Source organism: Amycolatopsis sp. NPDC004079 (assembly GCF_040610415.1).
Classification (GTDB): domain Bacteria; phylum Actinomycetota; class Actinomycetes; order Mycobacteriales; family Pseudonocardiaceae; genus Amycolatopsis; species Amycolatopsis halotolerans.
Map to the genome: position 1 here is coordinate 1 of NZ_JBEXMH010000027.1, position 54,471 is coordinate 54,471.

Below are 54,471 nucleotides of genomic sequence, written 5' to 3' on the forward strand. Positions count from 1 at the left end.
GCCCGGCGTGAGGGGCCTTCGGCCTGTCACGCCGGGCAGCCCCCAAACGCCGGCGCGATCCCGCGTGGTGGTCCCGATCGCCTTGCGGGTTTTGTGAGGTGGTTGATTTTCGCTACGGCGAATGCGGTCGGCGGCGTCGGGATGATCGGCGGCGCGGAAAGGGTGTGGCGGCTCGCCGGGGGGTGGCATCCGCTGTCGTGGATTCGCAACCGGGGGCCAGCTTTTTGGGTCGGGTGTCCGGGGTTTTGGGACGGGTGTCCTGAAGTTCCCCGTGATTCGGGGCGGGTTTTTCTCCTGGTGAGCCTTGGCGGGGCGGTGCCACGTAGGCTGGACGGGTGCTCGCAGTCGTTCCACCACCAGTAACCGTCCGGGTCCCGGCCAAGGTCAACCTGCACCTGGCCGTGGGGGACCTGCGGGCGGACGGGTTTCACGAGCTGGTCACTGTCTTCCAGGCGCTTTCGCTCACCGACGAGGTGACCGTCGCGGCCGCGGACGAGCCTGGGCTCGAGGTGTACGGCGAGGGGGAGCGCACGGTGCCCACCGACGGCACCAACCTCGCCTGGCGCGCGGCGTGCGAGCTGGCCTCCTACGTCGGACGGCCGGATGCGGATGCTCCGAAGGTGCGAATCGTGCTGCGCAAGGGCATTCCGGTCGCTGGCGGCATGGCGGGCGGGAGTGCGGACGCGGCGGCGGCGCTGGTCGGGCTCTCGTCGTTGTGGAAGCTCGACGTCACGCGCGACGAGCTGGCCACCATCGCCGGGAGTCTTGGCAGCGACGTGCCCTTCGCGCTGTACGGCGGCACTGCGCTCGGCACCGGTCGCGGCGAACAGCTCGTGCCGGTGCTCGCGCGGCACACGTTCCACTGGGTGCTGGCTTTCGACGAGGAAGGCCTGTCCACGCCCAAGGTGTTCGGCGAACTCGACCGGTTGCGTGCCGACGGGAAGCCGCCGCGTATCGGGTCGCACACGCCGGTCGTGGAGGCGCTCGCGTCGGGGGATCCTCGCCAGCTGGCCCTGCTGCTCGGCAATGACTTGCAGGCGGCCGCGGTGTCGCTGCGGCCCGGTCTGCGCCGCACGCTGCGCGCCGGGGTGAACGCGGGCGCGCTGGCCGGATGCGTGTCCGGCTCCGGGCCCACGTGCGCGTTCCTGTGCTCCGACGCGGAAACCGCGGTCGAGGTGGCCGCGGAGCTGTCCGGCGCGGGAGTGTGCCGGACGGTGCGGGTCGCGCACGGGCCGGTGCCCGGGGCCCGGGTGGTCGGCGGCGACGACGCGCCGCGCAACGCGCCGCCGCGCGTGCACGCCTGAAACCCAGCTTGAATCAACAGTCCACAGTGGAAAGGATCCGGATGGCCAACCTGGTCAACCTGGAATCGGTGAGCAAGTCCTACGGCGTGAAGCCGTTGCTGGACAACGTTTCCCTCGGGGTCGCCGAGGGGCAGCGCATCGGCGTCGTCGGGCTCAACGGCGGCGGAAAGACGACGCTGCTCGAAGTCCTTTCCGGACTGAGCGAGCCGGATTCCGGCCGGGTGAGCCAGGTGCGCGACCTCCGGATGGCCGTCGTCACCCAGCGCACCGAGCTGCCGACGGGCAGCACGGTCGGCGATGTGGTGCTGGAGCGCTACGGAGCCGAGCACGAATGGGCCGCCGACGCGCGCGTCCGGTCCATTGTGGACGGCCTGGGCATCACCGCGATCGGGCTCGACACCACGACCGCGAACCTGTCCGGCGGCGAACGCCGTCGCGTCGCGCTGGCCGCCGCGCTGACCGGCGAACTGGACCTGGTGGTGCTCGACGAGCCCACTAACCACCTTGACGTCGAAGGCGTGCGCTGGCTCGCCGATCACCTGCTGGGCCGCCGGATCGCGGTCGTGGTCGTGACGCACGACCGGTGGTTCCTCGACACCGTCGCGAGCCTTACCTGGGAGGTCGCGAACGGCCGGGTCGAGCAGTACGAAGGCGGTTACGCCGACTGGATTTTCGCGCGCGCCGAACGTGCCCGCCTCGCCGCGACCGCGGAGGAGAAGCGGCAGAACCTGGCGCGCAAGGAGTTGGCGTGGCTGCGGCGCGGCCCGCAGGCGCGTTCCTCGAAGCCGCGCTACCGCGTCGAGGCCGCCGAAGCGTTGATCGCGGATGTGCCGCCGCTGCGCGATTCCGTTGAGCTGATGGCGTTCGCGAAGCGCCGGCTCGGCAAGACGGTGCTGGAGCTGGAAGACGCTTCGCTGCGGGTCGGCGACCGGACGCTGCTCGACCACGTGACGTGGCGGATCGGTCCCGGCGACCGGATCGGTCTCGTCGGCGTGAACGGCTCCGGCAAGACGACACTGCTGAAGCTGCTGGGCGGCGACGTCGAATCGCCGACCGGACGACGGGTGCAGGGCAAGACGGTCGCGCTCGCGCACCTGCGCCAGGAACTCGACGACCTGCCCGCCGATCTTCGCGTGCTGCAAGCGATCGAGCAGATCGCGGGCCGCGTCGTGTTCGGCAAGCAGGAGATGACCGCGTCGCAGCTCGGCGAGAAGCTCGGCTTCCCGGCCGCCCGGCAGTGGACGCCGGTCGGCGACCTCTCCGGTGGCGAACGCCGCCGGCTGCAGCTGTGCCGGTTGCTGATGGCCGAGCCGAACGTGCTGCTGCTGGACGAGCCGACGAACGACCTGGACATCGACACCCTGCAGCAGCTCGAAGACCTGCTCGACGGCTGGCCGGGCACGATGGTGGTGGTCTCGCACGACCGGTATCTGGTCGAGCGGGTTTGCGACGCCACGTACGCGCTCCTCGGCGACGGCAAGGTCACGCACCTGCCGGGCGGCATCGAGGAGTACCTGCAGCGCCGTGCCCGCGCGAAGGAGGCCGCGCCGCGTCGTGAAGCACCGGCCGCGGAGAAGACTGAGGCCAAGCGCAGCGCGGCGGAAACCCGTGCGGCACAAAAGGAATTGAGCCGGTTGGAGCGGAAGCTGGACCAGCTCGCGAAGCGGGAAGAGAAGCTGCACGCCGCGCTGGCGGAGGCGGCCACCGACCCGGAGAAGCTGATCGAGCTGAACACCGAGCTGAAGGCCGTCCTGGCGGAGAAGGACGACGTCGAGGCGCGGTGGCTGGAGACGTCCGAACTCGCCGAGTGACAATCGGCGGATGGACGACGACGTTCCGCGGCTGTCGATGCTGCGCGCCGACACCACGTCGGTGCTGCGGCTGATCGCGCATTTCGACGCGCTGACCGGTCTCGCGCCCGACGCGGTGGTCCGGTCGGCGGCGCTCGTCGCGGGCTGTCCGGTCGGTGCCGTCCTCGACCGCGAGCCCGTGTGGTTCGACGGCGCGGGCTCGCCGATTTCCGGGCCGCCACTGGACGACGTCCAGATCGACCGGCCAGCGCCGCATCCGCTCGACGTCGTCCTGCTCGACCAACTCCGCCGCGCCCTGCGTACCACCCGGCCCGACCCGCCGCTCCGGCTCGGCGAACCCGGCCTGCTGGAGATCGCCGTTTCTCCCCGCGAACAACGCCGGGATCGCTTGCGCGCACTGCACTTGCTCGGTTACGACCTCGACCAGCCGGTCACCGCTCTGGTGCTAGCCGGTGCCTCGGAAGACGGTCTCGACGCACTCGCCCGCGCCGGAGCCGGTCGGCTGCACCACCACCGACTGGGCCGCCTGACCCTCGCGCTGACTCAAGGCGGCCCGGCACCGCGCGAGTTGGCCGGACACCTGCACGACGACCTCGCCGCCCGCCGTCCCGCATCGACTGGCCTGGACCGAGCCGTGGACGTCTGGATCGGCATCGGCGAGCCAGCCGCAGCAGCGGACGCACCCGTGTCCTGGCACCAAGCCCGCACCGCGCTGCGGTTCGCCTCGTCCACTGTGTTCGGTCGCCGAGCCGTGCCATACGGACCACTCGGAGTCCTTGTCCTGCTTGCGGAACTGCCGCCGTCTCAGCTCGCGGCGACCCCAGGTGTCGCGGCGCTCGAAACCCACGCCCGGACACCCGGCGGTGCACTCGACGTCGAAGCGCTCGAGTCGTACTGCGTCTTCGGCGCGCTCCGGCGGACGGCGACCGAATTGAACCTCCACCACAGCACTGTCGCGGCTCGCCTGGACCGGATCGAAGCGGCGACCGGCTGGCGGCTCGAAGACGCGATGGACCGCTTCCAAGCGACGTTCGCGCTGCTGGCCCGGCGGTTGGTGACGTCGGATCGCACGCTGGGCGACGTCGGGTAGGCGACGCCCGTCGCGCGGACCGGCCGGATCCGGCGACGCGCGTCGGCTGACCCGCCGGGGCTCGCCAGCGACGATCGAGCACGCGCAACGACGCGCGTTTCCCGGAGGGACGCCCATGATCGACCCCACCCGCACCTGGCAGATGCTCGAACACCGGCTCGAGACGACCACGAATCCCCGGCACCGGCAGGTGCTCGGCATCGTCCTGGAGCACATGAAGGCCGAGGCCGAGCCGGATCTCGACCGCCTGATGGCGACTGTCAGCAAGGACGCCGCGTATCACTTCTGGGGAGCGAGCGGCGACAACGGACCGAAGGGCCACGACGGCGTCCGCGGGTACTACGCGGCTTTCGTAGCGAGCAACGCGAACCACCTCGAATACCGGATGGACCGCCTCATTGTTGACGATCATGCTCTCGTCACCGAGGGCGATCTGCACATGCTCCTACCAGGCGCGACCGCGCGGCAGATGGGTTTCCCGGCGGACGACGCCGACGCGGACTACCTGTACGTCAGCAGGCAGCTGATCGTGTGGCCGGTCGACGAGGACGGCCTGATCACCGCAGAGGATTCCTACACGTCCGGCCCGCTGGAATTCCGGAAACTGACCCGCGAAGAGCTGCCGCAGGCGTATCTGGACCAGGTGCGTCCGCAACCTGCCTGACGCCGGACATCCGCTGTTCACGCCGCCGCGGGCGGGGCCGGAAAAACCGGACAGTAATCTGACGCACATGAGTCGGTTTGTGGACACACTCGTCGGGACTGCGGCGGACCGGGGGCAACGGCGCGGCATGGTGACCGGCGAGCCCAAGGAGCCGGTGCGCCGGACCTGGGCCCAGGTGCACGACGAAGCGCGCCGGATCGCGGGCGGGCTGGTCAGCGGCGGATTGAAGCCGGGAAGCGCGGTGGCGGTGCTGGCCGCCGCGCCGGTGCTCATCGCGCCGACCGTGCAGGCGGTGTGGCTCACCGGCGGCAGCGTGACGATGCTGCACCAGCCGACGCCGCGCACCGACCTCGCCGAATGGGCCGAGGACACGGTGAAGGTGCTCGAGATGATCGGGGCCGAGCTGGTCGTGCTGGGCGAACCGTTCGACCAGCTCGCCCCGGTGCTCGAGGGCAAGGGCATCAGCTACCGGCTGATCTCCGACCTGGCCGCCGCCGAACCGCTGGCCGAGATCGTGAAGACCGCGGAGGGCGACACCGCGCTGCTGCAGCTGACCAGCGGGTCCACCGCGGAGCCGAAGGCCGTCCGGATCACCTACGGCAACCTGTACACCAACGTCAAGGCGATGGTCGACCGCGCGGAGTTCGAGTTCGACACCGACGTGATGGTGTCGTGGCTGCCGACCTTCCACGACATGGGCATGGTCGGCTTCCTGACCGTGCCGATGACGTTCGGCGTGGAACTGGTCAAGATCACCCCGGTCGAATTCCTGACCGGCCCGCTGATCTGGCCGGAACTGATCAGCAAATACGGCGGCACCACCACGGCCGCGCCGAACTTCGCGTACGCCATCGTCGGCAAGCGCATGGCCCGGGTCGAGGACGACAACGCCTACGACCTGTCGAAGTTGCGCATCGCGCTCAACGGCGCGGAGCCGATCGACGAGACGGCCGTGCAGACCTTTGTGGACGCCGGGAAGCGCTTCAACATGCCGCCCGAGTGCGTGTTCCCCGCCTACGGCATGGCAGAGGCGACGCTGGCGGTCTCATTCGCGCCGCTGTTCACCGGCCTCACCCTGGACTTCGTCGAAGCGGACGCCCTGGAAGCCGACAACCGCGCAGTGCCGGTCCCCGAAGGCGACCCCCGGCGCGGCACGGACGAGGTGCGCTCGTTCGCCCTGCTGGGCCGCCCCTTGGACGGTCTTGAAGCAGACATCGTCGACGAATCCGGTGCAGTTCTGGGCGAACGGCAAGTCGGCGAGATCCGCCTGCGCGGCGAGGCCGTGACGCCCGGCTACCTGACGGTCGACGGCCCGGTCGACACCCAGGACCCGGACGGCTGGATGAAGACCGGCGACCTGGGCTATCTGGCCGGCGGCCAGATCGTGATCTGCGGCCGCCGCAAAGACGTCATCATCATGGGCGGCCGCAACCTGTACCCGACGGACATCGAACGCGCCGCGGGCTCGGTGGACGGCGTCCGAGCAGGCAACGCGGTCGCAGTCCGCCTGGACGCGGGCAGCCGCCGCGAACGCTTCGCCGTGGTCGTTGAGTCCAAGCTGGCTGGCGACGCCGCCGAGGAGACCCGCCTGTCCAAGGAGATCGCAGCAAGGGTCCGAGACGCGGTAGACATGCGCCCCTTCGCGGTGGTGGTGCTTCCGGCGGGGAGCTTGCCCAAGACCCCTTCCGGCAAGGTGAAGCGGGCGGCTACCGCCGTGCAGTACGCGGAGAAGATCGCTAAAAACGCCGACAGCTGATTTTTGCCGCGCCGGAACGCGACGAAGGCCGCTGCGAGGGATTCGGGGTCCCTCGCAGCGGCCTTCGCGGCTAGGTCTTATCGGCCGGGCAGTCGTTCGGCCGGCGCCTCGGTGACCACGGGCCAGGAGGCGCGTCCCGCGGTGGCCTCGCTGTGGTCGCGGCTTCCCGGGATCATCGGGGCCCGCCGTCCGGACAGTTCGGCCAGCTGCGTCTCCGCCTCGTCGAGGAACTGGTCGACCTCGCGCTCGTCATACCCGCGCTTGCCGATCAACGGCTTGGAGAACAGCACGTGGTGGACCTCGGCCGCGGTGAGGTCGTCCTCGTCGGCGATCGTCTTGGCGATCCGCCGCACGAAGTCGTCGACCTCCTGCTTGGCGTAGCCGCGCCGGCCGATCGGGGCGTTACCGAAAGCGACCTCAGCGAGATCCTCGGCGGTAAACGACATGGATCATTCTCCGATTCAGGGGGTCGGGGTGATGCGTTCTCCTGAATCCGTCCTAACTGGTCCCGGCCACCCCGGGAAGCCCGCAGCCGCCCGGACGACTCGATCAGGGCCCCAGAAGCCGCCCATCGAGTGAGAATTCCATCACGCACGGCCACAGCCGCTCACCCACACGCACAACGTCGCGCAGGGTCCAGAGCTCCCCAATGTGGCATTGGGTGCGTAGGACGCACCGAACGCCACATTGGGGCGGAACCGGGCACAAGTCTCAGGCGGCGTGGAAAGCGTTCTGCGCCGCCGCCAGCCCCTGGGAAATCAACGCCTCGGTCGCGTCCGCGCACCGGTCGACCTCGAACGGGAGCTCCTTGCGCTCGACCGTCGAGAAATCCTTCAGCACGAAATCAGCCGGATCCTGCCGACCCGGCGGCCGCCCGATGCCGAACCGCACGCGGTAGTAGTCGCGCGTGCCGAGCGATTTGGTGATGGACCGCAGTCCGTTGTGGCCGTTGTCGCCGCCGCCGAGCTTGAGCTTCAGCGCGCCGAAATCGACGTCCAGCTCGTCGTGCACAACCACGACGCCGGACGGCGGGATCTTGAAGAACCGGGCCGCGCCGACCACCGGACCGCCGGAGAGGTTCATGAACGACCGCGGCTTCACCAGCACGACGCGGGAGCCCGCGAGCCTGCCCTCGAGCACCTCGGCCCCGCTGCGGTGCGCCTTGAACTTCCCGCCGATCCGGCCGGCCAGTTCGTCGAGCACCATGAACCCGACGTTGTGCCGGTTCCCGGCGTACTGCGGCCCGGGATTGCCAAGGCCGGCGAGCAGGATCTGCTCGCCGGCCCCGGGCACGTCTTCACTCACGAAAGAGAGCTTATTCGGCAGCTTCGGCGGAGGCTTCCTCGGCTTCGGCGTCCTCGTCGGCCGAGCCGCGCGGGGCCTCGTTGACGGCGACGACGAGCGCCTCGGCGTCGGTGACCAGCTCGGCGCCGGCGGGCAGGGTGACCTCGCCCGCGGTGATCTGGGTGCCGGCCTCGATGCCCTCGACGGAGACCTCGAACTGCTCGGGGATGTGCAGCGCCTCGACCTCGACCTGCAGCGTGTCGAGGTCCTGGGCGACCAGGGTGCCCGGGCCCGCGGTGCCGGTGACGACGACCGGGACGTCGACGGTGACCTTCTCGCCGCGCTTGACGACCAGCAGGTCGACGTGCTCGATGTAGTTCTTGAGCGGGTGGACCACGATGGTCTTGGTCAGCGCCAGCTCGCTCTCGCCCTGCAGGTCGAGCGTGATGACGGCGTTGGTGCCGTTCTCGCGGACGACGCGGGCGAACTCGATGGCCGGCAGCGCGAAGTGCCGCGGGTCCGAGCCGTGCCCGTAGAGCACCGCGGGGATTTTGCCGGCGCGACGGGTGCGGCGGGCGGCACCCTTTCCGAACTCGGTGCGCGGTTCGACGGAAAGACGTACCTCGGACACGGTGTAGCACTCCTTCAATCACACGACGTGCGGCAGGGGGCGGCGGGATCGTCGATCTCTGCTCGGGGGCGGTTGTGCACGGCGGCGAGATTGCGGGCGTGAGCGGACCACGGGGCTTCTCGAGCCGCCGCGTCGATCACGCCGGGCACCTACAGGCGCACCCGCCTCGCCGAGACAACCCGAGAAGTGTAAACCAGCGCGCCCGTGCGGGCGCCCACCGGGTCGGCCCAGGCTCCCCCTCGCGGGTGGGTGACGACACAATTCCCGTGCCGCCCGCCGATCTCGCGGGGGTGGCATGATTCCCGCGAAAGAGGGGCGGCCGACATGCGGGCTAGATGGACTGCGACAGCGCTGGTGCTGCTGGGTGGGCTTCTCGCGGGCTGCCAGGTCGCAGTGACCGGCACGGCGGGACTGTCCGATGCCGACCGGCAGCTGGCCGAGCAGCGCGCGCAGCAGCAGACGGCGATCGACGCCGCGCTGCAAGCGCTGGAGCAGGCGCCGGCGCTCCAGTACGACGCGACGCTGAAGGACGGTGCCGGCAACCCGGCGACGCTGACGTACCGCGTCGCGCGCGACGGCAACGGTTTCGGCGCGCTGCCCCTGGAAGGCAAGTCGGTGCGGATCACCGAACCGGACGGGCAGCTGTACCTCGCGGCCGACGCGGACTACTGGAAGTCGCACGGCCTGGAGGAGAACAGCACCCAGTTCGGCGGCGGGTGGGTGCACACCGTCGGGAGCGAACTGCCGGTCGACCCGGCCGCGCGGCTGGCCCCGCCGAAGCTCGCCGGCGAACTGCGCAAGGCGCTCGGCGGTCTCGGCTCCGGCGCTCCGCGGAAGCAGAAGCTCCAGGACGGCACCGAGGTGTACGACCTCGGCGGCGCGCTCCAGGTGACCACCGCCGAACCGCACCGGGTCGCCGGGTTCGCACCGGCGCTGCTCGACCCGCGCGGCGGCCCGAAGCTGGGCGCGGCGTTCCGTGTCCGGCCGCTCAGCGCCGCGGAGATCAAGCAGTTCCACACCGATTTCAACGCCGCGGTCGACGCGATCGGGCAGCCGTTCGACGGGCTCGCGCAGGCGAGCGTCACGGTGCTCAACGACAAACTCGACTGCCAGGATTACGTCGGTTCCTGCAAGACCACTGTGGACGTTTCGAACAGCGTCGTCGGCAATCAGCCGGGTTCCAAACCGAACGTGCACATCAAGCTTTCGGTGGAGATCAGCGCGGACACGCTCGGCTCGCAAAGCTGCGCCACGGAGGGCGACGCCGCCGCGGACGCGACCATCACGATGTCCTGTTCGGTCAAATTCTCCCTGCCCAACCGGACCGCGAGCTACCAGGTGCTGGCGAAGCCGACGGCGGTCGCCGAGGTGCGTTCGCCGGTCGACGCGAACTCGGTGAAGGCGAAACTGACCACCGCGTTCGCCGCGCTCGGCGGCTGACCTGCACGCTCACCTCGGGGTGCGTTTCTTCCGTTGAAGTAGCCGAAGACCGGTCCTTACCATCGGTTTCGACGAGACGGACTTTCTTTTCGAGGAGCGGCACAATGAGCAAGCTGGTGGTGTTCGGCGCAACGGGATTCGCCGGCGGCCGGATCACCGACGAGGCGCTGCGGCGCGGGCACTCCGTGACCGGGGTCGCGCGCAAGGCGGAGGGCTTGCCCTCCGGTGTTGAGGCGCGGTCGGGGTCGATGCACGACGCGGAATTCGTCGCTTCGGCGGCCAAGGGCGCGGACGTGCTCGTGGTCGCGACGCCGGGCCGCGCGGACGACGAGGGCCGTCGCCTGGTAGACGCTCTGCCGACGCTGGTGGAAGCGGCCCGCGCGAACGGCGCCCGGCTGGCGATCGTCGGCGGCGCCGGTTCGCTGCGCGTCAGCGAGGACGGCCCGCGCGTGATCGACACCCCGGAATTCCCGGAGGAGTACAAGGCGGAGGCGGGCAGCCACGTCCTCGTCCTGGACGCGCTGCGCGAGCTTTCGGACGACGTCGACTGGTTCTACGTCAGCCCGGCGGCCGAGTTCGGTTCCTGGATCCCCGGCGAGCGCACCGGCAAGTTCCGCCTCGGCGGCGACGTGCTGGTCAGCGACGCCGACGGCCGGTCGCACATCAGCGGCGCGGACCTGGCGATCGCGTTCGTGGACGAGATCGAAGAGCCGAAGCACTCGCGCTCGCGGTTCACGCTGGCGTACTGAGCGCGAAAACCCGGTGGTGCGGTTTTCTCGGCACCACCGGGTTTTCGCTGTGCGTCAGCCGGGGGATCCGGCGGTGCACAGGAATTTCTCGGCGTGCGCCGGGTCGAGTGCGTTGGTGACCAGGTTCCAGACGTTGAGGTCGTAGGCCTCGCCGATGTGTCCGACGGGGTCGAACGGGCAGGTGTCCTGGACGTATTCGTTCGTGACGCCCGGCTCGCGCACGAACGACGTTTCGGTGGGCGTGACCAGTTCGTCGAACCGCGACGTGAGCACGGTGTAGCGCACGCCGGGCTGCGCGATGGGACCGTTCGTGAGCGTCTGGACCGCGCTGCCGTCGGTGATCAGGTTGTCGCAAGCCGGGCAGCCGAACGCGGTGAGTGCCTTGCCGACCTCGTCGCGCGCTCCCAGCAGGTACGCCAGCTTCGTCAGCCCGGCGAACGTGGTGCCATGCGCGGGCGGCGCGATCGACACCACGGAGCCGATCCGGTCCGCGATGCCTTGCGTCTTCGGGACGTACAGGGACTGGAAGCCGCCCTCGGAGTGGCCGACCAGATCCACTTGCGCCGCACCGGTTTCCGCCAGTACCTCGCCGATGAACTGCTTGATTTCCGTTGCGGAGTCAGCGATCGGGCGCAGTCCGCCGACGACCGGGAATTGCGGGTACGCGCCGTAGGTGCGGCTGAAGGTGCAGTATCCCTTGGCCGCGACGTGATCCTGCAGGTAGTTCAAGTCCTCATAGGACGTCGCGCCGAGCCCGTGCAGGAACACCACCGGACGCGGATGCGCCGCACTCGGCCGGCACGCGGGATCGTTGACGCCGCCTGCCGTGGCGGCGGTGGCTGGGACGGCGAACGCGGCGGTCAGCAATGCCGCGGCGGCCAGGACGATGCGCAACCTCATCGGAGCGGTCCTTCCCTGTCGTCCTTGACAGAGTCCTTGACACTGGATACCCGTGGGTATTGGATACCTGAAGGTATTGAGCGGGCTGAGCCAGTGTCAACCCCCGGACGAGGGAGAAGCCGATGACCGGCCGGACGCGGCCGACGCGGGCGGAGACCCGGCGGCGCATCCTGGACGCGGCCTTCGCCGTGTTCGGGGAACAAGGCATCGCCGCGACGAAATTGACCGAGGTGGCCGCGGCGGCCGGGCTGACGAAGGGCGCGGTCTACTCGAGTTTCGCGTCGAAAGACGAGCTGGTGCTGGCGTTGATGGAAGAGCACGCCGCGCATCGGCTCGAGGCGAGCTTGGCGAGTTTCGCCGAAGCGGACGACGGCGGCGCGGGGCTCGCGAACGTCGCGTCGGTGCTGATGTACGAAATGCGCGCCGACGCGGTGTGGCACCGGTTGCTGGCCGAGTTTTTCGCGATGGCGCACCACGACGACCGGCGGCGCGACGCATTGCGCCGGCGCCGCCGGGAGGTCCGCGACACGATCGCCCGTGCGTTGAACCGGCTCGCCGAGGGGTTGGACCTCGAACTTCCTTTGCCTGCCGAGGAATTCGCCGTCGTGCTGCTCGCGCTGAGCAACGGTTTGGCCGTGGAAGCCGACATCGACGACGAAGCTGTGCCAGACGGTCTCCTCGGCAAGGTGCTCACGCTGATCGCCGGAGACGCCGTCGCGAAGGTGCAGGCAGCGGCTAGCGACCCCGTAGTTCAGCCACTACCGGAGCGAAAGTCTCCATCATCGCCTCGAAAACGGTGAAGTAGGAGAAGCCGTACCGTTCGCGGTGCGCGATCAGCTGCTGCACCATTTCGTCCACCGTGCCGAAGAGCAGTTGGGGTGCGCGCAGCAGCTCGTCGACGTCCGCCGCGCTGCGTTCCTCGGTCTCGGCATGCCATTCCGCGGCGGCCGCACGGCGGTTGTCGGTGACCACGACGCGCTGGACCAGCATGTTGTAGTCGATCTCGCGGTCCCCTGCGAGAGAACGGAAATACGCGACCCGATCGTCCATCGCCACGTCGTTGTCGAGCACGAACGTGCCCGGCGGACGTCCGCGATCCTGGCGGAGACCAGCGAACCCGGCGATGTCCGCCTGCTCCGCCGCGAGCTTCAGCACGCCGTCGCTGTTGCCCGCGATGAGCAGCTTCGGCATGCCGCCCTCGTCCTCGACGCGCGTGCGCAGCTCGGCGAGCCCTTCGGTGAGGTACGTGATCCGGTCGGCGGCTTTGCGCCACGGCAGCCCGGCCTCGTCGAACTCGTGTTTCATGTGGCCCGAGCCGAGGCCGAGTTCGAAGCGGCCTTGGGTGAGTTTGTTGGTGGTGGCGACATCGCGGGCGAAGAGCGCCAGGTTGTAGAAGGGCACATTGGACACCAAGGTGCCGACCCGCACCCGCTCGGTCACCGCGGCGGCGGCCGTGAGCGCGGGGAACGGGGACAACCGCCCCGGCCCGAGATGGTCGGGCACGGTCAGGTGGTCGTAGCCGAGTTCCTCGGCCCGCTGGCATTTTTCGGTCCACTCAGTGCCGTCGGCCGTGAGCCGCAGGCTGACGCCGAATTCGAATTTCCCCATGACGGTGACGCTAGCCAGTCCCGGACGGGTGACGCATCGGTTTTCGCCGCCGGCGGAACCCGGTTTTTGTCGTACCCCCTCGTTAGCTTCGGAGGCATGGTGTTGTCGAGTGAAGAACGGGAACAGTTTCTGGCCGAACCGCACATCGGCGCGCTCGCCGTGGTGGAGCGCCCGGACCGAGCGCCGCTGACGGTGCCCATCTGGTACCAGTACACCCCTGGCGGCGAGCTGTGGGTGATCACGGAACCGAACTCGCGCAAGGCAAAGGCGATCGAGGCGGCGGGCCGGTTCAGCCTGATGGTGCAACGTCTCGAGCCGACGGTGCGGTACGTGTCCGTCGAGGGGCCGGTGGTGCGGACAAGGCCGGGCAGTTACGAGCTGACGTGGGAGATGGCTTCGCGGTACCTGCCTGCCGACAAGGTGGCCGGGTATGTGGAGTACGAGCGGACGCAGTTGGGGGAGCACATGGCGATCCATATGCGGCCGGAGAGGTGGTTGTCCGCGGACATGGGCGCGGTGTGACGGCGCCCGGGTGAGGGGCTTGCGGTGAGAGGCGAAGGGGGAGGGGTGTTTTTGGCTGGCGCTAGTGGCGCGGCTGCTTCGCGGTGACGCGGCTGGGAACGGTCGGTGTTTGCCGGTGCCTGATGTGCTTGACGTGTCTGCGTTCGGTGTTGCTTGTGCTTGACGTGCTTGCGTTCGGTGTTGCTTGTGCTTGACGTGCTTGCGTTCGGTGTTGCTTGTGCTTGACGTGCTTGCGTTCGGTGTTGCTTGTGCTTGACGTGCCTGCGCTCGGTGCTGCCTGCGCTTGACGTTGTCTGTGCTCGGTGTTCCTGGGTTTGGTGTGCCGGGGCGCGGCGTGCCCGGGTTCGGCGGAACCGCATGCCTCGTCCCCGGGCCGCCCGACTCGGCACCGCTCAGGCAAGCATCGCCCTGGCAAACGGGCGCAGTCGCCAAACGACGCGACCCGAGCCAGCTGGTGCGACCTGATTCAGGTCGCGCCGCCGACTCGGGCCGCGTCGTTCAGAGCCGTTCGGCAACTGCCGGGGTTCAGGCGTTGCCGTCGAACAGCGAGGTGACCGAGCCGTCCTCGAAGACCTGCTGGATGGCCTCCGCGAGCATCGGCGCGATGGACAGCACCGTCAGTCCCGGGAAGCGCTTCTCTTCGGGGATCGGCAGCGAGTTCGTCACGATGACCTCGCGCGCCTTGCACTGCGACAGCCGCTCGGTGGCCGGGTCGGAGAGGATGCCGTGCGTGGTCGCGATGACCACGTCCGCCGCTCCCTCTTCCAGCAGCGCTTCGGTGGCCTTCACGATCGTGCCGCCGGTGTCGATCATGTCGTCGATCAGCACGCAGAGCTTGCCCTCGACCTTGCCGACCACGCGGTTCGCCACCGCCTGGTTCGGCTTGTCCGGGTCGCGCGTCTTGTGGATGAACGCGATCGGCCGGTCGCCGAGCTGCTGCGCCCACTTCTCCGCCAGGCGCACGCGGCCCGAGTCCGGCGAGACGACGGTGATGTCCGCGTTGCCGTACGTCGACTTGATGTGGTCGGCGAGGACCGACTGCGCCATCAGGTGGTCGACCGGGCCGTCGAAGAAGCCCTGGATCTGCGCGGTGTGCAGGTCGACCGTCATGATCCGGTCCGCGCCCGCGGTCTTGAACAGGTCCGCGATGAGCCGCGCCGAGATCGGCTCGCGGCCCTTGTGCTTCTTGTCCTGGCGGGCGTACGGATAGAACGGCATGACCACGGTGATCCGCTTGGCGCTCGCGCGCTTCAGCGCGTCCACCATGATCAGCTGCTCCATCACGTACTCGTTGATGGGCGTGGTGTGCGCCTGGATCACAAACGCGTCGGTACCGCGCACCGACTCCTCGAACCGCACGAACAGCTCGCCGTTGGCGAACGTGTGCGCGGTCTGCGGGGTGATCGTCACGTTGAGGTGCTTGGCGACCTCTTCCGCGAGCTCGTGGTGCGCACGGCCGGAGAAGAGCATCAGATTCTTCTTCGGCGTACCTGACTTCGGACTCATGCTGGCGACTCCCCGTCGGTTCCTGCTGCTGACTCGGACACAACGGTGTCCTGCTGCTGGGCGGCGAGCGCGGCTTCCGCCGCCTCCGCCGCGGGCGTGCCCGGCCTGCGCCGGACCGCCCAGCCTTCGATGGTGCGCTGCGGACCGGCCGACAGCGCCAGAGAGCCAGGCGGGACGTCGTCGCGGATCACCGCACCGGCTCCACTGTAAGCGCCGTCCCCGATCCGCACCGGCGCGACCAGCGTGTTGTCCGCCCCAAGCCGGACATGCGACCCGACGACGGTCTGGTGTTTGGCCACCCCGTCGTAGTTCACGAACACACTGGAACAGCCGATGTTGCTGTGGTCGCCGACGATCGCGTCGCCTACATAAGTGAGATGCGGCACCTTCGTACCGGTGCCGATTTGCGCGTTCTTCGTCTCGACGAACGCACCCAGCTTGCCCTTCGCGCCGAGCTTCGTGCCCGGCCGCAGGAACGTGTACGGACCGACGTTGACGCCGTCGCCCAGCTCAGCGCCAGAACCGTGCACGCGGACGACCGAAGCGCCCGCGCCGATCTGAACGTCGGTGAGCGTGGTGTCCGGGCCCACAACGGAGCCCTCGCCGACCGAACAACGGCCCTTGAGCTGCGTGTTCGGCTCGATCAGCACGTCACGGGAGAGCGTGACGTCCGCCTCGATCCAGGTGGTGTTCGGGTCCGTGACCGTGACGCCTTCGCGCTGCCAGCGGCGCACGATGCGGCGGTTGTACTCGGCCCCGAGCACCGAAAGCTGCACGCGATCGTTGACGCCCTCGGTGACCCACGGGTCGTCGACCACCAGCGCGCCGACGCCCTTGCCGTCCTCGCGCGCGATGCCGAGGACGTCGGTGAGGTAAAGCTCACCCTGCGCGTTGTCGGTGGACAGCCGCGACAGGCCGTCGATCAGCACGGCCGCGTCGAAGGCGTAGACCCCGGAGTTGATTTCGGTGATCGCCCGCTGGTCCGGTGTCGCGTCCTTGTGCTCGACGATCGCGCTGACCGAGCCGTCGGCGCCGCGGACGATGCGGCCGTAGCCGGTCGGGTCCGCGACCTCGGCGGTGAGCACGGTGACCGCGTTGCCCGCCTTGGCGTGCTCGGCCCGCAGCGACTCCAGGGTTTCGGTGTCCAGCAGCGGAACGTCGCCGTAGCTGACGACCACGGTGCCGGTGAGTCCCTCCGGCAGTTCGGCCAGCGCACACGAAACGGCGTGCCCGGTGCCCTTCTGCTCTTCCTGCACGGCGGTGGCGACCTCGCGGCCGAGCGCCTCGCCTACCCGTTCGAGTTCGGCGCGCACGGCGTCGCGGCCGTGTCCGATCACGACGACCAGATGCTGCGGCGCGAGGCCGGCGGCGGCGCGCACTGCGTGTTCCACCAGCGGCCTTCCGGCGATCGGGTGCAACACCTTAGGAGTGGAGGAACGCATGCGGGTGCCCTCACCCGCAGCGAGGATCAGCGTGCTCAGCGGGCCGCTCACGAGTCTCCCAACGATTCACCGGTGCGTTGACGAGCACCAACGATCCTACGTGGGGTCTTCAGCGCTCCACGCGGGGTCGGTCGGAGCCGTTTCCCCAGGCCAGCCGCCCATGCCGTCGCCGGCCATCGAGTTGGCCGACGCCACCTGGTTGCCGCCGCCGCGCTTCGCTTCGTACATCGCCGCATCCGCGCGCGCGAGCACCTGCTCGGCCCGCTCCTGCGGACGCAGCGACACGAGACCAATGGACAAAGTCACACCGTGCGAGAGGTGATGCGGCAGTGTCGCGACGGATTTGGCCGCGCGGCCGAGCGCCATCTTCGCCGCCGACGCCGGTGCGCCGGGCAGCAGCACGATGAATTCGTCGCCGCCGTAGCGGGCCACGACGTCGTCGCCGCGCAAAGCGTCGCGCAGAGTGCTTGCGACAACACGCAAAACGTTGTCGCCCTCGGCGTGCGACTGCTTGTCGTTGACGCCCTTGAACCCGTCGAGGTCGACCAGCGCGACGGCGAGCGGCTGCGCGTCCGCCGACGACGCCAGCGAGCGCAGCCGTTCGTCGAGCGCGCGCCGGTTCGGCAGGCCGGTGAGCGGATCCTGCAGTGCCTGCTGGGTGATCGCGCCGTGCTCGGCGGACAGCCGTTCATGCTCGCGGCGCGCGTTCAGCGTGGCGATCTGCGATTCGCGCAGCGCCCACATTTCGGTTTCCAGCGCGGTCGCGTAGTCGATCAGCGACTGGCTCGCGGCGTCCGGGTCGAGCCGGGCGAGTTCGCGGGAGAGGGTGAGCCGCATCGACGGCTGCGAGACGTCCTCGGCCAGCATCTCGCGGGCCTCGCGCAGCACCTGCAGCGCGTCGGTGCGGCGGCCGGTCTGGTCGAGGCAGCGGGCCAGCGCGATCGCGACCAGCTCCTGCTCGTGCGGATAGTGGTGGCCGAGATGCATGCCCTGCAACCGTTCGACGTGCTCGGCGGCCGGGTCGTGCAGCGCGAGCGCCGCGGCCAGCACGCCGACCTGGTCGACCGCGGACACCCCGATCTTGCGCGGGAACAGCGATTCGGCGAACGGGCCCTCCGCGGCCACCGCCATCGACGCGGCGGTGCGGAACTTCTCCGCCGATTCGTCGTACTGCTCGATCCGCTCGAGCCGCAGGCCCCAGCCGAGCAGCATCTTGACCCGGTTCATCAGCTGCAGGGTGATCTCGTGCGGGCTCGCGCTTTCCCGGATCGCCTGGTGCGCGCGGCCGATCACCTCTTCGGCGGCCTCGTAGACGCCGAGCTGGTTGAGCACTATCCAGCAGTCGATGAGCGCCATCGACTGCATGCGGTTCCAGTTGCGGACGCCGACCTGGCGGTCCGGAATCGTGGAGTCGTCGAGGATCGCGAGCGCGCGGGCGATCTCGGTGAGCGCGGCGTCCTCTTGCGCGGCGAGCACGAGCCGGCGCCCGCGCAGCGCGTGCGCGTCCGCGCGAAGCAGGGAAAGACCGTGTCGCCGGGTGTGCGCGAGCATCTCGTCGAGCCGCGGTTCGGCCTCGGCGGCGAGGCCGCGCGTGACGAGCCGGGAGAAGGCGGAGGCGCGCAGCAGCTGGGCGACGAGCGTGGGTTCTCCCCGGCGCAGAGTCTCCTCGAGCAGCTCGTCCATGATCTTGACGATCTCGAGCTGGTTTTCGTGCTCCTGGCGCTGAACGGCCGCGATGAGTTCCCGCGCGCGCCCCACCAGCCACGCGTCCGACATCTCGACCAGGGTCGGGCGACGGGCGCCCGCGGGGTCGCTCGGTTCCTCGCTCAGCCGCCCCCACTCCCATCGCCCTCGCCGGATGTGCAGCTCCGCCGCCAGGATTCGAACCTGAACTGTCAGAACCAAAATCTGAAGTGCTGCCGATTACACTACGGCGGATCGGTCCTGGTCAGGATAGCGATGATCGAGGACGGGGGCGCCAGGAGGGGGAGGCCTGCGCCACAGGGCCGTCCCGGGCACCGGGCAATCGGACTTTTCGGGCCTCCACAGCGCCGGAAACCTCCTGTACCGTAACTTACGACACCGTAGGTAAGGGCACCCTTCGCAAGGGGTTGTGAGAGGAAAGAAGTGAGCGCATGACGGCCACCCTCGATCGTTCTCAGTCAGCGGGCGACCCGCCGAAGGGCCCCAAGCCGATCATCGACGGACAGCGCGGGATCGGCGTTCAGCTGTCGGTGTACTTCGGGGTGCTGCTGCCGATCGTGGCGCTGCTGGTCGCGGTTCCGTTCGCCTGGGGCTGGGGCCTGACCTGGCTGGACGTCGCGCTTTTCGTCGTGTTCTACGGGATCAGCGGGCTGGGCATCACCGTCGCCTACCACCGCTACTTCACCCACGGTTCGTTCAAGGCCAAGCCGTGGCTGCGCGTCGTGATGGCGATCGCGGGCAGCATCGCGTTGCAGGGACCGGTGATCACCTGGGTGGCCGACCACCGGCGCCACCACGCGTTCTCCGACCGCGACGGCGACCCGCACTCGCCGTGGGCGTACGGCACCTCGCCGCTGGCCATCGCCAAGGGTTTCTGGCACGCGCACATGGGCTGGCTGTTCGACCGCGACCAGAGCAACCAGGCGCGGTTCGCGCCGGATCTGGTGAAGGACCCGGCCATCCGCAAGGTCGACGACCTGTTCTGGCTGTGGTCGCTGGTGAGCCTTTTCGGACCGGCGCTGCTGGGCGGGCTGATCTCGTGGTCGCTGTGGGGCGCGGTGACCGCGTTCTTCTGGGCCGGCCTGGTCCGCGTCTGCGTGCTGCACCACGTGACCTGGTCGGTCAACTCGATCTGCCACATGATCGGCGAGCGCCCGTTCGCCGCCCGCGACCGTTCGGCGAACTTCTGGCCGCTGGCGATCTTCTCCTTCGGCGAGTCGTGGCACAACCTGCACCACGCGGACCCGACCTCGGCCCGGCACGGCGTGAAGCGAGGCCAGATCGACATGTCGGCGCGGCTGATCTGGATCTTCGAGAAGTTCGGCTGGGTCCACGATGTCCGGTGGCCGACCCCGCAGCGGCTGGCTCGGATCGCGGCCGAGGCCAAGTAGGTTTTCCTTTGCCGGGTTGAGCTTCCCGGCGCACGCTCGTGGATGAACCCCGTCACTCGGCGGGGTTTGTTCATGTTTAAACCCGAGGCGACGAGCGGCTCGCCGCGGCCCGACCGCTACCCTGCTGCGAATGGCGGGGAGACGACGGGCGAAGCGAGAAGCAGCGGTCACCGGCGCGCGGCCGGCCGCACCGGTCGCCCGGGTGCGCATGACGGGCAGCGAGCGCAGGCAGCAGCTGCTCAACGTGGCACGCGCTCTGTTTGCCGAGAAGGGTTTCGACGGCACGTCGGTCGAGGAGATCGCCGCGCGGGCGAACGTGTCCAAACCGGTCGTCTACGAGCACTTCGGTGGCAAGGAAGGCATTTACGCCGTCGTTGTCGACCGGGAGACGCAGCTGCTGCTCGACCGGATGGTCTCGACCCTCCACGGCGGACATCCGCGGGTGATGCTGGAGCAGGCCGCCGTCGCGTTGCTGAGCTACGTCGAGGATTCCCACGACGGCTTCCGCATTCTCGTGCGCGATTCCCCGGTCGCCAGTTCCACCGGCACGTTTTCGACTGTCCTCAATGACATCGCCAGCCAGGTCGAGCACATCCTCGCGCAGCAGTTCGCCGCGCGCGGGTATGAGGAGAAGCTGTCCGCGCTCTACGCGCAGGCGCTCGTCGGCATGGTCGCGCTCACTGGGCAGTGGTGGCTGGACGCGCGCAAACCGAAGCGCGACGAGGTCGCCGCGCATCTGGTGAATCTCGCCTGGAATGGCTTGTCGCACTTGGAGAACAAGCCTCGGCTGCTCGGCTGAGTTTCAGCCGCCGGACGGCGCGTTGCTCAGATCCACTACGCAGAACAGATTGTCGTCCGGGTCGGCGAGGACCACGAAGTCCGGCTCGGGCGGGTAATGCTTCCAGTCGACCCGTTGTGCGCCCAGTCCGATAAGCCGTTCCACCTCGGCGCGTTGCTCGTCCGCGGTGTCGGTGTAGAGGTCCAGGTGCAGCCGTGGCTTCGGCTCGGCGGGCGACTCGCTGCGCATCAGGCCCAGCGCGTGCGCGCCGCCGGGGTGGGCCAGCGTCCGCCACGTCTCGCTCGCCCATTCCGGGTCCTCGACGAGCCCGAGCGCTTCAGACCAGAACCGCATAGCGCGTTCGACGTCGGCGACTCCGAGGACTGTTGTCCCGAGCCGCAGCATCAGGCGAGTTTTCCTTGTGCGTGCAGGTCGTCGAGGATCAGCTGGACCGTCGCCGACACCCGGTCGCGGTCGGCGTGGGCGAGCCAGCCGAACGACTCGATCTCGCTGCTCGGCTTCAGTTCGCCGGTGTAGTCCGCGGTGTAGCAAGTCATCCGCACCACGACACCGTCCGCTTTGCCGTGCGCCTGCGCTTCCCAGGCTCCGGCCAGCTGCGCGGACGCTGGATCCAGCGTGACGCTCAGTTCCTCGGCGATCTCCCGAACCAGCGTCTCGACGTCCGACTCGCCCTCTTCGCGTTTCCCGCCGGGCAGGTACCAGGTGTCCTTGCCCGCGGAACGCGCGGCGAGCAGCTTGCCGTCGACTACGTGCAGCCAGGCGACTTTGTCGATGGTGGGCATGTCCGTCACTCTACCTCCGCGCCCGCCGGTCGAGGTCCGAGAGCAGGATGCGCAGGAGATCGGCCAGCTGATCGCGTTCGGCCGGGGACAGTGCGGAGACCAGGGTTTCCTCGTGCTCCAGCAGATCTCCGACGGTTCGCTCGATCAGCTCGTGGCCGTCCTCGGTCAGCTCGACGTAGACCCCGCGACGGTCCGAAGTGGACTTCACCCGGCGGACGTGGCCGTCGCGTTCGGCGCGGGCGGTCTGCTGGGAGATCGCGCCCGGGCTGACCCGGCAGCGTTTCGCGAGTTCGCCCGCGCTGAGCCGGTACGGCGGCCCGGCGCGGCGCAGCGTGCTGAGCAGGGTTCGGGTAGAGGCGTCCATCCCGAGCTCCAGCATCGTCGCGCGCCGGTCGTCTTCCAGCAGTTTCGCGATGTGCCAGATCCGCGTGATCACGCCGATGGACGACACCGGCGTGCCCGGCCGCTCTCGCAGCCACGCCTGCTGAATCTCGTCCACCTCGTCGCTTGACGGGTTTTCCCCGCCGCCGGTACCGTCGTCCACAAGAGGTACTTTAGCAATAAAGGACGTAGGGATGAATCGGGACGTAGTAGTGACCGGGGGCAGCACCGGAATCGGATACGCGACTGCCGCGGCGTTTGCCCGGGACGGCGATCGGGTCACGATCACCGGACGGCGCGAGGACGTGCTCACCGAGGCGGCGACGCTGCTCGGCGCGCGTGCGGTGAGCTTCGACGCGAGCGATCCCGAGGCGGTCGAGGCGGCGTGCGAACAGTTGCCGGAACGGGTCGACGTGCTCGTGAACAACGCTGGTGGCAACACGGATTTCCTGCGTTCCGACGGTCCGGGGCTGAAGGCGCTCGACGCTGCCTGGACGGCCAACATCCGGGCGAATCTGTTCTCCGCCGCGTTCGTGACGTCGGCGCTGGGGGAGCGACTGGCTGACCGCGGCCGCGTCGTCACCATCGGTTCGATCGCCGGGCACACCGGTGCTGAGTCGTATGGCTGGGCGAAAGCCGCGGTGGAAGTGTGGAATACCGAAACCGCTCGTCAATTCGGTCCGCGGGGGATCACCGCGAATATCGTCGCGCCGGGGTTGATCGTGGACACGGAATTCTTCCGCGGCAAGCTCTCCGCCGAACGTCAGGAGCGGCTGGTCGAGAGCACGATGACGAAACGCGCGGGCAAACCGGAGGACGTCGCCGAGGTGGTGCGTTTCCTGGCTTCCCCGGAGGCCGGACACGTCACCGGCCAGGTCGTGCACGTGAACGGCGGCGCGTACGTCGGCTGACCGCAAGGCCCGGAACTTTAGCTGCGTCCCCTCACGGACGTTCACCGCTGTTCCCGGAACTTGGCCTCAGTTGGGGGTCACGCGCAGCACTTTATCGTTGCTGCCGTTGGAAGTCGTCACGTACAGCGAGCCGTCCGGCCCGCTTCGGGCTGCTCGCAACCGGCCGAATTTGTCGTTGAATTCCGCGGGCAGCGTCACTCCGGTGACCTTCGCGGCGGCGTCCAGGTGCAGCAGCAAAAGCTTCTGTCCCTTCAACGCCACCACGGCCAGAGCGCCTTCGTTCGCGCCCCACTGCTTGCCGGTGAGGAACGCGTCGCCGCTGGTCGCTTCGGTGATCTGGCCGGTGGTCCACAGTGGACGAACCGCGGCCGGGAACCGGGTGGTGTCGGTCATCGGCACGCTCTCGTCGTAGCTGGCGTCAGTGCCGCCCTTCGACGGGTCCCAGCCGTAATTCCCGCCTGGTCGCAGGAGATTCACCTCGTCGTCGAACGCCGGTCCGTGTTCGGAGGTGACCACCTGCCCGGTGCCCGGCCGGATCGCGACACCCTGCACGTTCCGGTGGCCGTAGGTGTAGATCCGGCGTTCGTTCGGGTCCGCGGACGACAGGAAAGGGTTGCCGGGCAACGGTTCCCCGGTCTTGGCGTCGATCCGCAGCACCTTGCCGCCGAGGCTGCGCCGGTCTTGGGCCACCGTGGACCGCGCGGTGTCGCCGGTGCCGACGAGCAGCGCGCCGTCGGGAGCGAGCGTCGGGCGGCAGCCGGAATGCCGTCCGCTCGGGTTCACCGGCAGACCGGTCAGCAGGTCGCGCACCTTGGCCGCGCTCGCGCCGTCGTCGGCGAGCCGCCAGGTGACGAGCCGGACGTCCACCGCGCGGCCGTTTTCCTGGTGGGTCTGGCAGGTGGTGAACTCGCGCGACGCCGCGAAGTCCGCCGCCAGGACCAGGCCCATCAGGCCGCCTTCGCCCCGCACGAGGACGTCGGAGAAATCGGCGCGCACGTCGGTCTTCCGGCCGTCGCGGATCAGCGCGAGCTTGCCGGGGCGCTGCGGCACGAGCAGCGATCCGTCGGGAAGGAAGGCGACGTCCCAGCCGTGTTCGAGGCCGTCCGCGACCTCCTGGACGGCGAACTTCCCGGGCTCGGCCGGAGCCGGGACGCTCGCCGGCGCGGCCGAGCAGGCGGCGAGCAGCAGCACGGGAGCGAGCAACGCGACGAGACGCATGGGTCCAGCATGCCCCGATTCAGCCGCCCGGACGTACCAATCCGGATTCATACGCGAACACGACCGCGTGCACCCGATCCCGCAGCCCGAGCTTGTTCAGCAACCGTCCGACGTGCGTCTTCACTGTCGTCTCGCCGATGAACAGCGTCCCGGCGATCTCGGTGTTCGACAATCCGCGGGCGATCAGGCCGAGCACGTCCTTCTCGCGTTCGGTCAGCGTCTCGAGTTTCTGCTCGTCCAGCGGCGTCCGGTGCGCGCTGAGATAGCGGTCGAGCAGGCGTTTCGTCACCGACGGCGACACCATCGCGTCGCCGCGCAGCACGCCGCGGATCGCCACCAGCATCTCGTCCGAAGGCGCGTCCTTGACCAGGAAGCCGCTGGCCCCGGCGCGAAGCGCGGAGTAGGCGTACTCGTCGAGGTCGAACGTCGTGATCACCAGCACCGAGGTGTCCGGCAGTTCGGCGCAGATCTGCGCGGTCGCCGCGACGCCGTCGAGGACTGGCATCCGGACGTCCATCAGCACGAGGTCCGGCCGTCGCGCACGGGCGAGTTCGACGGCTTCCGCACCGTCGCCCGCCTCGGCAACCACCTCCAGGTCGGGCTGGCTGTCGACGATCATCCGCAGCCCGACTCGCACCAGCTCCTGGTCGTCGCAGATCAGCACGGACGTCATGCGGCGTCCGTCCGCAGCGTGGCCGAGACGCGGTAGCCGCCGTCCGGCAGCGGGCCGGTTTCGAGCTTGCCGTGGTACATCGCGACGCGCTGGGCCATGCCGGTGAGCCCGCGCCCGGACCCGGGCAGTCCCGCCGTGACTGGCTGGCGTCCACCGGAGTTGGTGACTTCGACGTGGATTTCCGGACCGGCGAACGTGACCCGGACCCGGCCGGTCGCGTCGGACGGCGCGTGTTTGAGCATGTTGGTCAGGGCCTCCTGGACGATGCGGTACGCCTGAAGCGCGACACCGGCGGGCAGGTCGGCGATGTCGCCGTTGACTTCGAGGGTGACGTCGCGGCCGGACTGCTCGACAAGCGTGCGCAACTGATCGAGCGTCGGCTGCGGAGCGCGCGCGGGTTCGCCGGCGTGCATCACTTCCAACAGTCGCCGAAGCTCGGCGAGCGCGGAACGGCCGGTTTTGCTGATGGTGTCGAGCGTACGGTCGACAGCGTCCGGATCGTGATGGCGCGCGAGCTTCGCTCCTTCAGCGTTCAGGACGATCACGCTCATGCTGTGCGCGAGTACGTCGTGAAGCTCGCGCGCGATTCGTGTGCGCTCTTCGGCGACTGAAGCGCGACTGCGGGCCTGTTCCTCGGACGCCGCCAGTTCCGTTCTCAGTCGTTCTTCTTCGGCGAGTTGTTCCTTCGTGCGGAAGAACGCGCCGAGCGCCCAGGCCGCCAAATACAGCGGCACTGCGCCGACGATGGTGAGCGTCGGGTTCAGGGTGTTGACGCCCCAAGTGAATCCCCAGAAAGTGTCCAGCCCGGCGACAGCTACCGCGAAGCCGATGAACCATCTGTCACCGGCTTTGACGAGCGTGTACAGCATGACTGCCATCGCGAGGTCGCCACGGCCACGGTCATACGCCCATACCTCGTTCGTATAGACGACAGCTACCCCGATGAGGATCAGGAGCGCGACTGTGCGCGGATAACGGCGGCGCAGCAGCAGAGGCAGCAAAAACAGCATCGAAGCCATGCGGATCTGCCACGTGTCCTGGTCCGCGATGTTGGGCCCGAAGGCGATAAAGACGGCGTACAGCGGCAAGTCCAGCAGCCAGCGCTGCTTGCGCCCCCACATGACCAGTCTCCGCACGAAACGAACGTAACGCGAGACCGTCGTCGCGCGCGTCGTTCCGGAGGATGGCCGGGGTCCTCCGAGCGAACGACTTTTCCCGCCGGCCGAGCCGATCCGCGACGACCGGGGCGCTTCCTACCGTCGAAAACATGTCGATTACCAGGGAGTTCTTCCGGCACCCGATGCGAACCGGCGCGATCGCCGCCAGCTCGGCACAGCTGGCCGGAGTGATGACGGCAGGGCTGGGCATCGAGAGCGCGCACAGCGTCGTGGAGCTGGGGCCAGGAACGGGTGTCTTCACCGAAGTGCTGCTTCGCATGCTTCAGCGCGACGCGCACTTCACCGCAGTGGAAATCAACACGCACCTCGTACAGGAGCTACGCGAACGTTTCCCGTCGCTGCATATTGCGGAGGGCTCCGCAGAACACGTCGCTGCGTACGTGACGATGCCGGTCGACGTAGTTGTCTCCGGTCTGCCGTGGACAGCTATGCATGCCGCGCCCCAAGCCGCGGTACTGAACTCCGTCTGCGAGGCGCTTTCCCCACAAGGCCGCTTCACCACCTTCGCGTACGCGCACACCTCGTGGACACCGCCAGCGCGTCGCTTCGCACGGTTGCTGCGAAGCCGCTTCGCGGTTGTCGAACGCACCAGCGTGGTTTGGCGGAACCTGCCACCGGCGTACGTGTACCGCGCGGCCTTGCCGGTGCGGTCGGGACTGGACCGGTATGGACAGCCTGCTTCAGCCGCTTCTTGACGCTCCCGCGCCGCTCGTCTACCTGATCTGTGCGCTGGTGATCATGGCCGAGACAGCGCTGTTGCCCGGCATCGTGCTGCCGACGCTGTCCACCTTGCTGCTTATGGGTTTCCTTGTGCAGCGCGGGACTTTACAGCTGTGGCCAGCGCTCACGGTCTGCGTCGCGTCGGCGCTCGCGGGGGACCAGCTCGCGTACTGGGAGGGACGACTGTGGGGCCCGAAGCTGCGTCGGTCGCACGTGGGGCAGCGGATCGGTGCTGCGAAGTGGGACAAGGCCGAAGCGACCGTCGCGCGTTATGGCGTGCCAGCCGTCGTCCTAGGGCGGTGCCTCGCTGGCGTACGCACTCTCGTGCCGCGCGTCGCGGGTTCTGCTGGGCTGTCGTACCGACGCTTCTTCGTCGGGAGCTTGTGCGCGGCGGTGCTGTGGGCGGGTGTGGAGTTGACGTTGGGTCAGGTCACCGGCTGGGTCGCGCCTTGAGCAGCTCGGCGGTCGAGGCGTCGGCGGGCAGGAAAGTTTCGAGGCTCAGCTCCGCGACGGTCACGTCGACCGCAGTAGCGAACTGCGTGATCGCGGTGAGCAGCCGAAGCTCGCCCGCCGAACTGGACAACTGCAATGGCACAGCGAACCCGAGGTGGTCACCCGACGGCTCGCCAGGCGACGGGAGATAACCGGTGAGCTCGTCCAACAACGCCTGATGCCGTGGATCAGGCCCGTGCGCCAGACCACGACGCGGCCGTTCGAGCACGTGCTGCGCCCAATCAGCGAAATTCTGGATCCGCGGAGCCATCCCACGAGGGTGCAACGCCAGCCGCAGCACGTTGATGGGCGGTTCGAGCAGTTCCGCCGCGACGCCCTCGGTAAGCAGATCGAAGCCGTCATTAGCCGCGACCAGATCGCCGTAGCGATTCACGACCAGCGCCGGGTACGGCTCGTGTCCGGCGAGCAGCGTGCGCAGCGACTCGAGCACCGGCGTCAGTGCGGGGTCGTCCAGCCGCGTTTCGGGGTAGACCGGCGCGTATCCGGCGGTCAGCAGCAGGGCGTTGCGCTCGCGCAGCGGCAGGCCGAGCGCCTCGGCGACCCGCACCACCATCCCGCGGCCGGGCAGCGAACGGCCGCGTTCCATGAAGCTGACGTGGCGTTGCGTCGTCCCGGCTTTCAGCGCGAGATCGAGCTGGCTGAGCCGGCGGCGGGAACGGGCGTCGCGCAGGGCGTCGGCGAACGTGGTGGGCACCTGCGCGATTCTGGCCGAGGTTTCGGACGTCGGGCCATTCCCCGCAGGGAATTGCCGGGACGCCGTGCCTCGCTGGATCGTCGACGACGTGGAATTCGGACTACTTCTTCCCGCCGGACAGGCGCAGCTCGAAGCAGGCGGCACCCCGCGTGCCCTCGTCGCGGTGGCCCGTGAAGCCGAACGGCTCGGGTTCGCGTCGATCTGGGCCGGTGACTCGCTTTCCCGGCCGCGAATCGAACCGCTCACCCTGCTCACCGCGGTGGCGCAGGCGACTGAACGCGTCACCGTCGGAACCGCCGTGTTGCTGCCCGCGCACCGCAATCCGGTGCAGACCGCGATGACGCTCGCCTCTGTCGACCTGATCTCCGAAGGACGCCTGGCAGTCGGCGTCGGCGCGGGTTTCCCCGGCTTCAGCGAGCGAGAGTTCGAGCTGGCCGGGGTCGATTTCCGGACGAGGTTCTCGCATCTGGACGACGTGGTCACGCTCTGGCGCGAACTGTGGACCGGGCAGCCGAGCTCGTTCCACGGCAAGGTGCTGAACTACGACTGGCTGCCGCCGGCGATCCGCCCCGCGCGCCCCGGCGGCCCGCCGATCTGGCTGGGCGGCGCGACGCCAGCCGCGCTTCGCCGTACCGCGCTGCGTTACGACGGCTGGCTCCCGTACCCGCCGGATCCCGCTGATTACGCGTCCGGCCTCGCGACGATCCGCGCCGCCACCGATCGCCCGGTCACCCCGTCGCTGTTCCTGACCGCCTACGTGGACCCCGACCCGCGCCGCGGCCAGCGCGTCCTGGAGGACTACGCGCAGGCGACGTATCAACGGTCGTTGGCGCAGATCAGCACCATCCAGGCGACCGTGACCGGCCCGATCGAGGAAGTCGCGGCGACCGTGCGCCGATACGCCGAGGCCGGAGCGGAGCACGTGCTGCTGCGCGTCGGCTCCCTGGAACCCGGCGCGGTCGAGCGGCAGCTGCCCCTGTTGGCGGAGGTGATCGCCGGGGAGCGGAAACCTGTCGGTGCCGCGACGTAGGCTGGGATGGTGACCGACGCTGTACTGTCCGGACTCCTCCAAGCCATCCTTCCCGACCCGGCGCTGCGCGGCGTTGTCGAGCGCGCCGGCGCCCCGCTGCTCGAACTGCAAGGCGCTGTCGCCGTACGGCAGCTCGTGGCCGCCGCGCTGGCCGAAGACCCCGAGCGCGGCGGCGCGGGCCGTCCGGTGCTGGCCGTCACCGCCACCGGGCGCGAAGCCGACGAGCTGACCGCGTCGCTCAGTGCGCTGCTCGGGCCCGGCCGCGTGGCCGACTTCCCGTCCTGGGAGACGCTGCCGCACGAGCGCCTTTCGCCGCGCGCGGACACCGTCGGGCGGCGGCTGGAAGTGCTGCACCGGCTGCACACCGGCGACGAGGAACTGCGGGTCGTGGTCGCGACCGTGCGCAGCCTCATCCAGCCGATGGCCCCCGGGCTCGGGTCGCTCGCGCCGATCGACCTGGTCGTCGGCGAGGAGCAGAGCTTCGAGGACCTGCTCGAACGGCTTGTCGAGCTGGCGTACACGCGCGTGGACATGGTCGAGAAGCGCGGCGAGTTCGCGGTCCGCGGCGGCATCCTCGACCTGTTCGGGCCCACCGCGCAGCATCCGGTCCGCGTCGAGTTCTGGGGCGACGAGGTCAGCGAGATCCGCGCGTTCGCGGTGTCCGACCAGCGTTCGCTGCCCGGCGAGATCCAGCGGGTCACCGCGCCGCCGTGCCGCGAGCTGCTGCTCACGCCGGACGTCAAGGCGCGCGCGGCCGAGCTGGCCACCACGTACGAGGCCGACGCGCACCTGGCCGAAATGCTCACCAAGCTGTCCGGCGGCATCCCGGTCGAGGGCATGGAAGCGCTCATCCCGGTGCTCTGCGAGGGCGAGCTCGCCCTGCTCACCGACTCCATGCCCCGCGGCGGCCACGTGCTGCTGGCCGATCCGGAGAAGATCCGCGCCCGCGCGGCCGACCTCGTCCGCACCGGGCAGGAGTTCCTCGAAGCCTCCTGGACCACGGCCGCAGCGGGCGGGCAGGCCCCGATCGACCTCGGCGCGTCGGCGTACCGCGAGCTGTCCGAGATCGCCGCGCACGCGCAGGACACCAAGCGCCCGTGGTGGACGCTCACCCAGCTGACCAGCGAAGACCCGGACGTCTACCGCGTCGGCATCGAGCCCGCGCCCGCCTACCGGGGCGAGCTGGAACGCGCGATGACCGACCTGCGCGCGCACCTCGCGTCCGGCGGCACCGGCGTGCTCGTCGTCGCCGGACAGGGCACCGCCAGCCGCGCGGTCGAGCAGCTGATGGCGGCCGAGGTCCCGGCGAAGCACGCCGAGGTGCTCGCCGACCTGCCGCCCGCCGGGGTCGTCACGGTCACCTGCGGTGGGCTCGCGGAGGGCTTCGTCTCGCCGGAGCGCGCGCTCGTGGTGCTGTCCGAGGCGGACCTGACCGGCCGCGGCGCCACCGCTGGATCGTCCACAAAGGACTTGAACACGAAGATGCCGTCGCGGCGTCGCGGCGCGGTCGACCCGCTGGCGCTCAAAGCGGGCGACTACGTGGTGCACGACCAGCACGGCATCGGCCGGTTCGTGGAAATGGTGCAGCGCACGGTCGCCGGTGCCACTCGCGAGTACCTGCTGCTGGAGTACGCCTCGTCCAAGCGCGGCCAGCCCGGCGACCGGCTGTTCGTGCCCACCGACCAGCTCGACGAGGTGTCCCGCTACGTCGGCGGCGAACTGCCCACGCTCAACAAGCTCGGCGGCTCGGACTGGAAGAACACCAAGGCACGCGCCAAAAAAGCGGTCAAGGAGATCGCCGCCGAACTGGTGCAGCTCTACGCCGCCCGCCAGGCCGCGCCCGGGCACGCGTTCGGCCAGGACACGCCGTGGCAGTCCGAGCTGGAAGACGCGTTCCCGTTCACCGAGACCAACGACCAGCTCGCGGCCATCGACGAGGTCAAGGCGGACATGGAGCGCGGCGTCCCGATGGACCGCGTGATCTGCGGCGACGTCGGCTACGGCAAGACCGAGATCGCGGTGCGCGCGGCGTTCAAGGCGGTGCAGGACGGCAAACAGGTGGCCGTGCTCGTGCCGACCACGCTGCTCGCGCAGCAGCACCTGAACACGTTCACCGAGCGCATGCGGTCGTTCCCGGTCACCATCAAGGGCCTTTCGCGGTTCACGCACAAGGCCGAATCGGACCGGATTCTCGAACAGCTCGCCGACGGCGAGGTCGACATCGTCATCGGCACGCACCGGCTGCTGCAGACCGGCGTCCGCTACAAGGATCTCGGCCTCGTGATCGTCGACGAGGAACAGCGGTTCGGCGTGGAGCACAAGGAACACATCAAGTCGTTGCGCACGCACGTCGACGTGCTCACCATGTCGGCGACGCCGATCCCGCGCACGCTCGAGATGTCGATGGCGGGCATCCGCGAGATGTCGACCATCCTCACCCCGCCGGAAGACCGGCACCCGATCCTGACTTACGTCGGCGCGTACGACGACAAGCAGGTCGGCGCCGCGGTCCGGCGCGAGCTGCTGCGCGACGGCCAGGTGTTCTACGTGCACAACCGGGTGTCGTCGATCGAAAAGGCGGCGAAACGGATCCGCGAGATGGTGCCGGAGGCGCGCGTCGTCACCGCGCACGGGCAGATGAACGAGGACAAGCTCGAAAAGATCATCCAGGGCTTCTGGGAGAACGAGTACGACGTCCTCGTCTGCACCACCATCGTCGAGACCGGCCTGGACATCTCCAACGCCAACACGCTGATCGTGGAACGCGGCGACATGCTCGGCCTCGCCCAGCTGCACCAGCTGCGCGGCCGCGTCGGACGTGGCCGCGAGCGCGGGTACGCGTACTTCCTCTACCCGCCGGAAGCGCCGCTCACCGAGACCGCGCACGACCGGCTCGCCACCATCGCGCAGAACACCGAACTCGGCGCGGGCATGGCGGTCGCGATGAAGGACCTGGAAATCCGCGGTGCGGGCAACATCCTCGGCGCGGAACAGTCCGGGCACATCGCGGGCGTCGGATTCGACCTGTACGTCCGGCTGGTCGGCGAAGCGGTCGAAGCGTTCCGTCGGCACGCGGGCGCGGAGCCGGCGGAGGACGAGGAACTGGCCGAAGTCCGCGTCGACCTGCCGGTGGACGCGCACATCCCGCACGACTACGTCCCCGGCGAACGGCTGCGGCTGGAGGCATACCGCAAGATCGCGTCGGCCCCGGACACCGCGGCGCTGGACGCGGTTCGCGAGGAACTGGTCGACCGCTACGGCCAGCCGCCCGCCCCGGTCACGCGGCTCCTCGCGGTCGCCGCGTTCCGGCACACCTGCCGGGCCGCGGGCGTCACCGAGGTCGCGGTACAGGGCAACACGATCCGGTTCGCGCCGCTGCCGTTGATGGACTCGCAGCTGGTGCGGCTGAAACGCTTGTACCCCAAGGCGTTGTACAAGGCGGTCACCAGCACCGTGTCGGTGCCGAAGCCGACCGAAGGCCCAGCAGGCGGCCGCATGGGCGCGCCGGTGCTGCGGGACCAGGAACTGCTCGACTGGTGCACGAAGCTGTTGGCCCAGCTGACGAAAACCCCGGCGGCGGTGTGAGCGCTGGGGCATAGCCACGCACCACCGCCGGACATCGGCCACGGCCGGGGCATAACTGACCGGATCGGCTGTGCCACGCCATTGCGGTACGAAATCGGATGCTCGCGGAGATCTCGATGGCGAGGTGCTGCCGCGCCCCTCGGTCACGATGGCGAAGTACTGCCGCGCCCGCTCGGTCGTGACGCGCTTTTCGTGGCCGACCGGGAGACGGTTCAGTTCGCCGGGCAAACCTCGAACCCCGGCGGCTGCGCCGTAGCCAGCCGCAACGACACCTCCTCCTCCGGTGTCGGCAACGCACCGCAGCCGGACATCGGCAACGGCCGGGGACGCCGCGGCACGCGAGCCCCCGAACCGCCGCCGCGACCCGGGTACACGAGCAGCCCGCGTTCCGGATCCGGCACCGCGTCGAGAGCGGCGGTCACCGCGGGCAGGCTCCGGAAGCGGTCCCGTTTCTCTTCCGAGGAAAACTCGATCTCCAGCGTCACGCCCCAGTGGTGGACGTGCCACGTCCACTGCTCGGCGCCGTTGGTCAGCGCGGCCTCGGTCAGCCGGTCGCCGTGAGCGCGTTGCCACGCGCTCGCCGCGAAGGCCCCGTCGAGGACTTCGATCGACAACCAAGAGTCCATATGTCGACAATAGCCCGCTGAATGCCTCGATGGTGTTGCGTTTCGAGGGCATGTGAGAGGGTAGGGCCTGTGATGCGGATCATGGGGCGCCGCCGTGCGCTGGGCGCCGTTCTCGCCGGAGCTTTCCTTCTCGCCGGATGCGGTACCGGCCCCAGTCAGGTGGGCACCGCCGCGGTCGTCGACGGTCAGGTCACCACCATCGACCAGGTTCAGGCCCTGCTCGACCGCGCCGTGCAGGAGCAGCCGTACGCCCGGCAGCTCGCCACGCGGCACCAGCTCGACCTGGTCGGGCGCGAGATCGTCCGGCAGAAGCTGCTGCACGAGGTCGTCGTCAAGGCCGCGCAGAAGGAAGGCATTTCGGTCGACGAGGCCACCGTCACCGAAGCCATGCAACAAGATCCGCTCGCGTCGCCGGTGCCCGAGGCCGTCACGCAGGACCAGTCCGCGGCCGTGACCCAGCTCGTCTGGCGGCTGCGCGATCACCGCGAGGCCGTCACCGATCAGTATCTGCAGCAGCGGATCGCGCTGAAGTACCTGCCGACGCTCGCGGTGAACTTCGACTACACCAGCATCGGCGCGCCGACCTCGGAGAGCCAGGCCCCGTCGATCGACCCGAAGGTTGCGCGCGGCCAGGCCATCGCCAAGGCCGAGGAGTACGCGGCCAACCCGGGTGCGATCCAGTCCGACATCCGCGGCGGCGCGCAGGGCAACGTCGGCCAGCAGGCCCCCGCGCTGTCCTCGCCGCAGGACGCCGCGACCGTGCTGTTCGGCGTCCCCGCGAACACCGCGATCGCGTTCCAGCCGAACCCGGCGAGCGCGCCGACCTGGTGGGTCACCGCCGTGGTGCGGAAGCGGTCGACCGACGCGAAGGTCGCCACCGACCAGGTCCAGCAGCCGACCGCGGCCCAGCTGGGCGCGATCGGCGTGCGGATGCTTCAGCCGTATGTCGGCAACGTGGACTTCAAAATCAACCCGCGCTACGGCGTGTGGGACGCAGTCGGCATGAACCTCGCCCCGAGCGCGGCCGAGGTCACCGGCGTGGCCGTGCCGCTGCGCGGCGGCGGTGCCCCGGCGCAGCAGTGACCGGCACCGTAGTCCTGGTCCACGGCGCGACCCTGCCCGCGGCCGCATTGCCCCTGCTTCGCACTAATGCGGTGTACGCCGCGACCGACGTCGATGCTGCGCAGTTCGGCGTTCCGCCAGTGGGCCAATCTTTCGCGGACATCGTCCTGCTCGCCGCTTCCCGCACAGAACCGACCGCTGCCGCGATGCTCGCCGCCGGCGCGCAACTGATCGAAACCCCCGTGCCCCCGCTCGTGGAAGCGGTCGAGGTCATGGACCGCCTGCGCTCCCCGGGCGGCTGTCCCTGGGACGCCCGGCAGACGCACGAATCCCTGCGGCAGTACCTGGTCGAGGAAACGTACGAACTGCTGGAAGCCATCGAGGACAACGACCGCGCCGCCTTGCGCGAGGAGTTGGGCGACGTCCTCCTGCAAGTCCTGTTCCACGCCCGCGTCGCAGCGGAACACGGCCGAGCCCCCTTCACCATCGACGACGTCGCGGGCGACCTGGTGGACAAGCTGGTAGGCCGCCACCCCAACGTCTTCGCCGACGCGGCCCGCATTGCTACGGCCGAGCACCAGGAGCTGAAGTGGGAAGAGCTGAAGCAGGCCGAGAAGCAGCGTAAGTCCATTGTGGATGGTGTTGCGCTGGGTCAGCCCGCCGTCGCTTTGGCCGGAAAACTAGGCCAGCGCAGCGGCCGGGCCGGGATTCCGCTGGACCTGTTCCCGCAGGACTCCTCGGCCCCCGCCCAGCTGTTCCGGACCGCGGCGACCGCCCGCCGCGGCGGGTTGGATCCGGAGGGCGAGCTTCGCGCGGTCGCGAAGCAGTTCGCCCGCGACATCCGCGCGGCGGAGATTGCGGCTCGGAAGGCCGGGGTTGAACCGGCGACGCTGGAGGCTGAGGGCTGGCGGAAGTTCTGGCCGTCGGCTTGAGCCGGTTTCGCTGCTTGGGTTTCTGTCGCGTGCCCGGTTGACGGCTGGGTGAAGTTCGAGCGTGCCGCATGTCTTCTCGGTCGATGTCGAGTCCGCGCTCGTCGCCCGTATTCCGCGTGTCACTGCGCTTTGCGCTAGTCGTTTCGAGGAGCGCCATGCACTCGCGTTCGTCGTCGTTCCTGGCGCTGACGGACACTTTCGCTTCGCCCGACAGTCGCGTCGAACCAGCGGTTTCCTGCTCATCACCCGTGCCGGTGCTTAGCTTCGCGACTCGCTCACGCTTTCGTCCGCTGACTCTCACTGCCCTGCGGACGTTGACCGCTCTCCGTACCGCGTCTCAGCCGCGCCGCCTTGCATGACGTGCAGCCACTTCATCCGATTGACGCGCTGCCCCATTCATCCATGCCCTGCCGTCTCCCCATCGCGATTGCCCCCGGCGGTCAGCACTCGTGCGTTCGCGCTGCTCGGCGCTCTCCCTTCGCGCAAAGCCCGTGCCTCTGCTTTGTCTCCGTCCTCGCGCCCCTCGGATTGGCCGCTTCGCCCATCGACTCTCGCTGCCCGTTTCTTTGTCCCGTGCCTCGGCCACGCGGCTTTGCCTGACCCCGCCGACCTCACTCGATGGACGGAGCCCCACCCATCTGCCCTCGCACCCCCTGTCGTCCGGGCACGATTGCCCTCGATGCCCGAACCGCCTCGACTCCGCAATTGTGATCCACATCACTCATTCATGAGAACCAGAAGCGCGGAGGTGGCGTCTTGCCTGGTGTGAGACACAAGCCACCCAGGGAGCCGGACGAGGAGCACCTCCTCCGGCGCACCGCCCGCGGTGACCGTGCGGCGTTCGAAGAGCTCTACCGCCGCACGTCGCCGTGGCTCGCGATTCGCCTGCGGCACCGCTGTTCCGACGACCAGATCGTCTTGGAGGTGATGCAGGAGACCTACCTCGCCGTGTGGCGCGCTGCGGGTTCGTTCGCGGGCGTCGTCGCCGGCGGCTCCGCTGTGGGCTGGGTGTGGACCATCGCGGTGCGGCGGCTCATCGACGCCTATCGGCGGCGCGCGCACCACGCGCATCCGCCTCCCGCGGCGCAGGAGGCGCTGTCCGCACCGGCTGCCGAGGAGGAGGCGCTCGCCGGCACGGTCGGCGATTCGGTGGGCGACGCTTTGCGCAGCCTCGCGCCGGAGCTGCGCGACGTCCTGCAAGCCATGGTGCTCGACGGATTGTCGGTCCGGGAGACCGCGATCCTGCTGGACCTGCCGGAGGGCACGGTCAAAACCCGGGTCCGCCGTGCCCGGATCGCGATGCGGGAGGCGTTGTCGTGAAACCAGGAGTGGCCGGAGGAGGTCAAGCCATGAACCACGTATCCGACCGGATGCTCGCCGATTACGTCGCCGGTCGCGCACTGCCGGGGGACGAGGCATGGGCGATCGAAGGGCACCTGGAAAAGTGCGCGCACTGCCGGGCGCGGCTCGCCGGCGGGTCCACCGCCGAGGTAGCTGGTCTGCTCGACACCGTCTGGGCCGGGCTGGAGCCGGACCTCGCGCACGCGCCGCAGCCGATGCCGCGCCGGGCCGCGAGATTGCTGCATTGCTGGGCGACCCCGGTGATGGTCCCGTGGCTGGTGATGGTCCTCGTGGTCGGCGCGCTGTCGGTCTACCTCGACCGGTCACTGCACGACGGGCTGTCGTTCGTGCAGTTGCTTTCCCCGGTACTGCCGGTCTTCGGGGTGGCGGCGGCGTGGTCGCGCGGGCTGGATCCGTCGTACGAACTCACCGCGGCCACCCCGCGAGCCGGGCTGGAGCTGATCCTGCGGCGGACCACCGCGGTCGTGATGCCGGTGCTCGCGGTGCTGCTCCTCGCCGGCTGGCTCGTCGGCGCGCGCATGGGGCTCGGGCTGCTGCCGAGTCTCGCGTTCACCACGGGGACCCTCGCGCTCGGCACGTTCATCGGCGTCGCCTGGGCGGCGTCGATCCTGATCGGACTGTGGCTCGGCGCGCTGGTGGTGCCGAGCGTCGCGTTCGGGGGCTCGGTGCTGCTGGAGACCGCCGCCTGGCCGGGCTGGCTGGCGGCCGCTGTCGTCGCGGCGGTGTTCGTAGTGCTTCGCCGAAACACCTTCACGCAGCTTGCTGCGCATCACTGACGGAAACGAGAGGGGACACCGATGCGGGCTGTGGAAGCCGCCGAGGTCGCTCCGGCGACCTACGCCTGGGAAATCCAAGCCCAGGCGCTCAAAGTACGGGTCGGCCGCAAGAAGATGGCGGTCGACGGCCTCGACCTGGCGCTCGGCACGGGGGTGCACGGGCTGCTCGGGCCGAACGGCGCGGGCAAGACCACGTTGATCCGCACGCTGGCCACGGTGCTGCGGCCGACGGAAGGCGAGCTGTCGCTGCTCGGAGAGCCGATCGGGGGGCACTTCGAACAGCGCGGTCTGCGCCGGCGGATCGGATACCTGCCGCAGACTTTCGGCTACTACAAGCGGTTCACCGTCCGCGAGTTCGTCGAATACATGGCGTGGCTCAAGGAAATGTCCAAGCGCGAGGTGCCGGGCGCGGTGCAGCGCGCGATCGAGCGGGTCGGTCTCGCCGAACGCGCCGAGGACAAGATGAAGACCCTGTCCGGCGGCATGGTCCGCCGGGTCGGCATCGCGCAGGCGATCGTGAACGACCCGGTGCTCCTGCTGCTCGACGAACCCACTGCCGGGCTCGATCCGGCGCAGCGACTGCGTTTCCGGGAGCTGCTGCAGGAAATCGGCCGGGACGCGTGCGTCGTCGTGTCCACCCACCTGGTCGAAGACGTCGCCGCGGCGTGCTCGGACGTCGTCCTGTTCGCCGACGGGAAGCTGGTTTTCCAAGGCACGCCAGCGGATCTGGCCGCGGCGGGCAGTGCGGCGGACGTCGGCGACAGCCCGATCGAGCGCGGTTATTCGGCGCTGCTCGGCCACGCGCAGGGGAAGGGGGCCTGGTGATGAGCGTGTTCCGGACCGAACTCCGGCGCACCGTCGCACCGTGGGTGCTCGTCGCGGTCTTGGCGGTGGGTCTGGGGTTCCTGCTGTTCTCCCGAGGACCGTGGAGCCACGGTTCCGCGGCCTGGAACGCCACGTGGCTGACCTCGGTCCGATGGTCCCGCTACCTGCTGGTGCTGGTGTGGCCGATCATCGTCGGGGCCGCGGCGATCCAGGGGATGCGGGACGCCAGGGCAGGCGTCGGCGAACTGTTCCGTTCCACGCCAAGGCCCGCCGGGCAGCGAGGCACGACGCTCGCCTTGGCCGTCGGGCTCGCCGCGGTGGTCGGGTACCTGGTGCTGGTCGCCGCCGGGGTCGGGCAGGTCGTGGCCGACGGCGGGATGTTCACCGCGGCGTGGATGATGCAACTGCTGCTCGGAGTGCTGTCTGTGGTCGCCGGTGCGGCGCTGGGACTCGGCCTCGGGCGGCTGCTGCCTTATCCGATCACCGCTCCGGCGCTCACGGTCCTCGCCTTGGTCGGCGGGCTGGTGCTGCAGATGTCGGGCGAGACCGAACGGGGGGCGAATCCGGCCGTGCTGCTCGGGATTGGGCAGGTGGAGCCGCGCGGTCCGTTCGACGTGTCAGTGCCAGCGGTGCAATTCGGACAGCTGTGCTGGCTGCTCGGGCTCTCCGCGGCCGGATTCCTGTTGCTGCTCGCCAGTTCGGCGCGGGTCAAGGCGCTCGCGCTGCTCCCGGTGGCGGCCGGGCTGGCAGTGGCCTTGCCGCTGTTCCCGGCCGCTCCGGAGAACAACTACACCGTCGACAAGACGGCCGCCGCCCTCGCGTGCGACGGTCCGGTGTGCGTCACGCGGCTGCACGAGGATTGGCTGTCCACTGTGGCCGGCCCTGGCAAAGAAGCCTTGCGGCTGCTGGAGAAACTGCCGCAACGTCCGAACCGGGTCGAGGAATCGACGGTGTCGTTCCGCAACAACAAAGTGAGTCCTCGAGACCCGGCCCGGCTGTTGATGCAGCAGGACGACTATGCGATGTATGGCAAAAGCGGCCCCAGCCTCACCACGACGCTGCTGAGCGGCGCCGGGACGCCGCCCTGCCACGCGGCGTCCTACGGAGGCGAGCAGAACGACCGGGAGGACGCCGCGCGCTGGGTAATGGCGCGATGGCTGATCGGTTCGTACGCGCCGCCGCATTCGTACGCACAGCCTCCGCTGCAGACCCGGACGGACCCGGCGTGGTCCGCGCTGAAGGCGGTGCCGGAGGCGGAGCAGACCGCTCGGGTCGCTGCGGCGCGGCACCTTGAGCTGACCTGCACCGGGGACCCGCTGAGGGTTCTCACGGAAGGTGCGCGCTGATGCGGTGGACGGCGCTGTACGCGCGTTCGCGCCACCTCACAGTGGCGTTGGCGGCGGTGCTGCTCTGTGCCGCCGTTCTCCCGCTGCTGCTGGGCGACAGTTGGTCGACGGTCTTCGCGACAGTCACCCTTGGCGCTGCCGTTGCGGTGGCGGGTGTGGGCCTCAGCGGGCAAGACCTCGACCTGGACCGCACGGCCTCCTTCCGCTGGCCGCCACGGCGACTGACGCACCTCCTGGTGATCGGTGTGGTGGCGGGCGGAGTAATGCTTGCCGCACAAGGTCTTGCCGATCTCCCGATAGACTCGAGCTGGATCCTTCGCGATGTGGCCGGGCTCCTCGGCCTGACCGGGTTGGCGGCCACGCTGTTCGGCGGTCAGTTCGGCTGGACGCTGCCGATGGGCTGGGCGATGACGGCGGCGCTCGTCCCGAAAGCCGTTGGCCAGGCCTACGACGTCGTGGCCTGGCCGATGGCGACGGCGGACTCCGCCCAGGCGTGGTGGGTGGCCGGGCTGCTGTTCGTGGCGGGCACGGCGGCGTACACGATGGCGGGTGCTCGTCGTTGAGAGCCAGCGGATTGGTGAAGCCAGGCGCAGCCCCGTCCCTCCCCCGGGCAGGGGCGGGCCTGCGGACTGGCGTGCCTTCAGACGTTCCGGTTGTTCGGCTTCACCTCAAGCGGTTCGCTGTCGGGGTCGTCGATCCCCATGCTGATGATGCGCTGCGGGTAGATGCGGATGACCGCGCCGTCGAGGTGGCCGTCCGGTTCGAAGGCGTTCGGCACGGCTTCCGCCCGGCCGCGGATCTCCAAGCAGCGGATGCGCATCGGCTTCGTCGAGGGCTGGTCGTCGATCACGATGGCGACCTGGCCGTTGGCCGCGACGTTGCGGTACTTCCGGCTCTTCGTCAGGTTGTACCCGGACACGTCGATGGTCCGCGTCTCCGGATTCCAGGAGAACGCGACCGGGCTGACCTGCAGGGTTCCGTTCGGCTGCTGCGTGGCGACCCGGGCGAGCGGCCGGTCGGCCAGGTAGCTGAGTTCTGCGTCGGTGAACATGCACCTACCGTGCAACTTCAAGCTTGCTTGAAGTCAAGCGCACGCGGGGGAGCACGTGCTCGGCGAACCGCCGCATCTCCGCCTCAAAGGGCTGAAATTGCAGCATAAACGTCTCGATTCCCAGGTCAGCCCACTCGCGGATCCGCTGTGCGACGGTGTCGTAACTGCCCACCAGCCCGGCCGCGGTGCCGCCGTTCGTGCCTATGTGCGGGTACTTCGCGAACGTCTGAAACATCACCGCCTTCGGATCGGCGTCCGCGACCAGCGCCTCCCAGCGCGCCTTGCCCGCCTCCGCCAGTTCCCACAACGCCGCCAGTTCCGCTTCCGCCTCGGCGTCGGTTTCGCGGGCGACCACGAACGCCGACAGTCCAAATCGGACTGGCGGGCCGACGCGCGGGCGGGCGGCGACGTCCTCGATCAGCCGGGCGACGTTCTCCCGCGGCTGCCCGTTGATGAACCACACGTCGGCCTTGTCCGCCACCAGCGCGCGTGCCGGGTCCGACTCGCCGCCGACATACACCGTCGGCGACGAACCGGCGGGCCGCAGCTGGTAGCCGTCGACGTGAAAATGCTTGCCCTCGAACGAAACCCGCTCGCCGGCCAGCAGACCACGCACGACGCTGATCCACTCGCGGCCGTACTCGTACCGTTCGTCGTGGTCGGCGAACGGAATGCCGGCTCGCGCCAATTCCGGCTTGAACCACGCGTTGACCAGGTTCAGACCGAACCGGCCGCCGCTGATCTCCTGGATCTGCAGCGCCTGCTTGGCCAGCACCACCGGATGCACGAGATACGGCTTGATCGCCGCGATGATCTCGATCCGTTCGGTGAGCGCGGCGAGCGCCGCCGCGGACGTCCACGTCTCCAGCTGGTCCAGTTCGTCGCCGAACGGGTTCACCACGTGCTGCGCGATGAGCGTCGAATCGAAACCGAGCCGGTCGGCCTCGACGATCAGCCGCCGGTTGCGTTCCCAGCTCGCGTCCACCGGATCGGCCGGATGATCGAACGGGCCCCACGACCCGTAGACGACCGCCCACACCCCGAACCGCGGCTGTGCCACAGCGACCACGACGGAACTCCTCACCTCACGCGGATGAACGCGGTCACCGTCGCTTGCCTGCAAGGCACCGGCAACCGGTCCCACGCAGTGGCGGGGCGAGGAGGTTTGTACTGGTCAGCCGAAGAGCCCGGCACCCCAGTCGCTGGTCGGCGTGAGGCCCGGCGGGATCGCGAAGTGCGCGGAACCAGTGTGCTGCAGGTACTCCATCATCGCGTCCTTCGAAGACAGCACCTGCTGCATCGGGACGTACTGCGTGCGCGTGTCCCGGTTGAACGCCAGGAAGAACAGCCCCGCCTCGAGGTGCCCGACACCGTCGGAGCCGTCGACGAAGTTGTAGCCGCGGCGCAGGATCTGCACGCCCTTGCGCGTCTGGCGCGAGGCCAGCCGGACGTGCGCGTCCTCGGCGATCAGCGGCGTCCCGCCCGCGCCGCCGACCTGCAGGTCGACCTGGTCGAACTCGCCGGTCTGCCCGAGCGGCGCACCGCTTCCCTTGGAGCGCCCGACAATCTGCTCCTGCCCGGCGAGCGTTTCGCGGTCCCAGGTTTCGATGTGCATCCGGATCCGGCGCGCCACCAGGTAGGTGCCGCCGGCCATCCACGCCTGTCCGTCGTCGGCCTGCGCCCACACCTGGTCGCGGAGCACGTCGGTGTCCTCGGCCTTGACGTTGTTCGTGCCGTCCTTGAAGCCGAACAGGTTGCGCGGCGTCTGCTGCGAGCGCGACGTCGACGAGCTGCGGCCGAATCCGAGCTGCGACCAGCGCACCTCGGTGACGCCGAAGCCCAGCCGCACCAGGTTGCGCACCGCGTGCACCGCGACCTGCGGATCGTTCGCGCAGGCCTGGATGCACAGGTCGCCGCCGCTGCGGGCCGGGTCGAGTTTGTCCTTCGGGAACGCGGGCAGGTCGATCAGCTGCGGCGGACGTTTCGCGGCGAGGCCGAACCTGTCGTCGAAGAGCGAGGGACCGAAGCCGATCGTCAGTGTCAGATCGGAGGCGGGCAGGTCGAGCGCCTCACCGGTGTCGTCCGGCGGGGCCTGCACGGACCCGGCGAGGGCGCCGTTCGGGCCGACCTCCTCGCCCGCGGTCATCCGCCGTGCCGCGGCAGTCCAGGTGCGCAGCAGTTCGCGGAGCTTCTTGGCGTCCTTCGTGGTCACGTCGAGCGCGGCGAAATGCAGGTTCGGCTGCGCCGGGGTAACGATGCCGGCCTGGTGCTCGCCGTGGAAGTCGACCTTGGCCGTCGCGGCCGCGGCAGGGGTGTCGCCGCCGAGCCGGTCGAAGCCGACGCCGGCCGCCGCGCCCGCGCCGGCCAGCGCGACCCCCGCGCCGGCCAGCCCGAACAGCCTCCGGCGGGAAACCTGGGTTCCCTCCTCGGTCCCTGCTTGAGAGGTCACCGCGCCACGACCTCCGCGACCTTGCTGAGCGGCTCGCTCAGCGCGTCGACCGCCGAGGCGAACGCCTTGATCTGGTCCTGGGAGAGCTCGTTGTAGTACTTGAAACCGTCCCCGGAGCGGGTCTTGTCCAGCAGCCCCTGCACGTTCGCGAACTCCTTGTCCAAAGTGGACACCAGGGCCGCGTCGCGCTCCTGCAGGATCGGCCGCAGCGCCGCGATCGCGCCCTTGGAACCGTCGAGGTTGGCCTGGAAGTCCCACAGGTCGGTGTGCGAGAAGGTCTCCTCCTCGCCGGTGATCTTCTTCGTCGCGACCTCGTCGAGCAGGCCCTTCGCGCCGTTGGCCAGGTCCAGCACGCTCAGCTGCAGCGTCTTGGTCTTGGCGACGAGCGCCTTGACGTCGGTGAGGAGCTTGTCCGCGATCTGCGGGCTGTCCGGCTTCAAGCCGGTGGTCCACAGGTCCTTCTCCAGCCGGTGGAAGCCGGTGAACTGCTGGCCCGGCTCGACGTCGGCCTCGCGGGCGTCGATCGACGGGTCCAGGTCGCCGAACTTCTCCGCGACCGGCTCGATCCGCTCGTAGAACACGCGAGTGCGCGCGTACTCGGCCTTCGCCTCGTCGACCTTGCCCGCCTTGACCGCGGCGACGAACTTCGCGGTTTCGGTCTCCAGCGCCGAGCTGTTGTTCTCGACGTAGGTCGCGTAGCTCTTGGTGGCAGCGGTCTTCTGCGCGCTGGCGTTGCTCTGGCCCTGCGCGCCGCCGGTGACGGTGAAGTCGCCGCGGATGCCGTTGCCCGCCATGCCCGGCTTGCACGCGGTCTGGTACTTGCCGGCGTCTGGGACCTCGACGATGAGCCGCCGGTTCAGCCCCGGCGCGATGTTCTCGACCTCGCCCATGATCCGGTCGCCCTCGGCGTAGAGGTAGAACTCGGTGACCTTGGTGCCCTTGTTGGCGATCTCGAACGTCAGGTTGCCCGCGGCCGCGGTCGTCGCCGACACCGAGCAGGCGGTGTCGGACGCCTCGACCTTGATCGGCCCGCCCGCGGCCGCGCCGGAAGGACCGGACGCGGAGTTCGTGCTGTCGCAGGCGGTCAGCGCGACGAGCGCGCCGAGACTGGCGAGCACAGCCGTCGAGGTTTTGCGGAACTGGGGCACGGTCACTCCTTGGCGGCGGCCGGGGCGGCGGGCGCCGCTTCGGTCTTGTTCTTGCGGGCGGGCTTGAGGAACAGCGGCAGCACGATCGCCACGTAGACGACCCACGCGATCGCTTGCAGCACAGTGGTTTGCTGCGAATAGTTGAAGATTCCCTTGAGCAGCGCGCCGTACCAGGAGGTTTCCGGCAGCGTGCTCGACGCGTCGAAGGCGAGCGTGGTCAGGCCGGGAATGAACCCGGCTTCCTGCAGGTCGTGCAGGCCGTAGCCGAGGACACCGGCGGCGACGAACACCAGCAGCACACCAGTGATCGTGAAGAACTTCGCCAGGTTGAACCGCACCGCGCCGCGGTAGAGCAGGTAAGCGAGCACGATCGCGGCGGCGATCCCGATCACGAACCCGATCAGCGGCTGCAGGGTGTCGGACTGCGCGGTCTGCACGGCCGAGTAGAAGAAGACGGCGGTTTCGAGCCCTTCGCGGCCGACCGCGAGGAACGACAGCAGCAACACCGCCGCCGGACCGACCTTGAGCGCGTCCTCCATCTTGCCGCGCAGTTCGGCCGCGATGTGCCGGGAAGCCTTGCGCATCCAGAAGATCATCGCGGTGACGAAGACGACCGCGACAATGGAGAGCGTGCCGCCGAGCAATTCCTGATGCTCGAAACTCAGCTGCGCCGTGCTGTAGGTGAGGATCGCGCCGACGCCGACCGACAGCAGCACAGCCGCGCCGACCCCGGGCCACACGAACCGCAGCGCCTGCCGTCGCTGCGTTTTGACCAGGAAGGCGACCAGGATGCTCACCACAAGCGCGGCTTCGAGGCCTTCGCGCAGCCCGATGAGCGCGCTCGAAAACACCACTGTTCAGCCCTCCTTCGACTACCCGACCTGATGTTTTTAGGTAAGGCTTGCCTGTAAGTCCAGAGGGAGTTTCGCTGAACGGGTCCGGCAAAACGGGCAAAAAGACGTTCTGGCGGAGGTTAGGTTAGGGTAACCGCAGGTCAGAGCGTCGCCGAGAGGTCACGTAACGAATTGTGTGACCTGGGTGGATCAGACGTCGAGTTAACCATCCGCTTGCCATTCGCCCAGTCCAGCGTCCCTCAGCCGGGTTCATCAGTAACCTGTCCGGGTGGCCGATACCACTCAGCCGACGATCGCCCCGTCTCCGACGGGCCCGCCGCGCCGCTACCCGAGCCGCATCGCGTTCGCGCTGGGTCTGGTGCTGACCGGGGTCGTGCTGGTGGTGACCATCGGAATCCAGAATCCGAACCCGCCCGCCCCGACCGCCCCGGCCGCCGCGGCCGGTCCGCCGCCGGTTTCGCCGAAGCCGGAACCGCGCCCGCAACCCGGCACCGAAGCCCCGCGGGTCGGCCTGGCCGCGCCGCCGGACCGCCCGCTGGTGTCCGACCAAGCGGAACTGGACGCGTGGGCGACCCGAGTCGCCGACAAGACGCGACTGGACGCGCGAGTGCTCGCCGCGTACGGACGCGCGGAAATGTGGATGCAGCGGCAAAAACCGTCGTGCCACCTGTCGTGGGCGACGCTCGCCGCGATCGGAAATTTGGCCTTCGGAACGGAAAAACCCGGCCCCGACGGCACCATGGCGGTCAACCCCGACCGAGCGGAAGGCCCGGACACCGACGGAGGAAAACTCGACGGCGACCGCACCGCAGACCACCGTGTCGGCCCGCTGCGGATCATGCCCGCCGCCTGGCACAAACACGCCCAACGCGCGAACGGCGACGGCAAATCCGCCGACCCCCGCAACCTCGACGACGCGGCTTTCACCGCCGCCCGCTACCTCTGCTCGGGCGACGACGACCTGGGCGCTCCGGAGGGCTGGTGGAAAGCGATGCTGTTCTACAACCCGGCGGTGAACTACGTGCAGGACGTTTTCACCGCAGCCGATTCCTATGCGGCGGAGAGTGTGGCTCCCTGAGCGGATCGGCTGGGTCGGCCGGGTTGGGCAGCTGCTGGTCGGCGGGAAGGCCTGACCTGGTTGGCCGGATCTTCCTGACTTGGTTGGCTGGGGTGGCCCGAATTGGTTGGCCGGGACTTCCTGATTTGGTTAGCCGGGGTGGCCTGACCTGGTTGGCCTGACCTGGTTGGCCGGGACTTCCTGACTTGGTTGGCCGGGGTGGCCTGACCTGGTTGGCTGGGACTTCCTGAGCTGGTTGGAGGGGCTGCCGCAGCTGGTTGGCTAGCGACGGCGGCCTGGCTCGATGTTCGGCCGGGGCCGGTTTTTGCTGCTGTACTTGGCTTTTGGTGGTGGGCTGTCAGCGATGTCGCGTCGCGGTCCGCTCAGCGGCTCGCCGGTGTGGCGGTGCGCGGCGCAATGGCCGGTGCGGCAGCTTAGGCCGATTCGGCTCCGCGCGGCGCACTGTGCGCCCACTGGCCCACTGACTCACTGGTGCGGTGGCGCGTGGCGTGGTTCGCGACTGGTCGCGAGCGGTGACTTGAGCCGGTTCGGCTCGCGGCTGTTCAGCGTGGCGAACGATCCGGTTCGGCCAGCCGCCGACTCGGTTGCCCGGTCTGCTTCCGGCCGGTGGGCAACTGCCGTCGCACTCAGCCTGATCAGCTGGGATGGCCGGACTTGATCCGTTCGGCGGTCGGCTGCGCCCCGATCCCGCCCGGGTGTCGTTCAGCCGCCAGCAGTTAGTGGGTCGTCAGCGCGGCGCTCACTCGCACCGGCTTCTGGGTCAGGCTCTCGGCGCGCACCGGCTGCTTGCGCGGCTGGACCGGGTGGCGTTCGTTGAGTTCGACGAGCGTCGGGGCCAGCGCCATCAGCACCAGCACGATCAGCCCGGCGGTCGCTCCGATCACGGTCAGCGCGGTCATGTCGGCCTCCTCTAATCGCTCTCTGTGATGACACCAAGGATCGCGCTTCGCCCGGTCTGCCCGGATCGGCCGACCGGCCGAGCCCCGTCGCCGGATGGCCAGGCTTCCCCGCTGCCCTGTTCACTTCAGAAGACGCGCCGGAGCCGTGCTGGATCCGGCGGTTGCACGGGAGTGCCTCCGCGCGTGCACATTCGGGACATGCGGGCTCAGTGGTCGCTCAGCGTGATCCTTGCCCTGACCTCGCTGATCGCCTCGAGATACTCCGGCACCGGGTTCATCGCCGACGCCATCCGCAATTGCGCCAGCGCCTCGGCCAAACGGCCGAGGCGCTGGAGGGTGCGGCCGAGCACGAACCGGGCGTAATGGTCGGTGGGGTCGAGCTCCAGTACGCGGGTGAACGCGCGTTCGGCGCGGCGCAGCTGGGCGGAGTGGAAGTACGCGCGCCCGGCGAGCAGTTGCACGCTCGGCTTGTCCTGCTCGTCGGCGAGCAGCGGTTCGAGCTCTTTGAGCGCGTCGAGCGGGCGCCGCCGTGCGACCAGATGCTCGGCGTTGCGGAACCTGCGGAAGCGCGATTCGCCGTCGGGTTCGGGGGCTGCTGCGGCGTCCGTCATGGTCGCCTCACGATACCGGCGAGGAGGGCGTTGCACGACCGTCAGACGAGTCGTGGTGGACTGTTCCGCCATGAGCAGCGATCAGGAACCCGACTACGTGGGACTGGCGCCGTACCTCTACTACAGCGATGCGACCGCCGCGCTCGCCTGGCTGACCAGGGTGTTCGGCTTCACCGAGGAAGTCCGCTTCGAGGACGGGGCGGGCGAGGTCTTCCAGGCCACGCTCCGCGCGGGCGGCGCGCGGCTGCAGCTGGCCGGGGTCGGTCCCGAATACTGGGAGGCCAAGGGGGTCGAAGGGCCGGTCGGGCAGTTGAACGTCGTGTACGTGACCGACGTCGACGCGCAGCACGAGCGCGTGTCCGCGGCGCTCGGCGAGGACGCCGCGCCGGAGCCGCCCCAGGACCAGCCTTACGGCGCGCGGATCTTCACCGTGGCCGATCCCGGCGGCAACAGCTGGACGTTCTGGCAGCAGGTGACCGATCAGGTCGAGCTGCCGTCGGGGTGGCGCGAAGTCCGGCCGGAGGACCAGGCCGCCGACGAGACCGGCGAAGTGCCCGGCTGAGCTGGAGAACACGCAGCGGAACGGCCCCGCACCGGCCTGGCCTCCAACGGGTGAACCCGCTGGGCGGTTACTCTGGGCGGCGTCACCGCAGGCACGACCCACCAAGGAGCAGAGCGTGGCTCTCATCGAGCAGGTAGGCGCGCGCGAGATTCTCGATTCGCGCGGGAACCCGACCGTCGAGGTGGAGGTGGCGCTCGACGACGGCACCCTGGCCAGGGCGGCGGTCCCGTCCGGGGCGTCGACCGGCGAGCACGAAGCGGTCGAGCTGCGCGACGGGGACACCGGCCGCTACAACGGCAAGGGCGTGGAGCGCGCGGTCGCCGCGGTGCTCGACGAGATCGGGCCGGACCTGGTCGGCGTCGAAGCGGTCGACCAGCGGATCGTCGACCAGAAGCTGGTGGACCTCGACGGCACGCCGGCGAAGTCGCGGCTGGGCGCGAACGCCATTCTCGGCGTTTCGCTTGCCGTCGCGAAGGCCGCCGCGGAATCGGCCGAGCTCGAGCTGTTCCGCTACCTGGGCGGGCCGAACGCGCACGTGCTGCCGGTGCCGATGCTGAACATCCTCAACGGCGGCGCGCACGCCGACACCGACGTCGACATCCAGGAATTCATGATCGCGCCGATCGGCGCGGAGTCGTTCCGGGAGGCGCTGCGCTGGGGCACCGAGGTGTACCACGCGCTGAAGTCCGTGCTGAAGGGCCGCGGCCTGTCCACCGGCCTCGGCGACGAGGGCGGTTTCGCGCCGAGCCTCGCCAACAACCGCGAGGCGCTCGACCTGATCCTCGCCGCGATCGAGAAGGTGGGCTACGCGCCGGGCCGCGACGTCGCGCTCGCGCTGGACGTCGCCGCGACCGAGTTCTACTCCGACGGCGCCTACACCTTCGAGGGCTCGAAGCGCAGCGCGGAGCAGATGTCCGCGTACTACGGCGAACTGCTGCGCGACTACCCGCTGGTCTCCATCGAGGACCCGCTGAGCGAGGACGACTGGGACGGCTGGGTCCAGCTGACCTCCGAGATCGGCGACAAGGTCCAGCTCGTCGGCGACGACCTGTTCGTCACCAATCCGGACCGGCTCGAGGAGGGCATCACCCGCCGCGCGGCGAACGCGCTGCTGGTGAAGGTCAACCAGATCGGCACCCTGTCGGAGACGCTGGACGCGGTGTCGCTGGCCACGTCGTACGGCTACAAGTCGATGATGAGCCACCGGTCCGGCGAGACCGAGGACACCTTCATCGCCGACCTCGCGGTCGCCACCGGCGTCGGCCAGATCAAGACCGGAGCCCCGGCGCGCGGCGAGCGGATCGCGAAGTACAACCAGCTCCTGCGCATCGAGGAAACCCTCGCGGACGCCGCGCGCTACGCCGGCGACCTCGCCTTCCCGCGGTTCAGCGCGGAGGCCTGAGGGGCACATGGCCGACCGGGGGAGGGCGCGCGGCCGCCGCGGCGGCCGGGCCACGGCGGGAAGCGGGTCCAGCAGGGCCCGCCGTCCCGCATCGGCCCGGCGCCGCACCGGCGCGGGCACGACGGAGACGACCAGGGCCCGGCTTCGCCGCGGCCTCGCGGCGAAGCGCGCCTCCGGTGCGGCCAAGGTGCTCGGCATGTCGACCACCCGGCGCGCCGCCGTGGTGGCGATCGTGGTGTGCGCGCTGGCGTTCACCGTCGCGGTCCCGTTGCGCACCTACCTTTCCCAGCGGTCCGAGGTCCGCGACCAGGAAGCCCAGCTCGCCCAGCTCCAGCACGAGGTCGCCCAGTTGCGCGACCGCAAGGCCCAGCTGAGCGACCCGGCCCAGATCGAGGCGGAAGCCCGCCGCCGGCTCCGGTACGTGAAGCCTGGCGAGACCCCGTGGATGGTCCAGCTGCCTGAGGACCAGCCCGGTTCGCCGACGGCTGCTCAGCCTGGGCAGCAGCCTGCTCCGCAGGCGCCTTGGTACGAGAACCTGTGGGCGCAGGTTTCCGGGGGTTGAGGTTCCCGGCCGGTTGGCTTTTCGGTCGTTAGGCATGCTCCTTGCGTGTTGTGGCGCTGATAGTTCTCTCGCGGCTGGGCTGGGGTTCCGTTCGCGTGGGCTGACTTTGTTCCGGTGCCTTGATTTCGTGGCGAAGCTTCGGCTGCCGTCCACGTTAACCACATCGCAAGGGCCCCGGAGGCGGCTGAGGCGAGTTGTCCACACGGTGTGCGGGTTGTGGACAACTCGGCCGTTTCGGCGGAGGTCGCGAGGGGTCGGACGGACGGCGGCATTAGCCTGGAGAGCGTGAACAGCAGCACGGAGACACCCCGATTCGAGCCCGTCACCGATGCCGACCGGGAGGTCATCGCGCAGCAGCTCGGACGGCCGCCGCGGGCGTTGCGGGCGGTGGCCGCCCGGTGCCCCAGCGGGCATCCGTCGGTGGTCCAGACCAGTCCGCGGTTGGAGAACGGGACGCCGTTCCCGACGTTGTATTACCTGACCTGCCCGCGGCTGTCGTCGATGGTGGGCACGCTGGAGGCGTCCGGCGTGATGAAGGAGATGACCGAACGGCTCACCACCGATCCCGAACTCGCGGCGACTTACCAGCGCACGCACGAGACGTACCTCGCCGAGCGGGATGCCATCGAGTCGCTCGGGACCCAGGTGACCGCGGGCGGGATGCCCGGACGGGTGAAATGCCTGCACGTCCACCTCGCGCACACGCTCGCGGCCGGCCCGGGAGTGAACCCGTTCGGCGACGAGACCCTCGCCTGGGTCCGCGAACAGGGCTGGCCGACCGGCGACTGCGCCGGGTAACGCTCCGGTCTCGGGCGCGGATAGGCACAGCAGAGGCCGGTGCCCGCCTGGGTGGGAATGCTTCGCGGCGCGCACCGGAGCTTCACACCGAGCAGGCGAGCCTGGGCGCACCGCCGGGCGCGCCGGGGAGGGGCGGAAAGTGCGGGTGCCACGCAGATCTCGGCGGTCGGTGCGTGCTGAATCGTCTCCTGGTGCGGACGGCCGGGTCGAGCCGGTGGTGGACGCTGCGGGTGAGCGGGGCACCGGTGGTGAGTTGGGTGCTGGCGATGAAGTAGCTGGCGACGCGGCGGTCGGGGAGTCCGGCGCGGGCGATGCGGCGGGCGGTGAGTTCGGCGCTGAGCGTGGGGCGGTCGGGGAGTCCGGCGCGGGCGATGCGGCGGGCGGTGAGTTCGGCGCTGAGCGTGGGGCGGTCGGGGAGTCCGGCGCGGGCCACGAGGCGGTCGGTGAGTTTGGGGCCGATGCCGTCGGTGACGGGATCGCTGCGGGTGGCGAGACCAGTGCGGGTGACGAGACCAGTGCTGACGGCGGGGTTGCCGATGCGATCGGCGACGGGGCCGTCGAGGGGACTGTTGCTGGCGGTGGGATCGGCGATCGCGCGGTTGTCGCTGTGGCTGACAGCGGGACCGCTGCTGGCGGCGATGCAGCTGGCGGCGACGGGATCGGTGAGGGTGGCGCTGATGGAGAAACCGTCAGCGCGACAGTCGGTGGAGGCCGCGTCGATGAGACGGTGGCGGGGGCTGAAGTAGCGGGCGAAGACGGCGAAACCGCCTCTGGATCGGCTGGAACCAAGAAGAGAACCGCCGTGTTGGTCGGGCCGCCGCTGGATAGGTCTCGGTGGGTGCGGGTTCGGGCTCGGCGGGGGCGTTATCGGGCTCGGCGGGTGGCTTCGCGGCATCGGACGGTTGTCGCGGTGCTCGCCGGGGTTCTTGGGGTGCTTCCGGCGGTCGTCGGTGCGGGGGTGGTCGTCGGGTGGGTCGGGCGGATGCCGGTGGTGCATACGGCGGACGTTATGCCTGATCAGGGGTATGACCCGGGGATTCGCGGCGTCGCGGTCGACGGGCGGTTGCCTGATGCGCCGGCACCGATTCCCCTGCCTGCGTATGACCTTCCGGACGGGCCGCTCGGGATTCCGGCTACTGCGCTGGCCGCGTATCGGCACGCGGCGGAGGTCTTGGGGAAAGAGCAGCCGGGATGTCATATCGACTGGGCGCTCATCGCGAGCATCGGGCGGATCGAGTCGGATCACGCGCGGGGCGGGTATGTCGACGCTGCGGGGACGACGCTTGAGCCGATCCTCGGGCCTCAGCTCAACGGGACTGGGCCCTACGCGGCGATTCCGGACACTGATCACGGCGTGCTCGACCACGACCCGGTTTGGGATCGTGCGGTTGGGCCGTTCCAGTTCATTCCGGCGACCTGGCGGATCTACGCGGCTGACGGCAACGGTGATGGCAAGGCTGACCCCAGCAATCTCTTCGACGCCTCGCTCGCGGCGGCGCGATACCTCTGCTCTGGTGGGCTTGATCTGGCCAATCCGGATCAGTTGAGGACCGCGATTTACCGCTACAACAACTCCGACGCGTACGTCACCACGGTCATTCTCTGGGCGGAGGCTTACCGGAAGGGCGTCGCGCAGGTGCCGGACAGTCCGGTTCCGGTCGGGGCGCCTGCGCCGACGGCGTCCAGTGCCGCGCCGCCAGCGAATCCGGGGGATCGGCCGAGAACTACCGAGTCGTCGTTACCGCCGGTCTCTACTGGGGCTCCGTCGGTGACGCCTACGGGGACGACGCTGCCGGGCAGTTCGTCCGGGAGTCCGTCGGGCAGTCCGACTGAAACGTCGACCAGTTCGACGTGCGGATCCACCACGCCTACGACGACGACCACTACGACGCCGACGGAGACCTGCACCTCGTCGAGCAGCACTCAGGCGAGCAGCAGGGCGTCGGCTGGCTGACCAGCGAAACCGGCGAAGCCGGCGACGAGATCTCCTCCGGTAGCCTCGCTTACATCATTACAAAGCAGGGGAGCCGATGAGTCTTCGTCAGTTCGAGTACGCCTTGGCGGTCGCCGAGGCGGGGTCGGTGACTGCCGCGGCCGAGCTGCTTCACGTCGCTCAGCCGTCCGTGTCGCAGCAGATCCGCGGGCTTGAGCGGGAGCTCGGCGTGCAGCTCTTCTCCCGCACGCCCACGGGGCTGGTGCCGACCGTCGTGGGGCGGGCGTTTCTCAAGGACGCTGAAGTCGCGGTAAGGGCGGCGCGGCGGGCGCAGGCGACGGCGCGAGCGGGCGCGGACGAGCTGGCCGGCGAGTTGCTCGTCGCGGCGCAGATGGGGTTGGGGACTCGGCAGTTGCCGGGCGCGTTGGCTGCGTTGCGAAGGCGGTTTCCGCGGTTGGCGGTGACCGTTTTCGAGGAGCCGAATCCGGCGGAGCTGGAGCAGCTGGCGCGGCGTGGGGTGCTGGATCTCGCGTTGCTCGGGTCGGCCTGCGATGAGGGGTTGTACGAGGGACATCACCTTGGTGACGAGGAGTTCGTGGTCGTCCTGGGGGTCGGGCATCGGTTGCTCAAGAAGGACCGGATTGCGTTGCGGGAGCTGGAAGAAGAGCAGTGGATCCGGTTCGATCCGGACAGTGCGCTCGACGGTCATCTGACAGAAGTGTTGCGCGACAACGGGCTGGAGCCGACGGCGGTCGCGCGGGTGTCGCAGACTTCGACGGCGGTGCGGTGGGCCGCGCACGGGCTGGGCGTGACGCTCGTTCCGGCGTCGGCGGTGCCGGAGGGGCATGAGCACCTCGTGCGGCCGGTGTTTCCGGTCGTGGCCCAGCCCGTCGTCGCGGCGGTGCGGCCCGGGGCTGGGCCCGCGGAGATGGCGTTGCTCGAGTTCCTGCGGCAGGAAGCCTGGTACCAGTCCGAGGCTCCGGCCGCCTGAAGCGTCAGAGTTGCGTGTCGCCTCCGTCTACGACCAGTTCGATGCCGGTGGTGAAGGTGGCGTCGAAGGCCAGGAAGGCGACGGCACGGGCGATTTCCCCAGGGGTGCCCAGCCGTTTCATCGGGTTGGCCGCGGCTCGGGCGGCCTTGAACTGTGCGGCCTCCTCGGCCGGCATTCCGGCTTCCAGGATCTCGGTGTCGATCGGGCCGGGGCTGATCGCGTTCACCCGGATGCCGCGCGGGAGCAGCTCGGCGGCGAGGGTGCGGGCCATCGATCGCAGGGCGGCTTTGCCCGCGGAGTAGACGCTGGTTTCGGCAAGGCCCATGACGTTCGCTGTCGAGGTGGTCAGGACGACGCCCGCGCCGGAGCGCAGCAGGGGTGCGAGCTTCTGCACGGTGAAGTACGCGCCCTTGACGTTCACCGCGAACTGCTCGTCGAACTGCTCCTCGGTGACCGACTCGAACGGTGCCGTCCGCGCGATCCCGGCGTTGGCGAACAGGGCGTCGACCGGGCCGGGGACCTGGGCTGCCAGTACGTCCAGGTCGGAGAGCGACGCCACATCGCCGCGAACGGCGGTCGCGCGGTCACCGAGTTGGGCTAGCGCCGCGTCGAGGCGAGATTGCGAGCGGCCGGTGATGATTACTCGAGCGCCGCCGTCGGCGAATAGTTTCGCGGTGGCGAAACCCATTCCGGTGCTGCCGCCGGTGACGACGACAGTTTTGTCCTGGTAAGCATTCATCGCGGGTATTCGCCTCCGTCGACGGCCAGACCGCTTCCGGTCAGCCAGTTCGCTTGGTCGGACAACAGGAAGAGCACGGCGTTGGCGATGTCGTCGGGGTCGCCGTCCCGGCCCAGCGGGACGCCGGGGAGGTCAAGACTGCCGGACGACAGGCTCGCCCACTGCTCCCGCGTCGCCAC

56 protein-coding genes and 1 tRNA gene (1 of these 57 only partly in view) are annotated in these 54,471 nt (G+C 69.4%); 30 read left to right on the forward strand and 27 right to left on the reverse strand.

The annotated features are described in order from the left end of the window. Positions 1-335 precede the first annotated feature (335 nt). The 5 genes from ABZX37_RS25825 (at position 336) to ABZX37_RS25845 (ending at position 6,625) form a co-directional block, all read left to right on the forward strand. Positions 336-1,304 carry a 4-(cytidine 5'-diphospho)-2-C-methyl-D-erythritol kinase gene (locus ABZX37_RS25825; RefSeq protein ID WP_354743633.1) on the forward strand — a complete coding sequence of 323 codons (969 nt, stop codon included), beginning with the start codon at positions 336-338 and terminating at the stop codon, positions 1,302-1,304. Between the two features lie 41 nt (positions 1,305-1,345). Further along, a complete protein-coding gene (locus ABZX37_RS25830) occupies positions 1,346-3,115 on the forward strand; it encodes an ABC-F family ATP-binding cassette domain-containing protein (protein WP_354743635.1) in 1,770 nt (589 codons plus the stop codon). 10 nt (positions 3,116-3,125) lie between these two features. Further along, a complete protein-coding gene (locus ABZX37_RS25835) occupies positions 3,126-4,205 on the forward strand; it encodes a helix-turn-helix domain-containing protein (RefSeq protein WP_354743637.1) in 1,080 nt (359 codons plus the stop codon). A 115-nt stretch (positions 4,206-4,320) separates the two neighbouring features. After that, the gene (locus tag ABZX37_RS25840) at positions 4,321-4,869 is read left to right on the forward strand and encodes a nuclear transport factor 2 family protein (protein ID WP_354743639.1); all 549 of its coding nucleotides are present in this window, start codon (positions 4,321-4,323) and stop codon (positions 4,867-4,869) included. 67 nt (positions 4,870-4,936) lie between these two features. After that, positions 4,937-6,625 carry a fatty acyl-AMP ligase gene (locus tag ABZX37_RS25845; protein WP_354743641.1) on the forward strand — a complete coding sequence of 563 codons (1,689 nt, stop codon included), beginning with the start codon at positions 4,937-4,939 and terminating at the stop codon, positions 6,623-6,625. Between the two features lie 77 nt (positions 6,626-6,702). On the opposite strand, the gene ABZX37_RS25850 is transcribed toward ABZX37_RS25845, so the two are convergent. The 3 genes from ABZX37_RS25850 to ABZX37_RS25860 form a co-directional block, all read right to left on the reverse strand. Continuing rightward, entirely contained in the window at positions 6,703-7,071 is a 369-nt protein-coding gene (locus ABZX37_RS25850) for a DivIVA domain-containing protein (RefSeq protein WP_354743643.1), read from the reverse strand. Positions 7,072-7,336: 265 nt separating this feature from the next. Next, positions 7,337-7,930: an aminoacyl-tRNA hydrolase gene (gene pth / locus ABZX37_RS25855; protein ID WP_354743645.1), complete on the reverse strand. Its 594-nt coding sequence runs from the start codon at positions 7,928-7,930 to the stop codon at positions 7,337-7,339. A gap of 10 nt (positions 7,931-7,940) precedes the next feature. Further along, positions 7,941-8,540, reverse strand: coding sequence for a 50S ribosomal protein L25/general stress protein Ctc (locus ABZX37_RS25860; protein ID WP_354743647.1), 600 nt, complete (start codon positions 8,538-8,540; stop codon positions 7,941-7,943). A 324-nt stretch (positions 8,541-8,864) separates the two neighbouring features. On the opposite strand from ABZX37_RS25860, the gene ABZX37_RS25865 reads away from it, so the two are divergent. Both ABZX37_RS25865 and ABZX37_RS25870 read left to right on the forward strand, forming a co-directional pair. After that, the gene (locus ABZX37_RS25865) at positions 8,865-9,980 is read left to right on the forward strand and encodes a hypothetical protein (protein WP_354743649.1); all 1,116 of its coding nucleotides are present in this window, start codon (positions 8,865-8,867) and stop codon (positions 9,978-9,980) included. A gap of 104 nt (positions 9,981-10,084) precedes the next feature. Continuing rightward, on the forward strand, positions 10,085-10,729 hold the full coding sequence (locus tag ABZX37_RS25870; RefSeq protein ID WP_354743651.1) for an NAD(P)H-binding protein: 645 nt from the start codon (positions 10,085-10,087) through the stop codon (positions 10,727-10,729). Between the two features lie 54 nt (positions 10,730-10,783). On the opposite strand, the gene ABZX37_RS25875 is transcribed toward ABZX37_RS25870, so the two are convergent. Beyond that, entirely contained in the window at positions 10,784-11,629 is an 846-nt protein-coding gene (locus ABZX37_RS25875; protein WP_354743653.1) for an alpha/beta fold hydrolase, read from the reverse strand. A gap of 122 nt (positions 11,630-11,751) precedes the next feature. On the opposite strand from ABZX37_RS25875, the gene ABZX37_RS25880 reads away from it, so the two are divergent. Then, the gene (locus tag ABZX37_RS25880) at positions 11,752-12,429 is read left to right on the forward strand and encodes a TetR family transcriptional regulator (protein WP_354743655.1); all 678 of its coding nucleotides are present in this window, start codon (positions 11,752-11,754) and stop codon (positions 12,427-12,429) included. Here the strand turns inward: ABZX37_RS25880 and ABZX37_RS25885 are convergent. Further along, positions 12,365-13,237 (reverse strand): TIGR03621 family F420-dependent LLM class oxidoreductase, encoded by an 873-nt coding sequence (locus ABZX37_RS25885; protein ID WP_354743657.1) that lies wholly within the window; start codon positions 13,235-13,237, stop codon positions 12,365-12,367. The genes ABZX37_RS25880 and ABZX37_RS25885 overlap by 65 nt on opposite strands. A gap of 96 nt (positions 13,238-13,333) precedes the next feature. On the opposite strand from ABZX37_RS25885, the gene ABZX37_RS25890 reads away from it, so the two are divergent. Further along, positions 13,334-13,759: a pyridoxamine 5'-phosphate oxidase family protein gene (locus tag ABZX37_RS25890; RefSeq protein WP_354743659.1), complete on the forward strand. Its 426-nt coding sequence runs from the start codon at positions 13,334-13,336 to the stop codon at positions 13,757-13,759. 525 nt (positions 13,760-14,284) lie between these two features. Here ABZX37_RS25890 and ABZX37_RS25895 read toward each other — a convergent pair. The 4 genes from ABZX37_RS25895 to ABZX37_RS25910 form a co-directional block, all read right to left on the reverse strand. Continuing rightward, the gene (locus tag ABZX37_RS25895; protein ID WP_116200125.1) at positions 14,285-15,265 is read right to left on the reverse strand and encodes a ribose-phosphate diphosphokinase; all 981 of its coding nucleotides are present in this window, start codon (positions 15,263-15,265) and stop codon (positions 14,285-14,287) included. Continuing rightward, on the reverse strand, positions 15,262-16,758 hold the full coding sequence (glmU, locus tag ABZX37_RS25900) for a bifunctional UDP-N-acetylglucosamine diphosphorylase/glucosamine-1-phosphate N-acetyltransferase GlmU (RefSeq protein WP_354743661.1): 1,497 nt from the start codon (positions 16,756-16,758) through the stop codon (positions 15,262-15,264). The genes ABZX37_RS25895 and glmU overlap by 4 nt, the downstream gene beginning before the upstream one ends. 45 nt (positions 16,759-16,803) lie before the next feature. After that, the gene (locus ABZX37_RS25905; RefSeq protein WP_354743663.1) at positions 16,804-18,483 is read right to left on the reverse strand and encodes a GGDEF domain-containing protein; all 1,680 of its coding nucleotides are present in this window, start codon (positions 18,481-18,483) and stop codon (positions 16,804-16,806) included. Between the two features lie 90 nt (positions 18,484-18,573). Further along, positions 18,574-18,645 (reverse strand) — tRNA-Gln (locus ABZX37_RS25910). Between the two features lie 197 nt (positions 18,646-18,842). Here ABZX37_RS25910 and ABZX37_RS25915 point away from each other — a divergent pair. Both ABZX37_RS25915 and ABZX37_RS25920 read left to right on the forward strand, forming a co-directional pair. Then, positions 18,843-19,802, forward strand: a complete 960-nt coding sequence (locus ABZX37_RS25915; RefSeq protein WP_354743665.1) for an acyl-CoA desaturase — start codon at positions 18,843-18,845, stop codon at positions 19,800-19,802. 208 nt (positions 19,803-20,010) lie between these two features. Further along, positions 20,011-20,601: a TetR/AcrR family transcriptional regulator gene (locus ABZX37_RS25920; RefSeq protein WP_033288150.1), complete on the forward strand. Its 591-nt coding sequence runs from the start codon at positions 20,011-20,013 to the stop codon at positions 20,599-20,601. Positions 20,602-20,604: 3 nt separating this feature from the next. Here the strand turns inward: ABZX37_RS25920 and ABZX37_RS25925 are convergent, their stop codons facing one another. From ABZX37_RS25925 to ABZX37_RS25935, 3 genes are read right to left on the reverse strand one after another with little or no spacing between them, the layout of a single operon-like run. Then, the gene (locus ABZX37_RS25925; protein ID WP_354743667.1) at positions 20,605-20,985 is read right to left on the reverse strand and encodes a VOC family protein; all 381 of its coding nucleotides are present in this window, start codon (positions 20,983-20,985) and stop codon (positions 20,605-20,607) included. Beyond that, a complete protein-coding gene (locus tag ABZX37_RS25930; protein ID WP_354743669.1) occupies positions 20,985-21,383 on the reverse strand; it encodes an NUDIX domain-containing protein in 399 nt (132 codons plus the stop codon). The genes ABZX37_RS25925 and ABZX37_RS25930 overlap by 1 nt, the downstream gene beginning before the upstream one ends. Positions 21,384-21,393: 10 nt before the next feature. Further along, the gene (locus ABZX37_RS25935; protein WP_354743671.1) at positions 21,394-21,927 is read right to left on the reverse strand and encodes a MarR family transcriptional regulator; all 534 of its coding nucleotides are present in this window, start codon (positions 21,925-21,927) and stop codon (positions 21,394-21,396) included. A gap of 31 nt (positions 21,928-21,958) precedes the next feature. Here ABZX37_RS25935 and ABZX37_RS25940 point away from each other — a divergent pair, with 31 nt between their 5' ends. Next, positions 21,959-22,675, forward strand: coding sequence for an SDR family oxidoreductase (locus tag ABZX37_RS25940; protein WP_354743673.1), 717 nt, complete (start codon positions 21,959-21,961; stop codon positions 22,673-22,675). Between the two features lie 66 nt (positions 22,676-22,741). On the opposite strand, the gene ABZX37_RS25945 is transcribed toward ABZX37_RS25940, so the two are convergent. From ABZX37_RS25945 to ABZX37_RS25955, 3 genes are read right to left on the reverse strand one after another with little or no spacing between them, the layout of a single operon-like run. Beyond that, complete coding sequence (locus ABZX37_RS25945) at positions 22,742-23,893, reverse strand: PQQ-dependent sugar dehydrogenase (protein WP_354743675.1); 1,152 nt, start codon at positions 23,891-23,893, stop codon at positions 22,742-22,744. 19 nt (positions 23,894-23,912) lie between these two features. After that, the gene (locus ABZX37_RS25950) at positions 23,913-24,566 is read right to left on the reverse strand and encodes a response regulator transcription factor (protein WP_037820214.1); all 654 of its coding nucleotides are present in this window, start codon (positions 24,564-24,566) and stop codon (positions 23,913-23,915) included. Next, on the reverse strand, positions 24,563-25,687 hold the full coding sequence (locus tag ABZX37_RS25955; protein WP_354743810.1) for a histidine kinase: 1,125 nt from the start codon (positions 25,685-25,687) through the stop codon (positions 24,563-24,565). Before ABZX37_RS25955 ends, ABZX37_RS25950 begins: the two co-directional genes overlap by 4 nt. A gap of 146 nt (positions 25,688-25,833) precedes the next feature. On the opposite strand from ABZX37_RS25955, the gene ABZX37_RS25960 reads away from it, so the two are divergent. Both ABZX37_RS25960 and ABZX37_RS25965 read left to right on the forward strand, forming a co-directional pair. After that, on the forward strand, positions 25,834-26,439 hold the full coding sequence (locus tag ABZX37_RS25960; protein ID WP_354743677.1) for a methyltransferase domain-containing protein: 606 nt from the start codon (positions 25,834-25,836) through the stop codon (positions 26,437-26,439). Beyond that, on the forward strand, positions 26,411-26,917 hold the full coding sequence (locus ABZX37_RS25965) for a DedA family protein (RefSeq protein WP_354743679.1): 507 nt from the start codon (positions 26,411-26,413) through the stop codon (positions 26,915-26,917). Before ABZX37_RS25960 ends, ABZX37_RS25965 begins: the two co-directional genes overlap by 29 nt. On the opposite strand, the gene ABZX37_RS25970 is transcribed toward ABZX37_RS25965, so the two are convergent. Continuing rightward, positions 26,895-27,671, reverse strand: coding sequence for a helix-turn-helix transcriptional regulator (locus tag ABZX37_RS25970; RefSeq protein ID WP_354743681.1), 777 nt, complete (start codon positions 27,669-27,671; stop codon positions 26,895-26,897). The genes ABZX37_RS25965 and ABZX37_RS25970 overlap by 23 nt on opposite strands. A gap of 88 nt (positions 27,672-27,759) precedes the next feature. On the opposite strand from ABZX37_RS25970, the gene ABZX37_RS25975 reads away from it, so the two are divergent. Beyond that, positions 27,760-28,701, forward strand: a complete 942-nt coding sequence (locus ABZX37_RS25975; RefSeq protein WP_354743812.1) for an LLM class flavin-dependent oxidoreductase — start codon at positions 27,760-27,762, stop codon at positions 28,699-28,701. Positions 28,702-28,707: 6 nt separating this feature from the next. After that, positions 28,708-32,286, forward strand: a complete 3,579-nt coding sequence (gene mfd, locus ABZX37_RS25980) for a transcription-repair coupling factor (RefSeq protein WP_354743683.1) — start codon at positions 28,708-28,710, stop codon at positions 32,284-32,286. A gap of 212 nt (positions 32,287-32,498) precedes the next feature. Here the strand turns inward: mfd and ABZX37_RS25985 are convergent, their stop codons facing one another. Next, positions 32,499-32,912: a hypothetical protein gene (locus ABZX37_RS25985; RefSeq protein WP_354743685.1), complete on the reverse strand. Its 414-nt coding sequence runs from the start codon at positions 32,910-32,912 to the stop codon at positions 32,499-32,501. 81 nt (positions 32,913-32,993) lie between these two features. Between ABZX37_RS25985 and ABZX37_RS25990 the strand changes: the two genes are divergently transcribed. The 7 genes from ABZX37_RS25990 to ABZX37_RS26020 all read left to right on the forward strand — a co-directional run bounded on the left by ABZX37_RS25990 (position 32,994) and on the right by ABZX37_RS26020 (position 39,778). Further along, complete coding sequence (locus tag ABZX37_RS25990) at positions 32,994-33,995, forward strand: hypothetical protein (protein WP_354743687.1); 1,002 nt, start codon at positions 32,994-32,996, stop codon at positions 33,993-33,995. Continuing rightward, positions 33,992-34,906, forward strand: coding sequence for a MazG family protein (locus ABZX37_RS25995; RefSeq protein ID WP_354743689.1), 915 nt, complete (start codon positions 33,992-33,994; stop codon positions 34,904-34,906). Before ABZX37_RS25990 ends, ABZX37_RS25995 begins: the two co-directional genes overlap by 4 nt. A gap of 765 nt (positions 34,907-35,671) precedes the next feature. After that, on the forward strand, positions 35,672-36,226 hold the full coding sequence (locus ABZX37_RS26000) for an RNA polymerase sigma factor (protein WP_354743814.1): 555 nt from the start codon (positions 35,672-35,674) through the stop codon (positions 36,224-36,226). Between the two features lie 29 nt (positions 36,227-36,255). Then, entirely contained in the window at positions 36,256-37,044 is a 789-nt protein-coding gene (locus ABZX37_RS26005) for a zf-HC2 domain-containing protein (RefSeq protein WP_354743691.1), read from the forward strand. 21 nt (positions 37,045-37,065) lie between these two features. Then, the gene (locus ABZX37_RS26010; RefSeq protein ID WP_354743693.1) at positions 37,066-37,869 is read left to right on the forward strand and encodes an ABC transporter ATP-binding protein; all 804 of its coding nucleotides are present in this window, start codon (positions 37,066-37,068) and stop codon (positions 37,867-37,869) included. Beyond that, on the forward strand, positions 37,869-39,215 hold the full coding sequence (locus ABZX37_RS26015) for a hypothetical protein (RefSeq protein WP_354743695.1): 1,347 nt from the start codon (positions 37,869-37,871) through the stop codon (positions 39,213-39,215). Before ABZX37_RS26010 ends, ABZX37_RS26015 begins: the two co-directional genes overlap by 1 nt. Next, positions 39,215-39,778: a hypothetical protein gene (locus tag ABZX37_RS26020; RefSeq protein WP_354743697.1), complete on the forward strand. Its 564-nt coding sequence runs from the start codon at positions 39,215-39,217 to the stop codon at positions 39,776-39,778. Before ABZX37_RS26015 ends, ABZX37_RS26020 begins: the two co-directional genes overlap by 1 nt. Positions 39,779-39,855: 77 nt before the next feature. Here ABZX37_RS26020 and ABZX37_RS26025 read toward each other — a convergent pair whose 3' ends face one another. The 5 genes from ABZX37_RS26025 to efeU all read right to left on the reverse strand — a co-directional run bounded on the left by ABZX37_RS26025 (position 39,856) and on the right by efeU (position 44,717). Beyond that, a complete protein-coding gene (locus ABZX37_RS26025; RefSeq protein WP_354743699.1) occupies positions 39,856-40,266 on the reverse strand; it encodes a PPOX class F420-dependent oxidoreductase in 411 nt (136 codons plus the stop codon). 4 nt (positions 40,267-40,270) lie between these two features. Then, positions 40,271-41,335: an LLM class flavin-dependent oxidoreductase gene (locus ABZX37_RS26030; RefSeq protein WP_354743701.1), complete on the reverse strand. Its 1,065-nt coding sequence runs from the start codon at positions 41,333-41,335 to the stop codon at positions 40,271-40,273. Between the two features lie 105 nt (positions 41,336-41,440). Then, positions 41,441-42,715 (reverse strand): iron uptake transporter deferrochelatase/peroxidase subunit, encoded by a 1,275-nt coding sequence (gene efeB / locus ABZX37_RS26035; RefSeq protein WP_354743703.1) that lies wholly within the window; start codon positions 42,713-42,715, stop codon positions 41,441-41,443. Continuing rightward, complete coding sequence (gene efeO, locus ABZX37_RS26040; RefSeq protein ID WP_354743705.1) at positions 42,712-43,863, reverse strand: iron uptake system protein EfeO; 1,152 nt, start codon at positions 43,861-43,863, stop codon at positions 42,712-42,714. The genes efeB and efeO overlap by 4 nt, the downstream gene beginning before the upstream one ends. 2 nt (positions 43,864-43,865) lie before the next feature. Then, entirely contained in the window at positions 43,866-44,717 is an 852-nt protein-coding gene (gene efeU, locus ABZX37_RS26045; RefSeq protein WP_354743707.1) for an iron uptake transporter permease EfeU, read from the reverse strand. Between the two features lie 268 nt (positions 44,718-44,985). On the opposite strand from efeU, the gene ABZX37_RS26050 reads away from it, so the two are divergent. Next, a complete protein-coding gene (locus ABZX37_RS26050) occupies positions 44,986-45,795 on the forward strand; it encodes a murein transglycosylase (protein ID WP_354743709.1) in 810 nt (269 codons plus the stop codon). A 716-nt stretch (positions 45,796-46,511) separates the two neighbouring features. On the opposite strand, the gene ABZX37_RS26055 is transcribed toward ABZX37_RS26050, so the two are convergent. Then, entirely contained in the window at positions 46,512-46,694 is a 183-nt protein-coding gene (locus ABZX37_RS26055) for a hypothetical protein (RefSeq protein WP_354743711.1), read from the reverse strand. Between the two features lie 206 nt (positions 46,695-46,900). Further along, entirely contained in the window at positions 46,901-47,305 is a 405-nt protein-coding gene (locus tag ABZX37_RS26060) for a tetratricopeptide repeat protein (RefSeq protein ID WP_101437659.1), read from the reverse strand. Positions 47,306-47,375: 70 nt separating this feature from the next. Here ABZX37_RS26060 and ABZX37_RS26065 point away from each other — a divergent pair, with 70 nt between their 5' ends. The 4 genes from ABZX37_RS26065 (at position 47,376) to ABZX37_RS26080 (ending at position 50,629) form a co-directional block, all read left to right on the forward strand. Next, positions 47,376-47,867: a VOC family protein gene (locus ABZX37_RS26065; RefSeq protein ID WP_354743713.1), complete on the forward strand. Its 492-nt coding sequence runs from the start codon at positions 47,376-47,378 to the stop codon at positions 47,865-47,867. 115 nt (positions 47,868-47,982) lie between these two features. Then, complete coding sequence (gene eno, locus ABZX37_RS26070) at positions 47,983-49,269, forward strand: phosphopyruvate hydratase (protein WP_354743715.1); 1,287 nt, start codon at positions 47,983-47,985, stop codon at positions 49,267-49,269. A 196-nt stretch (positions 49,270-49,465) separates the two neighbouring features. Continuing rightward, positions 49,466-49,831: a septum formation initiator family protein gene (locus ABZX37_RS26075; RefSeq protein WP_078870811.1), complete on the forward strand. Its 366-nt coding sequence runs from the start codon at positions 49,466-49,468 to the stop codon at positions 49,829-49,831. A 276-nt stretch (positions 49,832-50,107) separates the two neighbouring features. Continuing rightward, positions 50,108-50,629: a DUF501 domain-containing protein gene (locus tag ABZX37_RS26080; RefSeq protein ID WP_344281221.1), complete on the forward strand. Its 522-nt coding sequence runs from the start codon at positions 50,108-50,110 to the stop codon at positions 50,627-50,629. A gap of 82 nt (positions 50,630-50,711) precedes the next feature. Here the strand turns inward: ABZX37_RS26080 and ABZX37_RS26085 are convergent, their stop codons facing one another. Further along, complete coding sequence (locus ABZX37_RS26085) at positions 50,712-51,626, reverse strand: hypothetical protein (protein WP_354743717.1); 915 nt, start codon at positions 51,624-51,626, stop codon at positions 50,712-50,714. 12 nt (positions 51,627-51,638) lie between these two features. Here ABZX37_RS26085 and ABZX37_RS26090 point away from each other — a divergent pair, with 12 nt between their 5' ends. After that, on the forward strand, positions 51,639-52,583 hold the full coding sequence (locus ABZX37_RS26090) for a lytic murein transglycosylase (RefSeq protein WP_354743719.1): 945 nt from the start codon (positions 51,639-51,641) through the stop codon (positions 52,581-52,583). 76 nt (positions 52,584-52,659) lie between these two features. After that, positions 52,660-53,553, forward strand: coding sequence for a LysR family transcriptional regulator (locus ABZX37_RS26095; RefSeq protein WP_354743721.1), 894 nt, complete (start codon positions 52,660-52,662; stop codon positions 53,551-53,553). Between the two features lie 4 nt (positions 53,554-53,557). Here the strand turns inward: ABZX37_RS26095 and ABZX37_RS26100 are convergent, their stop codons facing one another. Together ABZX37_RS26100 and ABZX37_RS26105 are read right to left on the reverse strand one after the other, a co-directional pair. Further along, entirely contained in the window at positions 53,558-54,292 is a 735-nt protein-coding gene (locus ABZX37_RS26100) for an SDR family oxidoreductase (RefSeq protein WP_354743723.1), read from the reverse strand. After that, on the reverse strand, positions 54,289-54,471 hold the end of the coding sequence (locus tag ABZX37_RS26105) for an oxidoreductase (RefSeq protein WP_354743725.1). It continues 558 nt past the right edge of the window; the window shows 183 of its 741 coding nt (coding positions 559-741); its start codon lies off the right edge, out of view — the gene reads right to left on this strand; the stop codon is at positions 54,289-54,291. Before ABZX37_RS26105 ends, ABZX37_RS26100 begins: the two co-directional genes overlap by 4 nt.

What these genes read in the sequence shown, in the direction of transcription:
- ABZX37_RS26025 (WP_354743699.1), bottom strand. Translation starts at nt 40,266, where the DNA reads ATGTTCACCGACGCAGAACTCAGCTACCTGGCCGACCGGCCGCTCGCC.
- mfd (WP_354743683.1), top strand. Translation starts at nt 28,708, where the DNA reads ATGGTGACCGACGCTGTACTGTCCGGACTCCTCCAAGCCATCCTTCCC.
- ABZX37_RS25850 (WP_354743643.1), bottom strand. Translation starts at nt 7,071, where the DNA reads ATGTCGTTTACCGCCGAGGATCTCGCTGAGGTCGCTTTCGGTAACGCC.
- ABZX37_RS25930 (WP_354743669.1), bottom strand. Translation starts at nt 21,383, where the DNA reads ATGCCCACCATCGACAAAGTCGCCTGGCTGCACGTAGTCGACGGCAAG.
- ABZX37_RS26095 (WP_354743721.1), top strand. Translation starts at nt 52,660, where the DNA reads ATGAGTCTTCGTCAGTTCGAGTACGCCTTGGCGGTCGCCGAGGCGGGG.
- ABZX37_RS25950 (WP_037820214.1), bottom strand. Translation starts at nt 24,566, where the DNA reads ATGACGTCCGTGCTGATCTGCGACGACCAGGAGCTGGTGCGAGTCGGG.
- ABZX37_RS26100 (WP_354743723.1), bottom strand. Translation starts at nt 54,292, where the DNA reads ATGAATGCTTACCAGGACAAAACTGTCGTCGTCACCGGCGGCAGCACC.
- ABZX37_RS25985 (WP_354743685.1), bottom strand. Translation starts at nt 32,912, where the DNA reads ATGGACTCTTGGTTGTCGATCGAAGTCCTCGACGGGGCCTTCGCGGCG.
- ABZX37_RS25945 (WP_354743675.1), bottom strand. Translation starts at nt 23,893, where the DNA reads ATGCGTCTCGTCGCGTTGCTCGCTCCCGTGCTGCTGCTCGCCGCCTGC.
- ABZX37_RS25895 (WP_116200125.1), bottom strand. Translation starts at nt 15,265, where the DNA reads ATGAGTCCGAAGTCAGGTACGCCGAAGAAGAATCTGATGCTCTTCTCC.
- ABZX37_RS26055 (WP_354743711.1), bottom strand. Translation starts at nt 46,694, where the DNA reads ATGACCGCGCTGACCGTGATCGGAGCGACCGCCGGGCTGATCGTGCTG.
- ABZX37_RS25885 (WP_354743657.1), bottom strand. Translation starts at nt 13,237, where the DNA reads ATGGGGAAATTCGAATTCGGCGTCAGCCTGCGGCTCACGGCCGACGGC.
- ABZX37_RS25845 (WP_354743641.1), top strand. Translation starts at nt 4,937, where the DNA reads ATGAGTCGGTTTGTGGACACACTCGTCGGGACTGCGGCGGACCGGGGG.
- ABZX37_RS25915 (WP_354743665.1), top strand. Translation starts at nt 18,843, where the DNA reads ATGACGGCCACCCTCGATCGTTCTCAGTCAGCGGGCGACCCGCCGAAG.
- ABZX37_RS25940 (WP_354743673.1), top strand. Translation starts at nt 21,959, where the DNA reads ATGAATCGGGACGTAGTAGTGACCGGGGGCAGCACCGGAATCGGATAC.
- ABZX37_RS25835 (WP_354743637.1), top strand. Translation starts at nt 3,126, where the DNA reads ATGGACGACGACGTTCCGCGGCTGTCGATGCTGCGCGCCGACACCACG.
- ABZX37_RS26020 (WP_354743697.1), top strand. Translation starts at nt 39,215, where the DNA reads ATGCGGTGGACGGCGCTGTACGCGCGTTCGCGCCACCTCACAGTGGCG.
- ABZX37_RS25905 (WP_354743663.1), bottom strand. Translation starts at nt 18,483, where the DNA reads ATGTCGGACGCGTGGCTGGTGGGGCGCGCGCGGGAACTCATCGCGGCC.
- ABZX37_RS25925 (WP_354743667.1), bottom strand. Translation starts at nt 20,985, where the DNA reads ATGCTGCGGCTCGGGACAACAGTCCTCGGAGTCGCCGACGTCGAACGC.
- ABZX37_RS26060 (WP_101437659.1), bottom strand. Translation starts at nt 47,305, where the DNA reads ATGACGGACGCCGCAGCAGCCCCCGAACCCGACGGCGAATCGCGCTTC.
- ABZX37_RS26085 (WP_354743717.1), bottom strand. Translation starts at nt 51,626, where the DNA reads ATGCACCACCGGCATCCGCCCGACCCACCCGACGACCACCCCCGCACC.
- ABZX37_RS25960 (WP_354743677.1), top strand. Translation starts at nt 25,834, where the DNA reads ATGTCGATTACCAGGGAGTTCTTCCGGCACCCGATGCGAACCGGCGCG.
- ABZX37_RS25870 (WP_354743651.1), top strand. Translation starts at nt 10,085, where the DNA reads ATGAGCAAGCTGGTGGTGTTCGGCGCAACGGGATTCGCCGGCGGCCGG.
- ABZX37_RS25990 (WP_354743687.1), top strand. Translation starts at nt 32,994, where the DNA reads ATGGGGCGCCGCCGTGCGCTGGGCGCCGTTCTCGCCGGAGCTTTCCTT.
- ABZX37_RS26075 (WP_078870811.1), top strand. Translation starts at nt 49,466, where the DNA reads ATGTCGACCACCCGGCGCGCCGCCGTGGTGGCGATCGTGGTGTGCGCG.
- ABZX37_RS26015 (WP_354743695.1), top strand. Translation starts at nt 37,869, where the DNA reads ATGAGCGTGTTCCGGACCGAACTCCGGCGCACCGTCGCACCGTGGGTG.
- ABZX37_RS25965 (WP_354743679.1), top strand. Translation starts at nt 26,411, where the DNA reads ATGGACAGCCTGCTTCAGCCGCTTCTTGACGCTCCCGCGCCGCTCGTC.
- ABZX37_RS25955 (WP_354743810.1), bottom strand. Translation starts at nt 25,687, where the DNA reads ATGTGGGGGCGCAAGCAGCGCTGGCTGCTGGACTTGCCGCTGTACGCC.
- ABZX37_RS25890 (WP_354743659.1), top strand. Translation starts at nt 13,334, where the DNA reads ATGGTGTTGTCGAGTGAAGAACGGGAACAGTTTCTGGCCGAACCGCAC.
- ABZX37_RS25920 (WP_033288150.1), top strand. Translation starts at nt 20,011, where the DNA reads ATGACGGGCAGCGAGCGCAGGCAGCAGCTGCTCAACGTGGCACGCGCT.
- ABZX37_RS25875 (WP_354743653.1), bottom strand. Translation starts at nt 11,629, where the DNA reads ATGAGGTTGCGCATCGTCCTGGCCGCCGCGGCATTGCTGACCGCCGCG.
- ABZX37_RS26005 (WP_354743691.1), top strand. Translation starts at nt 36,256, where the DNA reads ATGAACCACGTATCCGACCGGATGCTCGCCGATTACGTCGCCGGTCGC.
- ABZX37_RS25865 (WP_354743649.1), top strand. Translation starts at nt 8,865, where the DNA reads ATGCGGGCTAGATGGACTGCGACAGCGCTGGTGCTGCTGGGTGGGCTT.
- ABZX37_RS26010 (WP_354743693.1), top strand. Translation starts at nt 37,066, where the DNA reads ATGCGGGCTGTGGAAGCCGCCGAGGTCGCTCCGGCGACCTACGCCTGG.
- ABZX37_RS25830 (WP_354743635.1), top strand. Translation starts at nt 1,346, where the DNA reads ATGGCCAACCTGGTCAACCTGGAATCGGTGAGCAAGTCCTACGGCGTG.
- ABZX37_RS25840 (WP_354743639.1), top strand. Translation starts at nt 4,321, where the DNA reads ATGATCGACCCCACCCGCACCTGGCAGATGCTCGAACACCGGCTCGAG.
- ABZX37_RS25880 (WP_354743655.1), top strand. Translation starts at nt 11,752, where the DNA reads ATGACCGGCCGGACGCGGCCGACGCGGGCGGAGACCCGGCGGCGCATC.
- ABZX37_RS26090 (WP_354743719.1), top strand. Translation starts at nt 51,639, where the DNA reads ATGCCTGATCAGGGGTATGACCCGGGGATTCGCGGCGTCGCGGTCGAC.
- ABZX37_RS26065 (WP_354743713.1), top strand. Translation starts at nt 47,376, where the DNA reads ATGAGCAGCGATCAGGAACCCGACTACGTGGGACTGGCGCCGTACCTC.